Origin of the sequence: Subtercola sp. RTI3 (assembly GCF_035018625.1) — a bacterium.
In the GTDB taxonomy this organism is placed as follows: domain Bacteria; phylum Actinomycetota; class Actinomycetes; order Actinomycetales; family Microbacteriaceae; genus Subtercola; species Subtercola vilae.
In genome coordinates, this window is sequence record NZ_JASJXO010000024.1 from 1 (window position 1) to 51,232 (window position 51,232).

Annotated in this window: 52 protein-coding genes; 26 read left to right on the forward strand and 26 right to left on the reverse strand. The window is 66.4% G+C overall.

Annotated features, from left to right (window positions below):
* Positions 1-84: 84 nt before the first annotated feature.
* From QN358_RS10505 to QN358_RS10520, 4 genes are read right to left on the reverse strand one after another with little or no spacing between them, the layout of a single operon-like run.
* On the reverse strand, positions 85-981 hold the full coding sequence (locus QN358_RS10505) for an ABC transporter permease (RefSeq protein ID WP_323512321.1): 897 nt from the start codon (positions 979-981) through the stop codon (positions 85-87).
* A complete protein-coding gene (locus tag QN358_RS10510; RefSeq protein ID WP_323512322.1) occupies positions 978-1,934 on the reverse strand; it encodes an ABC transporter permease in 957 nt (318 codons plus the stop codon). The genes QN358_RS10505 and QN358_RS10510 overlap by 4 nt, the downstream gene beginning before the upstream one ends.
* A 26-nt stretch (positions 1,935-1,960) precedes the next feature.
* Complete coding sequence (locus QN358_RS10515) at positions 1,961-3,580, reverse strand: ABC transporter substrate-binding protein (protein WP_323512337.1); 1,620 nt, start codon at positions 3,578-3,580, stop codon at positions 1,961-1,963.
* Positions 3,581-3,640: 60 nt separating this feature from the next.
* Positions 3,641-4,159, reverse strand: coding sequence for an NUDIX domain-containing protein (locus tag QN358_RS10520; protein ID WP_323512323.1), 519 nt, complete (start codon positions 4,157-4,159; stop codon positions 3,641-3,643).
* Between the two features lie 204 nt (positions 4,160-4,363).
* On the opposite strand from QN358_RS10520, the gene QN358_RS10525 reads away from it, so the two are divergent.
* Entirely contained in the window at positions 4,364-4,531 is a 168-nt protein-coding gene (locus QN358_RS10525; RefSeq protein WP_161580400.1) for a hypothetical protein, read from the forward strand.
* A 140-nt stretch (positions 4,532-4,671) separates the two neighbouring features.
* On the opposite strand, the gene QN358_RS10530 is transcribed toward QN358_RS10525, so the two are convergent.
* Complete coding sequence (locus tag QN358_RS10530; protein WP_136641927.1) at positions 4,672-5,277, reverse strand: nucleoside deaminase; 606 nt, start codon at positions 5,275-5,277, stop codon at positions 4,672-4,674.
* 17 nt (positions 5,278-5,294) lie between these two features.
* Positions 5,295-6,314 carry an FKBP-type peptidyl-prolyl cis-trans isomerase gene (locus QN358_RS10535; RefSeq protein ID WP_136641928.1) on the reverse strand — a complete coding sequence of 340 codons (1,020 nt, stop codon included), beginning with the start codon at positions 6,312-6,314 and terminating at the stop codon, positions 5,295-5,297.
* Between the two features lie 187 nt (positions 6,315-6,501).
* Between QN358_RS10535 and QN358_RS10540 the strand changes: the two genes are divergently transcribed.
* Positions 6,502-6,795, forward strand: coding sequence for an ATP-dependent DNA ligase (locus QN358_RS10540; protein ID WP_136641929.1), 294 nt, complete (start codon positions 6,502-6,504; stop codon positions 6,793-6,795).
* 45 nt (positions 6,796-6,840) lie between these two features.
* The gene (locus tag QN358_RS10545; RefSeq protein WP_136641930.1) at positions 6,841-7,200 is read left to right on the forward strand and encodes a hypothetical protein; all 360 of its coding nucleotides are present in this window, start codon (positions 6,841-6,843) and stop codon (positions 7,198-7,200) included.
* Between the two features lie 3 nt (positions 7,201-7,203).
* Here the strand turns inward: QN358_RS10545 and QN358_RS10550 are convergent, their stop codons facing one another.
* From QN358_RS10550 to QN358_RS10575, 6 genes are all read right to left on the reverse strand, one after another.
* A complete protein-coding gene (locus tag QN358_RS10550; protein WP_136641931.1) occupies positions 7,204-7,419 on the reverse strand; it encodes a hypothetical protein in 216 nt (71 codons plus the stop codon).
* Between the two features lie 84 nt (positions 7,420-7,503).
* On the reverse strand, positions 7,504-8,757 hold the full coding sequence (locus tag QN358_RS10555; protein WP_136641932.1) for a sugar ABC transporter permease: 1,254 nt from the start codon (positions 8,755-8,757) through the stop codon (positions 7,504-7,506).
* Complete coding sequence (locus QN358_RS10560; protein ID WP_136641982.1) at positions 8,754-9,677, reverse strand: ATP-binding cassette domain-containing protein; 924 nt, start codon at positions 9,675-9,677, stop codon at positions 8,754-8,756. The genes QN358_RS10555 and QN358_RS10560 overlap by 4 nt, the downstream gene beginning before the upstream one ends.
* Positions 9,678-9,790: 113 nt before the next feature.
* Positions 9,791-10,897 (reverse strand): sugar ABC transporter substrate-binding protein, encoded by a 1,107-nt coding sequence (locus QN358_RS10565; RefSeq protein ID WP_136641933.1) that lies wholly within the window; start codon positions 10,895-10,897, stop codon positions 9,791-9,793.
* 101 nt (positions 10,898-10,998) lie between these two features.
* Positions 10,999-12,180, reverse strand: coding sequence for an ROK family transcriptional regulator (locus tag QN358_RS10570; protein ID WP_323512324.1), 1,182 nt, complete (start codon positions 12,178-12,180; stop codon positions 10,999-11,001).
* Between the two features lie 54 nt (positions 12,181-12,234).
* Entirely contained in the window at positions 12,235-12,909 is a 675-nt protein-coding gene (locus tag QN358_RS10575) for a DUF2510 domain-containing protein (protein ID WP_323512325.1), read from the reverse strand.
* 96 nt (positions 12,910-13,005) lie between these two features.
* Between QN358_RS10575 and QN358_RS10580 the strand changes: the two genes are divergently transcribed.
* Entirely contained in the window at positions 13,006-13,488 is a 483-nt protein-coding gene (locus QN358_RS10580) for a pilus assembly protein CpaE (RefSeq protein ID WP_323512326.1), read from the forward strand.
* 42 nt (positions 13,489-13,530) lie between these two features.
* Here QN358_RS10580 and QN358_RS10585 read toward each other — a convergent pair whose 3' ends face one another.
* Positions 13,531-14,730 (reverse strand): glycoside hydrolase family 76 protein, encoded by a 1,200-nt coding sequence (locus tag QN358_RS10585; protein WP_323512327.1) that lies wholly within the window; start codon positions 14,728-14,730, stop codon positions 13,531-13,533.
* Positions 14,731-14,734: 4 nt separating this feature from the next.
* Positions 14,735-17,182 (reverse strand): hypothetical protein, encoded by a 2,448-nt coding sequence (locus QN358_RS10590; RefSeq protein WP_323512328.1) that lies wholly within the window; start codon positions 17,180-17,182, stop codon positions 14,735-14,737.
* 232 nt (positions 17,183-17,414) lie between these two features.
* On the opposite strand from QN358_RS10590, the gene QN358_RS10595 reads away from it, so the two are divergent.
* From QN358_RS10595 to QN358_RS10620, 6 genes are all read left to right on the forward strand, one after another.
* The gene (locus QN358_RS10595) at positions 17,415-18,665 is read left to right on the forward strand and encodes an MFS transporter (RefSeq protein WP_323512329.1); all 1,251 of its coding nucleotides are present in this window, start codon (positions 17,415-17,417) and stop codon (positions 18,663-18,665) included.
* The gene (locus tag QN358_RS10600) at positions 18,666-19,898 is read left to right on the forward strand and encodes an amino acid deaminase/aldolase (protein ID WP_323512330.1); all 1,233 of its coding nucleotides are present in this window, start codon (positions 18,666-18,668) and stop codon (positions 19,896-19,898) included. It begins immediately after the preceding gene.
* Positions 19,895-21,223 (forward strand): D-arabinono-1,4-lactone oxidase, encoded by a 1,329-nt coding sequence (locus QN358_RS10605; protein WP_237280329.1) that lies wholly within the window; start codon positions 19,895-19,897, stop codon positions 21,221-21,223. The genes QN358_RS10600 and QN358_RS10605 overlap by 4 nt, the downstream gene beginning before the upstream one ends.
* Positions 21,220-22,734, forward strand: coding sequence for a glycoside hydrolase family 1 protein (locus tag QN358_RS10610; protein WP_323512331.1), 1,515 nt, complete (start codon positions 21,220-21,222; stop codon positions 22,732-22,734). Before QN358_RS10605 ends, QN358_RS10610 begins: the two co-directional genes overlap by 4 nt.
* Positions 22,735-22,841: 107 nt before the next feature.
* Complete coding sequence (locus QN358_RS10615) at positions 22,842-23,408, forward strand: LemA family protein (protein WP_136641941.1); 567 nt, start codon at positions 22,842-22,844, stop codon at positions 23,406-23,408.
* Positions 23,409-23,451: 43 nt separating this feature from the next.
* Positions 23,452-24,327 (forward strand): M48 family metallopeptidase, encoded by an 876-nt coding sequence (locus QN358_RS10620; protein ID WP_136641942.1) that lies wholly within the window; start codon positions 23,452-23,454, stop codon positions 24,325-24,327.
* A 45-nt stretch (positions 24,328-24,372) separates the two neighbouring features.
* On the opposite strand, the gene QN358_RS10625 is transcribed toward QN358_RS10620, so the two are convergent.
* Entirely contained in the window at positions 24,373-25,563 is a 1,191-nt protein-coding gene (locus QN358_RS10625) for a winged helix-turn-helix domain-containing protein (protein WP_136641943.1), read from the reverse strand.
* A gap of 40 nt (positions 25,564-25,603) precedes the next feature.
* On the opposite strand from QN358_RS10625, the gene QN358_RS10630 reads away from it, so the two are divergent.
* Both QN358_RS10630 and ilvA read left to right on the forward strand, forming a co-directional pair.
* A complete protein-coding gene (locus tag QN358_RS10630) occupies positions 25,604-26,812 on the forward strand; it encodes an AI-2E family transporter (RefSeq protein WP_136641944.1) in 1,209 nt (402 codons plus the stop codon).
* Entirely contained in the window at positions 26,805-28,058 is a 1,254-nt protein-coding gene (gene ilvA, locus QN358_RS10635; protein ID WP_136641945.1) for a threonine ammonia-lyase, read from the forward strand. Before QN358_RS10630 ends, ilvA begins: the two co-directional genes overlap by 8 nt.
* Before the next feature lie 56 nt (positions 28,059-28,114).
* Here the strand turns inward: ilvA and greA are convergent, their stop codons facing one another.
* Positions 28,115-28,603 (reverse strand): transcription elongation factor GreA, encoded by a 489-nt coding sequence (greA, locus tag QN358_RS10640; RefSeq protein WP_136641946.1) that lies wholly within the window; start codon positions 28,601-28,603, stop codon positions 28,115-28,117.
* A 125-nt stretch (positions 28,604-28,728) separates the two neighbouring features.
* Positions 28,729-29,205 carry a DUF4307 domain-containing protein gene (locus QN358_RS10645; protein WP_136641947.1) on the reverse strand — a complete coding sequence of 159 codons (477 nt, stop codon included), beginning with the start codon at positions 29,203-29,205 and terminating at the stop codon, positions 28,729-28,731.
* Between the two features lie 120 nt (positions 29,206-29,325).
* Between QN358_RS10645 and mca the strand changes: the two genes are divergently transcribed.
* Both mca and QN358_RS10655 read left to right on the forward strand, forming a co-directional pair.
* Positions 29,326-30,237, forward strand: coding sequence for a mycothiol conjugate amidase Mca (gene mca / locus QN358_RS10650; protein ID WP_136641948.1), 912 nt, complete (start codon positions 29,326-29,328; stop codon positions 30,235-30,237).
* Positions 30,234-30,524 carry a hypothetical protein gene (locus QN358_RS10655; RefSeq protein ID WP_237280330.1) on the forward strand — a complete coding sequence of 97 codons (291 nt, stop codon included), beginning with the start codon at positions 30,234-30,236 and terminating at the stop codon, positions 30,522-30,524. Before mca ends, QN358_RS10655 begins: the two co-directional genes overlap by 4 nt.
* Before the next feature lie 17 nt (positions 30,525-30,541).
* Here QN358_RS10655 and trhA read toward each other — a convergent pair whose 3' ends face one another.
* On the reverse strand, positions 30,542-31,264 hold the full coding sequence (gene trhA, locus QN358_RS10660; RefSeq protein ID WP_136641949.1) for a PAQR family membrane homeostasis protein TrhA: 723 nt from the start codon (positions 31,262-31,264) through the stop codon (positions 30,542-30,544).
* 69 nt (positions 31,265-31,333) lie between these two features.
* On the opposite strand from trhA, the gene QN358_RS10665 reads away from it, so the two are divergent.
* From QN358_RS10665 to QN358_RS10675, 3 genes are all read left to right on the forward strand, one after another.
* Positions 31,334-32,119, forward strand: coding sequence for an isoprenyl transferase (locus QN358_RS10665; RefSeq protein WP_136641951.1), 786 nt, complete (start codon positions 31,334-31,336; stop codon positions 32,117-32,119).
* Between the two features lie 250 nt (positions 32,120-32,369).
* Positions 32,370-33,710, forward strand: a complete 1,341-nt coding sequence (locus QN358_RS10670) for a PhoH family protein (protein ID WP_237280331.1) — start codon at positions 32,370-32,372, stop codon at positions 33,708-33,710.
* Positions 33,711-33,850: 140 nt separating this feature from the next.
* Positions 33,851-34,414, forward strand: coding sequence for an A24 family peptidase (locus QN358_RS10675; RefSeq protein ID WP_136641954.1), 564 nt, complete (start codon positions 33,851-33,853; stop codon positions 34,412-34,414).
* Positions 34,415-34,468: 54 nt separating this feature from the next.
* On the opposite strand, the gene QN358_RS10680 is transcribed toward QN358_RS10675, so the two are convergent.
* From QN358_RS10680 to xseA, 5 genes are all read right to left on the reverse strand, one after another.
* Positions 34,469-35,872, reverse strand: coding sequence for a class II fumarate hydratase (locus QN358_RS10680; protein WP_323512338.1), 1,404 nt, complete (start codon positions 35,870-35,872; stop codon positions 34,469-34,471).
* Between the two features lie 66 nt (positions 35,873-35,938).
* The gene (locus QN358_RS10685) at positions 35,939-36,577 is read right to left on the reverse strand and encodes a carbonic anhydrase (RefSeq protein ID WP_201799268.1); all 639 of its coding nucleotides are present in this window, start codon (positions 36,575-36,577) and stop codon (positions 35,939-35,941) included.
* Positions 36,574-37,236 (reverse strand): DUF4245 domain-containing protein, encoded by a 663-nt coding sequence (locus QN358_RS10690; protein ID WP_136641955.1) that lies wholly within the window; start codon positions 37,234-37,236, stop codon positions 36,574-36,576. Before QN358_RS10690 ends, QN358_RS10685 begins: the two co-directional genes overlap by 4 nt.
* Before the next feature lie 11 nt (positions 37,237-37,247).
* The gene (locus tag QN358_RS10695) at positions 37,248-37,484 is read right to left on the reverse strand and encodes an exodeoxyribonuclease VII small subunit (RefSeq protein WP_136641956.1); all 237 of its coding nucleotides are present in this window, start codon (positions 37,482-37,484) and stop codon (positions 37,248-37,250) included.
* Between the two features lie 9 nt (positions 37,485-37,493).
* Entirely contained in the window at positions 37,494-38,738 is a 1,245-nt protein-coding gene (gene xseA, locus QN358_RS10700) for an exodeoxyribonuclease VII large subunit (RefSeq protein WP_136641957.1), read from the reverse strand.
* Positions 38,739-38,795: 57 nt separating this feature from the next.
* Here xseA and QN358_RS10705 point away from each other — a divergent pair, with 57 nt between their 5' ends.
* From QN358_RS10705 to QN358_RS10715, 3 genes are read left to right on the forward strand one after another with little or no spacing between them, the layout of a single operon-like run.
* Positions 38,796-39,830, forward strand: coding sequence for a 4-hydroxy-3-methylbut-2-enyl diphosphate reductase (locus QN358_RS10705; protein ID WP_136641988.1), 1,035 nt, complete (start codon positions 38,796-38,798; stop codon positions 39,828-39,830).
* 44 nt (positions 39,831-39,874) lie between these two features.
* A complete protein-coding gene (locus tag QN358_RS10710) occupies positions 39,875-40,645 on the forward strand; it encodes an ABC transporter ATP-binding protein (protein WP_136641959.1) in 771 nt (256 codons plus the stop codon).
* Positions 40,627-42,204 (forward strand): transporter, encoded by a 1,578-nt coding sequence (locus QN358_RS10715; protein ID WP_323512332.1) that lies wholly within the window; start codon positions 40,627-40,629, stop codon positions 42,202-42,204. The genes QN358_RS10710 and QN358_RS10715 overlap by 19 nt, the downstream gene beginning before the upstream one ends.
* Positions 42,205-42,242: 38 nt before the next feature.
* On the opposite strand, the gene QN358_RS10720 is transcribed toward QN358_RS10715, so the two are convergent.
* A complete protein-coding gene (locus QN358_RS10720; RefSeq protein WP_323512333.1) occupies positions 42,243-42,914 on the reverse strand; it encodes a DUF6264 family protein in 672 nt (223 codons plus the stop codon).
* Between the two features lie 158 nt (positions 42,915-43,072).
* Positions 43,073-44,125 carry a class II fructose-bisphosphate aldolase gene (gene fbaA, locus QN358_RS10725; RefSeq protein ID WP_136641963.1) on the reverse strand — a complete coding sequence of 351 codons (1,053 nt, stop codon included), beginning with the start codon at positions 44,123-44,125 and terminating at the stop codon, positions 43,073-43,075.
* 143 nt (positions 44,126-44,268) lie between these two features.
* Between fbaA and glpX the strand changes: the two genes are divergently transcribed.
* Complete coding sequence (gene glpX / locus QN358_RS10730; protein ID WP_237280332.1) at positions 44,269-45,258, forward strand: class II fructose-bisphosphatase; 990 nt, start codon at positions 44,269-44,271, stop codon at positions 45,256-45,258.
* A gap of 28 nt (positions 45,259-45,286) precedes the next feature.
* Here the strand turns inward: glpX and rmuC are convergent, their stop codons facing one another.
* Positions 45,287-46,666: a DNA recombination protein RmuC gene (gene rmuC / locus QN358_RS10735; protein WP_323512334.1), complete on the reverse strand. Its 1,380-nt coding sequence runs from the start codon at positions 46,664-46,666 to the stop codon at positions 45,287-45,289.
* Between the two features lie 89 nt (positions 46,667-46,755).
* Here rmuC and ychF point away from each other — a divergent pair, with 89 nt between their 5' ends.
* From ychF to QN358_RS10760, 5 genes are all read left to right on the forward strand, one after another.
* Positions 46,756-47,832, forward strand: a complete 1,077-nt coding sequence (gene ychF / locus QN358_RS10740) for a redox-regulated ATPase YchF (RefSeq protein WP_136641966.1) — start codon at positions 46,756-46,758, stop codon at positions 47,830-47,832.
* Positions 47,833-47,914: 82 nt separating this feature from the next.
* On the forward strand, positions 47,915-48,142 hold the full coding sequence (locus tag QN358_RS10745) for a CopG family transcriptional regulator (protein ID WP_136641967.1): 228 nt from the start codon (positions 47,915-47,917) through the stop codon (positions 48,140-48,142).
* A 13-nt stretch (positions 48,143-48,155) separates the two neighbouring features.
* Positions 48,156-48,479 (forward strand): type II toxin-antitoxin system PemK/MazF family toxin, encoded by a 324-nt coding sequence (locus tag QN358_RS10750; protein ID WP_323512335.1) that lies wholly within the window; start codon positions 48,156-48,158, stop codon positions 48,477-48,479.
* Positions 48,480-48,647: 168 nt separating this feature from the next.
* On the forward strand, positions 48,648-49,109 hold the full coding sequence (locus tag QN358_RS10755) for a hypothetical protein (protein WP_136641970.1): 462 nt from the start codon (positions 48,648-48,650) through the stop codon (positions 49,107-49,109).
* A 514-nt stretch (positions 49,110-49,623) separates the two neighbouring features.
* A complete protein-coding gene (locus QN358_RS10760; protein WP_323512336.1) occupies positions 49,624-50,871 on the forward strand; it encodes an ATP-binding protein in 1,248 nt (415 codons plus the stop codon).
* The last annotated feature ends 361 nt before the right edge of the window (positions 50,872-51,232 follow it).

Genomic DNA, 51,232 nt, shown 5'->3' on the forward strand with positions numbered 1-51,232 from the left:
CCCCCCCGCGCGCGGGGCCCCCCCCCCCCCCCCGGCCCCCCCCCGGGGGGGGCCCCCCCCCGGGCCCCCCCGCCACCCGCGGGCTCACGATGAGCGCTTTCGCTGCTGCAGGGCGCGCCCGAGCAGCGTCGTCGTGGCGGCGCTCAGCACGATGAAGAGACCGGGAAAGAATGTCATCCACCAGAACGACGAGATGTAGGTGCGGCCCGCCGACAGCATGGCGCCCCACTCGGGTGCGGGAGGCACCGCGCCAAGCCCCAGATAGCTGAGCGAGGCAGCCCACACGATCGATTGCCCGATGCCCAGGGTTGCGATGACGAACAGTGCGCCGGCGACGTTCGGTAACAGGTGGCGCACCAGACGTGACGCGGGGCCGTGCCCGAGCACGGTAGCGGCCTCGATGTAGGGCGCTACCCTCACCTGCCGCACCTGGCTGCGGATGAGCCGGGCATATCCCGGTGCTGTCGAGAGCCCCACCGCGATGGTCGACGTGACCACCCCCGGCCCGTAGATCACAATGAAGAGCAACGCCAGCAGCAGCCCAGGAAAAGCGAACAGCACTTCGAGCAGCCGGGTCGTCGAGAAGTCGAGCCAGCGCGGCCCGAGGCCCGCCAGCAGCCCGAACACCAACCCCAGTCCGATACCGATGGCCGTGGCGGTGAGCCCGATGGTCACGGATGCCCGGGCACCGTGTATCACCCGTGTGAAGATGTCGCGCCCCGATTCGTCGGTGCCGAAGAGGTGGTTGGCCGATGGCGGCTGAAAGCTCTGCAGCGGGTTGATGCCGAGCGGATCACCCGGAGCGATCAGCCCCGGCGCCACCGCAGCCACGACCAGCAGCAGAATGACGGCGCCGGCGAGCACTTCGGCCACGCTCACACCGCGGGCGAGACGGTGGCCGCGACGATGCCTCCGTTGGCTGCTGCGCTGCCGGCCGCGCTGGGCGGCAGGCGGCTCTGTCAGGCTCGGCGAGATGATCATCGCGACACCGCCCGAGCGGCCAGCCGGGGGTCGATGAGTCGCTCGGCAAGGTCGGTCGCGGTCGTGACGAGCATGTAGCCGAGCGCCACGACGATGACGACACCCACCACGAGGGGAACATCGCGCCCCTGTACCGCCTGCAGCAGGCTGCGACCAAGGCCCGGCCGGGCGAAGATGGTCTCGACCACCACCGCGCCGCTGAGAAGCGAACCGAACGCCCAGCCGGCCAGGCCGATCGCAGGAATCGCGGAGTGCCGCAGCGCGTGCCTCCAGAAGACGCCGTTCTCGTTCTCGCCACGGGCGCGGGCCGAGAGCGCGAACGGCGACGACATCGCATCGAGCAGCGCCTCGCGCATCACCTGGCCGAGAAACCCGGCGAGGGGAACGGCGAGAGTCAACGCCGGCAGAATGAGCCCGCTGGGGCCCGGCACGCTCACCGGGGGCAGCCAGCCGAGCACCGTGCTGAACAGCACGATGCCGAGAATGGCCAGCCAGAAGTGCGGCACGGCCGCGGCCACCACCTCGAGAAACGAGGCAACGGCCGAGGCGGCACGGCCGCCCCGCACAGACCAGGCGGCCACTGCAAGAGCGATGACGACAGCCACGCTCAGTGCAACCACGGCCAGGCCGAGCGTGGGTGGCAGTGTGTCGGCGATCACGCTGGCCACGCTCTGGTGCAGGGCGTACGAGCGACCGAGGTCGAGGCTGGCGAGTCGCCCGAGAAAACGGAGGTACTGCAGAAGAAGCGGCTGGTCGAGGCCGTACTCGGCCCGGGCATCCGCCAGTGCGTCGGCACTCGCCTCTGAACCGGGACCCCCGACGATGGCTTCGGCGGGGTCGCCCGGGATGAGCCGGATAGCGAAGAACGTGACCGTCGACACCGCCCAGAGCACAAAGACCACGCCGCCCAGGCGCAGCAGCAGCCAGCGCAGCAGGGGAGCGGCGGGTGTCATGCTCCGACCGTAGCGCGGCAGAGCGCCTACTTCTGTAACCACGTGTCGTAGAGAGTGGGGGTCGAGACCGTGGGCATCGCCCGCAGACCCTTCACGACCGAGCGCTGCAGGTAGCCGTTCTGCTGGTCGTACAGCGGCAGAATGTAGAACCCTTCGAGCACGATCTTCTGCGCCTGTGTGTAGAGCGAGGCGCGTTCGGTGGCATCAGAACTTTGGCTGGCACGGGTGAGAAGGTCGTCGAGCGTGGGGTTCGTGACCTGCGCGTGGTTGGCGAAGTAGCCGCTGGGTGCGGGCTTCGTGCTGGCCGAGTCGAAGAGGGTTCGCAGCACGTCTGGGCCGACCTTCGTGTAGGGCGCGCTCACAAGGTTGTAGCTGTTGGAACCGAGCGCTCCGTACCAGCTCGAGAGGTCGAGCGGCTCGAGGTCGACCTTGAAGCCGGCTTGCTTAGAGGTAGCCTGCAGCTGTTCGAACAGTGACTGCTCGGCGGGAATCGACTGGTTGGTGCTGACCGGAAACTTCAGTTCGAGCACCTGGCCGTTCTTCACGCGGTAGCCGTCGGTGTTGCGGTCGGTCCAGCCGGCCTTGTCGAGCAGTGTGGCGGCGGCAGCCTGGTCGTACCCGAAGATACCGGGCTCGGAGTAGCCCAGGGGCTCGATGCTCGACAGCGCCGAGTATGAGCGGGTTGCGGTGCCGAAGAACAGGCTCGTCACGGCGTCGTTCACATCGGCCGACCGAATGAACGCTTCGCGCACGTTCGCGTCGTCGAACGGCGCGATCGACGAGTTCAGTTCGATGCGGTCAGAGGCGCCCGGCCGCGGTGCGGAGAGATAGCTGAGGTCGCTCGACTTCTGCGCCTGAACGATGGTGTCGGGCTGCACATTGTCGATCACGTCGACTGTGCCGGCCTGCAGAGCTGCGTAGCGCGAGGCGGAGTCGGGCAGAAAGCGCCACTCGATGCTCTGCAGGTACGCCGGGCCCTGGTGGGCTGCGTCAGCGGGCGGGGAGTTGTAGGCGTCATTGCGGGTCAGCGTGATCGACTGCTGGCGGTTCCACGCGGTCACGGTGAACGGGCCGGTGCCGACCGGCGAGGCGCAGTTGTCGGCCTGCGAACGCTTCAGCGCGGTGGGCGACTCCATGGCGACCCATGGCATCGAGAGCGATTCGAGCAGGGCGCTGTCAGGCTGGCTGAGCGTGAAGTGGGCGGTGTGGGCATCCGGAGCGGTGACAGATGTGACCTTCGCCAGAGCGAGGTAGCCGGTCGACGAGGCCGTACTCGGGTTCTGCACATGGGCGACGTTCGCGGCCACGGCTGCGGCGTCGAAGGGGGTGCCATCGGTGAAGGTCACACCGTTCTTGAGCGTGAAGTCCCAGCTCAGGCCATCGGCTGAGGTCGTCCACGATGTGGCGAGCCACGGGATGATCTTGCCGGTCGAATCGCGGGAGACCAGCGATTCGAGGTACTGGGTGGCCACCAGCGCCTGCGGGTAGTTGCCGCCCACGTGCGGGTCGAGGCAGGTGGGCTCGGCGTCTCCGGTCGCGTAGACGAGCGTGCCGCCCGCGACCGGGGTGCTGGTCGCGGGCGAAGCGGGGCTGGCGGTGCAGCCGGCGAGCACGGCGGTGACGGCTGCGGCGGCCAGGAGGGGCATGAAAAGGCGGTTCACTCGAAAACTTTCGTCGATGCTGCGATTGATGGACTCAGTCCACAATTACATCACGGCTGAGACGCGCCCCGGCCCCTGCTCGCCCTGTTCGCTCTGTTCGCTCTGTTCGAGCAGGGCAGTGAGCGCGTCGAGGGCCGGCGCCTGGCCCGTAACCAGCTTGCGAAGGGCATCAGCTCGGGCGACCCAGCGCGCGTCGTCGATTTCGGGAAACTGCTGCAGTCGGCCCGAGCCGCGCGGCCACTCCAGCTCGAAGGTGTTGCTTCGGGCGAACGCGATCGGCTGCTCGCAGCGGGCGGTGAACAGGCGAACGACCTTGCCCGAGCGCTGCCGAAAATCGCCGAGCAGAACGTAGGGCAGGGCGGGGGCATCCACCCCGATCTCCTCACGAAACTCGCGCCGCGCGGCCGCCAGAGGGTCTTCGATGGTGTACTCACCCTTCGGCGCCGACCACGCCGCAGCGTCTTTCTTCGCCCAGAACGGGCCGCCCATGTGCGCGATGAACACCTCGGTCGAATTCGCGTCGCCGCGATAGAGCAGGATGCCCGCGCTCGTCGTGCCCGCCATAGTGTGTTCCTCTCTCCCGTGTTTCGCAGGGTCGTTCGAATCAGCCCCGCTGCTCGAGAAACGTGCTCGCGCGCGCCGCCCGCGCAAGCAGCTTAGGCTGGGAACACGTCTTCTGAAGAGGGGTCTGCATGATCGTCGTCATCGCTTTCATCGCCAACATTCTGGTGGCCCTCGCCACACCGGTGGCCGCTGGCGGCCATCGGCGTGTTCACAGTGGGCGCCGTCATCTCGGTCATGCACGGGGTGCAGCAGCTGTTCGCCCCCGAACCGGCCAGTGACTTCGCGATCGCCTATGTCGTGCTGGGTGTCTCTGCGGTACTCGAGGGCGTCTCGCTGGTGCAGTCGCTCGTGGAGGTTCGCCGCACCAGCTGACGGGTGATGCGGCGTACGACTCGATCGGCTCGATTGAGACCGACGAGCGGGTCGAACAGACGGTACTCACCTTGTCGGTCGACGACGAGCCCTCGCTGGTGTTCGACCAGCTCACCGCTTGACGCCTGCTTCACCGGGTATCACGCGCCGGGAAGCACCACTCCGTCGCCCGAGCGGGCGTTGTACACGAGCGTCTCGGCTTCGCCGTAGCCCCGGAACACGGCCAGCGCCTCGTCTCGACCCACACCCTGCGTCACGGTGATGCCCCGAGCCTCGAACTGCTCGGCCCAGTCATCGCGCATCGGGCCCTCGTCGAAGCCGGTGAGGCGTTCGAGCTCGGGGCCAGAACCTGCAACGACGAGATGCCGGATGCCCGACCACATGGCCGAGCCGTAACACATGACGCACGGCCGCCAGTTCACCACCAGTTCGAGCTCACGGTCACGGTCGGCGCCGAGATCCCAACTGCCGGTCTCGACCTGCGCCAGGCTCAGCGCCATGACTTCGGCGTGGGCAGACGCGATGCCGCTCTGCAGCACGACGTTCACCCCGACTGAGATGATCTCGCCGGTGGCCCGGTCGGCCACCAGAGCCGCGAATGGCCCGCCATTGCCTTCTCGATAGTTTCGGTCGGCGAGCGCATTGACCAGGGCCATGCGTTCGCCGGCCGTACCGAGCTGGGTCGGCATGGCCGGCAGCTCGGTGACGAGCCAGGCGGGCAGTTCGAGGCTGAGGCGGGTTCTCATCGGTCTCCTCCGGATGATCAGCTTGCGGCTGTGGCCAGAATATCAACCACGAACACCAGGTCGTCGGTTCCGCTGATGCCAGCCGAGCTGTTGCCCGCCGAGCCGTAGCCCTGGTCGGGCGGAATCACGACGATGACCTGCGAGCCGACGGTGCTGCCCACGAGAGCGGCTGAGAATCCCTTGATGACCTGGCCGGTTCCGAAAGTGGCCGGCGACTTGCCCCAGCTCTCGTCGAACACCTTGCCGGTCGACCAGATGACGCCCTGGTACTGCACGGTGACGCTGTCGCCGTCGGCAACCGTTTTGCCGTCACCCTTCTTCAACAGACCGATCTGCAGTGCGGTGGGCTGCGGGGTGCTGGGAATGGTCACCGTCGGGGTTCCGTCGGCCGCGAGGGCAACCGTGGGGAACCCGGCCGGAGCCGGCTGGTCGACGCCGGTGGCCTTGGTGGGCATGTTCGGGTCGAGCGTGGCCGACGGCGACGAGGTGGCAGTCGAGACCGGCGCGGGCTGGTCGTCTTTCACATCGATGACGAAGACCACGGTGTCGCTGGCGGCCACGCCGAGCGTGGTGTTGCCGTTGGTGCCCCACGCATCTGACGGGGGAACGACCGCGACGATGCGCGACCCGACGGTGGCGCACGAGACGGCCTTCACGATGCCCGGCAGAAACTGTGTGGCGTCGACCGTGACGGCCTGGGCGCCGATCTCGGCATCGGTCGTGGTGAAGAGCTGCGCACCCGACGTGCCGTTGTAGAGGGTGAAGTCAACCGTGGCGATGGAGCCGACGGCAACCTCTGTGCCGGTGCCGACGAAGTTGACTGTGCGCTCGGTGGCGGTTGTCGTCATGGGTGCCGTGAACGTGGTGGTGGGCAGGGCATCCAGTGCCCCCGTCACCTGCACGGCGGCGGAGTTCGCACCCGCTGCGGTCGGAGTGCACGGAACGGCGCTGGCGGTGGGGCTCGCGGAAGAGCCACTGCACCCTGCGAGGGCGAGAGCTACGGCGGCTGCAGCCGCGAAAAGGGCGATTTTGCGCATGAATCCTCAGATCTGAGTTATAACCAAACCAGTTCAGTTTGGTGCAGGCGGCTATGAACAAGCTGAACGAGGGGCTCGCTGACAGTCGTGAGATGGATTGTGTGACGATCTGCCCCCGACGTACGTCTTACCTGAGTACTGGGCGCAGCCTGCGACCGACGACAGACAGAGGAATCACACACACGTCATGGGCATGCTCACTTACGGATCACCCGGCACAGATCTTCACTTCGACGACCGGCTTCTCGCTCACCTGCAAGCGGTGATCACGGCGAAGCTGCGTCGCGACGAGAAGTTCGGGTTCACCTGCTCGGCGGGCGACGGCGGCGGATACGTGTCGGTCTGGGTGCACCCGGCCATTCCGCTGGTATTCCGGTTCGATGGAGCCGAGCGCCCGACGCTCAACCGAGCATGGATCGAGGCGCTCATGCAGAGCGCCAACAGCGGGGGAGGGCTGTCGGCCGTCGCTGAGCCGGCGTGAGGGCCTCCGCCGGGCATCCGGAACCGCTGCCGTAGGCTTGAGGCGATGATCACGCGACGAGAAGCAGCACTGAGGCTCGATATTCCGCTCGAGATGGCCTCGCGGCACGGCCTGCCCTCGCGTATGAGCGAGGCTGAGCTTGCCGCTATCGACGCCGACCCACCCGCGTGGCTCGTTCAGTCACGAGCGAACAGAACCGGGGCCAAACCGGTGTGGATTCAGCTGACATGCTCGATCTGCGGCTTCTCAGAGGCAGCGAGGCCCAAAAAATGGTGGCCCGCCTTCACCTACCTCAGCTGCGACTTTCACAACCCTGACGAACTGCCGCCCGTCGCACCCTCTGCAGTTCGCAGAGAATACGACGGGGTCGGCAGCCGCTTCGTCGGCGTCGTCGACGAGGTGTAGTTCTTACTTCTTCTCTTCGAGCTTGAGGGCGATGCCCAGGGCGAAGAACGTGGGTGCCCAGTGCCCGATGAAGATTCCCCAGCGGTCAGACTGAGCCTTGTCGTCGCCTTTGCGTGCCCGGCTGATGAAGTACGTGATGAACGACAGCAGGATGGAGCTGAATCCACCGGCATACGCCCACTCGCTCTTGAAGCCGAGTTCGTTCAGTTTCTCGATCATGGTGACTCCTTGTGTGTTGGCATTCGTGTCAAGTGAAGTCTCCTTTGCTACTGACAGCGAAGGAAGGCCTTGACTTACGTGTGCCTACGCCTGACCGTGGCTGGCGCGTGAGCGCCGAGACAGCGAGTCGATGATCACGGCGAGAAGAAGCACGGCGCCGGTGATCATGTAGCGAATCGACGAGTCGAGGTTGAGCAGCGTGAGTCCGCTCGAGATCGACTGGATGACCAGAATGCCGAGCAGCGCAGACCAGGCGCTGCCCCGACCGCCGAAGAGGCTCGTACCGCCGATGACAGCTGCTGCGATGGCGTTGAGGTTGGTGTCGCCACCACCGCTCGACAGGCTGGCTGAGGTGAGCCGTGCCGACGCGAGCAGACCACCGAGAGCGGCGAACGTCGAGGTGAGGATGAACACCGAGATGTAGACGCGGTTGACCCGGATACCGGCGCGGCGTGCTGCTTCGACAGACCCACCGACGGCGAAGACCGAGCGGCCCCACTTGGTGCGGGTGAGGAAGTAGTTCATCACGACGACGAGCACAACGAAGAGCAGGAACATCGCGCCGAGCCCGCGGTCGGTGGCCAGATACGACACCGCGAGGAGCAACAGAATGAGCAGCAACACGGCCTTCAGCAGCATGACCGACAGCGCGCCGGTTGACAGGCCCGCCTTGCGGCGGCGACGTGACCGGCTGTAGTCAGACAGGAACAGCGCTGCTGCGGCGATCACCGCTAGGGCGTATGCCGCCCACGGTGGCAGAAAGGTCGCCTGGGCGAACTGAACGATCCATGAGTCGTAGGGCAGGTTGATCGAGCCGTTCGGCCCGAGCACCTTGAGCTGCAGGCCGAGGAAGGCGAGAAGCCCGGCCAGGGTGATCACGAAGCTCGGAACACCGAACCGGGTGAAGAGCAGACCGTACAGGTAACCGATGGCGGCACCCACCACGAGAGCGACGATCACCGCGAGGGCGACGGGCCACTTCAGCTGGGTGAGACCGACGCCGAGAATGGCGGCGGCGAGGCCGCTCACTGATCCGACGGAAAGGTCGATCTGGCCGAGCAGTAGTACGAGCACGATGCCGATGGAGATGGTTCCTACGGCGGCACACTGCAGGGTGAGGTTGACCAGGTTGTTCGCCGAGAGGAAGTTCGGGTTGAGAATCTGGAAGATGACGCAGATGACAACGAGCCCGATGATGACCGGTAGCGACCCGAGGTCTCCGCCGCGCACCCGCTGGCGGAACGCCAGTACGGCGCCGCGCAGGCCTTCGGTTCTGACCAGTCGTTCGTCTTGCAGGTCTGCGGCGCGTTCGGCCGGGGTTTCTGAGGGGGAGGTCATGACTGCGGGTTCTCCTCGGTGCCGGGTGCAGGCGTCTCGTGGGTGCGGAAATCTTCGGTGATGCCGGATTCGACAGTGCCGGTGCCCGAGGCATCGGCTGCGGCTGCAGCGGCGGAGGCTGACCCTGCGTGTGCGCTTGCGCGGCGGGTGACGACGTTGTCGGTGGCTCCGGTGATTGCGGAGATGATCTCTTCGTAGCTCACATCGGCCACGTGGAAGTCACCGTTGTTGCGGCCGAGGCGCAGCACCACCACGCGGTCGGCGACAGCCTGCACATCGGCCATGTTGTGGCTGATCAGCAGTACGCCGAGCCCGCGTTCGCGGAGTCGCTCGACGAGGTTCAGAACCTCAGCGGTCTGGGCCACGCCGAGGGCGGCGGTGGGCTCGTCGAGAATGACGACGCTGGGTTCGCCGATCAGTGATCGTGCGATGGCGACAGTCTGGCGTTGGCCACCCGAGAGCGAGGCGACCGCGATGCGCACCGAGGGAATCTTGGCTGAGAGCTGGCGCAGGAGGCTCCACGCGCGCTGCTCCATCTCTTCTTCGTCGAGCGAGAGCCCGTTTCTGATCTCGCGACCGAGAAAGAGGTTCGACACGACGTCGAGGTTGTCGCAGAGGGCGAGGTCTTGAAAGACGGTGGCGATTCCGAGCGCACGCGAGGCCGTAGGGGTGGGGATGCTCACCACCTGGCCGTCGAACATGATGGTGCCCGAGTCTTGCGGGTGCACACCCGCGAGGATCTTCACCAGGGTCGACTTGCCGGCCCCGTTGTCGCCGACGATGGCGACGACTTCGCCCGGATAGATGTCGAGATTGATGTCTGTGAGGGCGCGAACAGCGCCGAAACCTTTTGATACGCCTTTGAGCGAGAGAACGGGCTCGCGGGTAGCACCTTCGGTATCGGCGACGGCGGATTCCATCGTCACGATTTCTCCTTTGAATTGCGGTGGTGGGGTGTGAACAAACGTGTTACGCCAAAGTAAACCCGGCCGGGGGTGTCAAGACACCCCCGGCCGGGTTTTTACTTACGGGGTTACTTGACTCCCGCGGCGGCGCACTTGGCTGCGTAGTCTGCGGTGCAGATGTCAGAAGCCTTGTACAAGCCATCGGCCACGACGGTCGACTCGATGTTGTCGACCGTGACAGCCACGGGCACCAGCAGAACGGAGGGAATGGAAGCCCCGCCCTTGGTCGTGGTGGTCGCGCTGGCAGCAGGCTTGGTGCCCTGGGCGAGACCGACGGCCAGCGTGGCAGCCTGCTCTGCTTCGGGCTTGAACGCCTTGTAGATGGTCATGTACTGGTCGCCGGCAAGAATGCGTTGGATGCCTGCAAGCTCAGCATCTTGACCGGTGACGGGGGGCAGGGGGCTGACATTCGCACCCTTGAGGGCGGCGATGGCGCCACCGGCGGTACCGTCGTTGGCTGCGTACAGACCGGTGATCTGGCTGCCGAACTGGGTGATCTGGCCGGCAACCCAGGTCTGGGCCTGAGCCGGGTCCCATCCGGGTGTGTCGTACTCGGCGAGGATCTTGTAGCCCGAGGTGTCGATGACCGAGTGGGCGCCCTTCTTGAACAGCGTGGCGTTGTTGTCGGTCGGTGAGCCGTTGACCATCAGAATGCCAGCGCCAGCTGCGACGCCGTCTTTCTTCAGTTTGTCGACGAGTGCCTGGCCCTGCAGCTGGCCGACCTTCTCGTTGTCGAACGAGATGTAGTACGACGAGTCGGGGCTGTTGATGAGCCGGTCGTACGAGATGACCGGCACGTTCTTGGCCTTCGCCTCAGCAACGATGGATGCCGCGGCCTCACCGTCGAACGGGTCGAGTACCAGCACGCTGACGCCCGAGGTCAACATCGACTCAGCCTGCTGCTGCTGCTTCGATGCGTCGCCGTCGGCGTTGGAGTAGAGAACCGTGCAGCCGGCGCAGAGCGCTTTGACCTTGGCCTCGAAGTAGGGCTTGTCTGCGCTTTCGTACCGTGCTGTCACGGAGTCGGGCAGAAGCAGACCGATCTTGGCACTCGATGCGCTGGCGGTCGAAGCAGAGTTACTGTTCGACGACCCGTTCGAACACGCGGTGAGTGAGCCGGCTGCGAGCAGGATTGCGGCTGTGGCAATGACCGCTCTCGTGGTGGCGATCTTCATTGAGAAACCTCCCGTAAATGTCGCCCTCATTGGCGACTGGAGCGAGCTTTGCATCTTTCAAGTTTGTCGTCAAGTCTTGAAGACAAGCATTAGATAACAAGTTAGACACTTCTGTCGTCGGGTACGATGTTCACTCGGTCGATGGCGAATATCGCCGCCCCGAGAGCGGCAGCGCGTGCGCCGAGCTGGCCCTGCACGATATCGGGCATCAGGTCGCGTCCCACGATGATCGATCGTTCGACCGCATGGCGCAGCGGGCCGAGCAGAAGCTCGCCCGCGCGCGAGAGCTCGCCGCCCACCACGATGCGTTCGGGGTCGAGCAGGTTGCAGAGATTCGCCGCTGCAACACCGATGTGCCGCCCCGCGTCGGCGATGGTGCGCATCGACACGGGGTCACCGGCCATCGCGCGCAGCACGATGTCGTTGAGTTTGAGCGAGCCGAGCTGGTCGCGCAGGCCGTCGAGTAGCGCGGGACCGCCGGCGATGGCCTCGAGGCATCCCCGGTTTCCGCAGCGGCAGAGCGGGCCGTCCTCGAGGATGGTCGTGTGCCCGAACTCGCCGGCGACACCGTTGTGCCCGCGAAAGATCTCCCCGTTCAAGATGAGGCCGGCCCCGATACCGTCGCCGATGTCGAGCGTCACGGAGTTTCTCTTGCCGCGCGCCGCGCCCAGCCGAAACTCCGCCAGAGCCGCCAGATTCGCCGCATTGTCGACGTAGACAGGCCTCTTGAGGCGGCGCTCCATGACGTCGGCGACGGCCACGCCGTCCCATCCGCGCATGATCCCGCTGCGGGCGGTGGTACCGGTCTCGGCATCCATCGGCGCCGGTACGGCGATGCCGACCGCCAGCAGGTCTTGCATCGACGCGTCGACCGAGTCGAGCATGTCGGCCAGCAACAGGGTCGTCTTGTCGAGCTCGTTGTCGGCGCGATGGTCTTTCGCCAGTGGCATGTGGTGCTCCGCGACCACGGTGTGGGCGGCATCGGCGAGGGCGATGCGCATGTGTCGGGTGGAGAAATGCACACCGACGAACAGCCCCAGGGCGTGAGCGAGAGTCACGTGCTGGGCCCGGCGACCACTGCGAGTGCTCGGGGCGGTGTGCAGCAGACCAGAACTCGACAGCTCTTTCACGATGTTCGAGACCGTGGCGGGTGAGAGCCCGGTTGCGCCGGCGAGCTCGACCTGGGTCAGGCCGCCGTGCTTCTTGATGGCGTCAACAATGCGCGCCCGGTTGGCTTCACGAAGTGAAGTCTGTGATCCGGGAGTGCGCCTTTGGTCTTCCACTTGAACAACATACAGCGCGTGTCAAGCCGCCCCGCCCGGATGCGCGGTTCAGTGTCAGGCTCCCAGCGTGGGAACACCGGTGCTCTGCGGGCTGAGGGCGAGCGCGATTCTGACGGCCGCGACCACCCAGCCGAGCACGACGAGCGCCGACCACAGCCAGATCGGGGCCATTCCGCGCCCGGCGCGGCGCTTCATGACGATCGAGCGGCCGAAGACATAGACGCCGGCGGTGAGGAGAAACGCCCAAGCCCAGTGGAACGGCCTCTCGAACCCGCGCCGCCGGAGCGTCTTCCAGTCGAAGTAGGCCAGCACCACCGCAGCGCCGTAGACCAGCAGACCGAGCAGCGACAGCCCGACGTTCGCCGTCGACGATGCGCTGGCAGGAACCCGACCCGGGTGGGAGAGCGCAGTGACCGCGCGGGCGACCCCGGAGTAGTCGTTCGTGAGCGCCGACAGAATCGACACCACGGGGAGAAGCGTGATGATCCAGATGAAGGCGTTGTAGACGGCCCGGCCGGGAGCGCCGGCTACAGCCCCGGCCGCAGCTCCGCCCAGAGCCGCGGTGCCGGGGCCAGCGGCGAAACCCGCCTGCGGGGCCGCATACGCGCCGGAAGCATCGGGGAACACATGCTCGGTCCACACCGACCCGTTCCACCAGCGCTGCTGGGGGTGGCCCGCGGGGTCGGGGTACCAGCCCGCCGGCGCGATCGATGCGTCTGGTGCCGTCATGTCTCCTCCGAGCGCCAGCGCAGATCGGGCGCTCGCGGTGGTTATCCTATGCGAGATCGCCGCCGCTCATTCAGGCTTGCGGTCGATAATGAATGCATGATCTCTCCCCAGCTCGCCCGCGCCCTCGGTGTTGCCGGCCTGCGATGGCGGCCGACCTCCGGCGACATGTTTGTCATCGATCAGTCGGGTTTCGAAGGCGACGTCTTCACACTCAGCGACATGACCATCGAAGCGCACGAATTCACAACGGGCACGGTGCTCGGCTTCAACGGCACCACTGAGTGGGCGCTCGACTCGGTCGCCCTCGACGACGCCCTGTGGCTGCCGGCCGAACACCAGCTGCGAGCGTTGCTGGGGTCGACCTTTCGGGTGCTCCGTCGTATCGCGGCCGGCGCGGCCGGTGACGGCTCTGACGACTCGTTCGGGCTCGGAGACGATGGTGGCGACGAGTACGAGGTCGAGATCGTTCTCGCCGGTCAGACCCGAGTGTTCGCCGCCATCGACCCGGCCGACGCGTATGCGGGAGCGCTGCTGGTGCTCATCGGCGCATCGAGCGACTCGGTCGAGCCCTCGCTCTGACGAGTCTGACGCGGGTGACGCCGGTGACGCGGGTGACGCGGGTCAGCGCGTATCGGCGACTCGCGCCTCGAACCGGGCTCGCGCCTCGACGGCGAGCACAGCGCTCAGCTGCGTGGCGAGAAACGTGGTGGGGGCGGCGGGCGTTGTCCAGGTGTCGTTCGCCAGAAAGCGCGGCGGCGTGAGGTTCTGCCAGAGCAGGTCGGTGCTGACGGTGAGAAACCCGGCGGGCATCCGGAGCCCCTCGCCAGAGACAGCGGCGAGGGCCTCGATGAGGCGCTCGAGGGAGCGCACGAAGATGCCCTTGAAGAGGCCGATGTCACCGCCGCCGTGCGAATCGAATGACACGTTCTCGCCGGTGAAGACACCCGAGGGTGCCAGGGTGCCGATGGTGGTTCGGGCGGTCTGCAGCGCGCGTTCGATCAGTGCCGGCTCTGCGGTACGGTCGAAGGCTTCGATCAGTGCACCGATGTAGAGGCCCTGGTTGTAGCTGAAGCGCCAATCCAGGTCGAGTGTGTGGTCTCCGGTGCGGTTGAGGCCGTCGGCGACCAGCCCGGTGTCGGCATCGACGAGCGTGGTCTCGAGAAAGTGCAGGGCCCGCTCGGCGTAGTCGAGGTAGCGCTGCTGTCGGGTGCGACGAAACAGCCGTGCCGAAAGTAGGGCGAACGCTCCATTGCTCGGGGCGTTCTTGTAGTCGAGCTGCTGGGTGCGCCACGCCAGGCTCGGGCCGCCCGCGTCGTTCCAGCCGCGGTCGACGAGGTGCAGCCAGAGGGCCTGGGCGTCGATGAGGTACCGGTCACCCGGCTCGCCGGCGACCGTCGGCAGGGCGTCGAACAGCCGCAGGGCTGCGAGCCCGAGCCAGCCCATATCGTCGAAATAATGGTTGAACAGGCTGCCGTGATTGCGCGACCGGATGCCCGCGTAGGTCTTCTGGGCGGCCCGCAGCGGCCCCGTGCTGCCGCTGCGCTCGGCCGCGTCGACCCGCACCTCCACGGCGTGGGCCAGCCACCAGTAGTTGAACGCCGCGACCTGTGAGAGCCGCAGCGGAGCCGTGTTGCGGAGCCGCCCGCCGTGATGGCTGCCAGAGCGGCTGCCGAACAGGATTCCGAAACGGCCACCGAACTCGGTTCTGAGGGCGTTCTGCAGCAGATCGGCGCGGTCGGCCCACAGCTCGGCCGCGGTTGGCGGAGAAGTCTCGGCAGAGGGCGTGTGCGAGGGCGTGTGCGAGGACATCGGCGTGCTCATCGGGTCAGCGCAGCGCGGGCGCCACGTATCTGACCCAGACCCAGACCGACACGCTCACGGCCGCGAAGGCGATGGCCGCCAGCAGCACGGGCACCGCGGTCGGCGTGACGCCGGCGCGCTCGATCGACGAGCAGAGCACGGCCGCGAGCAGTGTGAATGAGACCACGGTGCTGGCGAGCCAGACGCCCCGTGACCAGGCGAACAGCGCCCGGCCGGCGAGGGGACCCAGGGGAATGAGCGCGATCGCGGCGGCGCCGAACGACCCGAGGGTCAGGGTGCTGAGAACTTCGGCGACGAAGGAGCTGAAGGCACCCGACGAGGCATCGACCAGACCACTCGAGGCCCATGCGGCGCCGCCCAGAACGAGCAGCGCGATCGTCTGCACGAGCGCCAGCTGGCCCTGGATGCGCCGCGAGGCTTCAACCGCACCGCCCACCGCGAGCACAAGCCCGAAAAGCAGGGCAGGGTCGAGGTCGAACAGACGTGACACCCCGGTTGCGGCGGCGGCAAGCAGAAGGTACTTCGGCGCGAAGACTGCCGTGATGGTCACACCCAGGGCGCGCCGTGCGAACACTCTCGGCACCACCACCGAGACGAGGTTCAGTACGGTGAACGACACGATGATCGCGCCGAACAGGCGAAGGTATGCGGGCTGATTGTCGATGGGGCCCGACAGCATTCCGATGGCTGCCGACGCCACGAGCGCCAGAACCGCTATCACCCTCGGGCTGACCGCGATGTCGGGAACCCGGTCGTACTCGTCGCGAGACCGGTTGCGGCCGGTGAGTGCGCCGCGACGTTCGGCCCGCTGGCGGAGGGCCGTGGCCGCCCCTGACGAGGCAAGGGCAGAGCGCGCCTGGCTTGCTGCCGTCGTGGAGGCCAGCGCCGATCGAGCCGAACCGAAGGCGTTGGCCAGCAGCCGTGCCGGTGCCGCCACGAGCACGAGAGCCGTCAGCGCCACGATCAACGCGATCCACCAGTTCGACGCAGTCGCCTGGCCGAAGACCGGCTGCAGCGCAGAGGTGTACCGCGTGGCGCCAGCCCATGTACCGGGGGTGTGGCCCGCCGCTGGGGGAGCAGCGCTGCCGGAATCGCCCGGGCTGCTCGGCGCGGTGGGGGTCGCCGGGGCCGAAGGGTCACTCGTGCCGGCGCCGGGTGCTGCGCCGTCGCCGTAGCCGCTCGAGCCGGTCGGCGGCGTGCCGGCCACCCCGGGTGATCCGGTCGCCGAGGGGGTCTGGCCGGGCGTCGGAGGCGTACTGCCCGCCCCGGGTGCGGGCGTGCCGCTGGGCGTTCCCGTTCCGGCTCCCGTCGGTGCTGTCGGGGTGGTGGATGCCGTACTGAACGTGAGCGCGAACGGAGTGCTTTCGCTGCTGATGTTGCCCGCCGCGTCTTGCTGCAGCGCCGACATCTGGGCTGTACCCGCTGCCACCGTTCCCGCAGTGCAGCTCCAGAGGGAGTCGACGACGGTTGCCGTGCAGGCCGCGTAGGCGCCTGCGAAGACGGTAACCAGAGCGCCGGTCTCGCCGCCACCCGCGATGAGTGCTCCGGTGAGTGCGACGGTTCCGCCAGCGGTGGGCGAGGTGATCGTGGGCGGCTGAGGCGACTCTGAGTCAATCGTGATGGTCACGCCCGCGCTCGACGGCGATGAGCCCCCGCTCCACGAGGTGACCTGGCTGGCACGCAGCACCAGCGTTCCGCTGGGAATGCCGGCCCCCAGGTTGCACGCCCAGCCGCCGCGTGCGTCGGCGATCGCCGAGCAGCTGTAGGCACCGGCCGTGGCCGTGACGGTGGCCTGCGGATACCCGTTGCCGCGCACGGTGCCGTACCCGGTGGTGACGCCGCCACTCGAGCCGGAACCGGCTGTCGGGGCGTTCAGAAGGTTCACGCTCACCGATGCGCTCTGGTTGTCGTGGCCTGCGACGAGCTGCGTGATGCGTAGAACGACACCCGGGCCGCTCGGCAGGCCGCCGCTCGAGCAGCTGAAAGAGCCATCGGCGGCCGCCGTGGTGAGGCAGAGCGGATCGGTCTGCGTGTTCGATGACAGCTGGATGTCGCTTCGCGGCTCGGCGGTGCCCGTCACGATCACTGAGCCGCTGAGCAGTGATCCCGTGCTGGGCGCAGAGATCGAAGGGCTGGCCACCGGGGCGTCGGTGGGGGTCGTCGATGTCGGCGAGGGAGCCGGAGCTGGCGCGGGTGCCGTCGAAGGGTCGGCAGTCTGGCTCGGAGTGGCTTGCGTGCTCTGGGTGTTCTGCGTGGCCGCCGTGCTGCTCGGCGGTGCCGAGGGGGCCTCTTCTGCCGAGGCGGCCGGGGCTCCGAAACCGGCTGTGGCAGCAAGAGGCAGCGCAATGGCGATGATGGCGAGAGCAAGCACAAATCGGGCGCGAGAACGAGAACGGGCGGGCGCCGATCGTGTCGGCGCGCCCGGGTCGGTGCTCTTTCTCAAATCAGTCACGTTGTTCCATTTAGCAAGGAAAACCGCGCAAAGTCAAAGCACCATGCGGTTGTATGCAAACAAAACCGTCACCCTAAAGGGTTACGCGGGCATCCGGTGATCACCCCGGTGGTGGGGCCGAGCTACGCCAGGGTAGACAATAGCTCTCAAATACCGACATAATCGCTCGATCGCGTAGCGCGCGGCGACGCTTCGGCTGTTTCAGAGGAACCCGACCAAAGAGAGGGTCACAGTGCAGCTTGAGACCGTCTTCGCCGAACCCACCCGGCGCGTCGGTGGCGGGTGGATCGCCTTTTTCGCCGCGGCCTGGCTCGGTATCTGGATGGCCCAGCTCACACCGATCCAGCTGCTGCTGCCTCTGCAGATCGAGAACCGGGTGCACACCGAGAACTGGGTCGACAGCGTCGTGGCGTTCGGCGTCATCTCGGGTATCGCCGGGGTGGCGGCGCTCGTCACCTTTCCGCTGACGGGCGCACTCTCCGACCGCTCGACGTCGCGATGGGGCCGTCGACGCCCGTTCATCGCCGGCGGCGCACTGCTGTTCGCTGTCGCGTTGATGCTGCTCGGCATCCAGAGCTCTCTCGTCGGCATCGGCGTGTTCTGGACTCTCTCGATCATCGGTTTCTGCATTCTGACCGCCTCACTCACCGCGGTGATCTCCGACCAGGTGGTGGTGGGCCAGCGCGGGTACGTGTCGGGCTGGCTCTCAGCGCCCCAGGCCATCGGCACGATTCTGGGGCTCGTGCTGGTGACCACCGTCTTCACCGCACAGTTCGCCGGCTACCTCGTGGTGGCCGTGCTCCTTGTGCTGCTCGTCGCTCCCTTCTGTATCTGGATGCCCGACGCCCGCCTGCCGCCCGAAGCACGTGCCCGGGTCACCGCCCGCGCTTTCGTCGACGGGTTCTGGATCAACCCGAAGCGCCACCCCGACTTCGGGTTCACTCTGCTGAGCCGCGTACTCGTGAACACCGGCAACGCACTCGGAACCGCGCTGCTGCTGTACTTTCTCACCTTCGGGCTGAACGACAGCACTCCCGAAGACGACCTCATCGTGCTCACGCTCATCTACATGGTGTTCGTCATCATCGCCTCGCTCGGCGCGGGCGCCCTCTCTGACCGGCTCGAGCGTCGGCGCGCGTTCGTGTTCGCTGCTTCGGCGCTGCAGGCGGTGGCCGCGCTGCTGCTGGCCTTCGTTCCGAACCTCACCGTCGCGATGGTCGCCGCGGGGCTTCTCGGTCTCGGCTACGGCTGCTTTCTCTCGGTCGACCAGGCGCTCGCCACCCAGGTGCTGCCCGACCCGGTCACCCGGGGCAAAGACCTCGGCATCATGAACATCGCCACGGCGGTGCCGCAGGCGATGGCGCCCCTGCTCGGTGCAGGAGTGGTCGCCCTGTTCGGCGGGTTCACCGGGCTCTTCGTTCTCTCTGCCCTGTTCGCCTTCGCCGGTGCTCTCGCCGTCGCCCGAGTGAAATCGGTTCGCTGAATGACCTTCACCCTCACCCGCCCCCGCGAGTTCGTCTGGCAGAATCCGGCCCGCTACTGGGGGGAGCTCACCGCGGCCACGGCCCACCTCGACACGCCGTTGGCCGCCCTCAGCCTGCCGGCGCTGGCGCACAACGCGTTCTCGATGCTCGATCGCGCGGCCGGCAAGCCGCTGCGGGTGGCGAGCAAATCGGTGCGGGTGCGCGCGGTGCTCGACGCCGTGCTCGCACTGCCCGGCTACGCGGGGGTGCTCGCCTACACCCTGCCCGAGGCGCTGTGGCTCGCCGAGACCATCGATGACGTGGTGGTGGGGTATCCGACGGCAGACCGCGGGGCGATCCGGGCACTCGGGGCCGACGAGCGGCTGGCGGCGCGGGTCACGCTGATGATCGACTCGGCCGCGCAGCTCGACCTGATCGACTCGGTTGTCGCGCCGGGGCAGCGGGCGGGCATCCGGGTCTGCATCGAACTCGACACGGCCTATGTCACTCGCGCGCTCGGGCATGTGGGAGTGTGGCGCTCGCCGGTGTTCACCGCGGGTGAGGCACGTGTGCTCGCGCAGCACATCGCGTCGCGGCGGGGCTTCGAGCTGGTCGGCCTGATGGGCTACGAGGCGCAGATCGCTGGGGTCGGCAATCGGCCGAGGGGCAACCCGGCGCGTGGCCGGGTGCTCGACTGGATGCAGCGCCGGTCGATCGCCGAACTGGCCGATCGCCGGGGCGCCGTGGTGGCCGCGGTGCGCGACGTGGCCGACCTCGAATTTGTGAACGGGGGCGGAACGGGCTCCATCGAGAGCACCTCTGCCGATGGCTCGGTGACCGAGATCGCGGCCGGCAGCGGTCTCTTCGGCGGGCACCTGTTCGACACATACTCGCGGTTCAGACCGGCTCCCGCCGCCGCTTTCGCGCTCTCTGTTGTGCGCAAGCCCACCCCCGACATGGCTACGCTGCTGGGCGGCGGCTGGATCGCCTCTGGCCCGTCGCAGCCCGACCGCCTGCCCGAGATCGCTTGGCCCACTGGGCTCTCGATGCAGCCGCGCGAGATGGCCGGCGAGGTGCAGACCCCGCTCTCGGGAGCCGCAGCACGGGCGCTCCAGGTGGGCGACAGGGTGTGGTTACGGCACACGAAGTCGGGCGAGCTGTCAGAACACGTGAACGAGTTCCAGCTGGTCGACGGGTCGACGGTTCTGGATGCCCTGCCCACCTATCGCGGCGAAGGCAAGGCCTTTCTGTGAGCGCCGGTGGCGCCGGTGCCACGGGTGCCGTGTGGAAGAACTGGGCCCGCACCGAGAAGGTGACGCCCTTGCGAGTGGAGCGGCCCGCCAGCGTCGAAGCGGTTCAGCGCGCGGTCGTGGCTGCCGGGCGCTCGAGGCTCCGCATCAAGGCCGTCGGTGCCGGGCACAGCTTCACCGGCATCGCTGTGGCGCGCGGGGTGCAGCTCGACGTCTCGGCCCTCAGCGGAGTTCTCGCCGTCGACATCGCGCGCCAGCGGGTGACGCTCGGGGGCGGCACGTTTCTCCACCAGGTGCCGGCGCTGCTGAAGCCGTTCGGGCTCGCGATGGCGAACCTCGGCGACATCGACCGCCAGAGCATCAGCGGGGCGATCTCCACCGGAACGCACGGCACCGGTCGCCTGTTCGGCGGCATCTCGACGCAGGTCGTCGGCGCGGTGCTCGTCATCGGCGACGGGTCGCTCCTCACCGTGAACGAGACGCACAATGCCGAGCTGCTGCCGGCGGTGGCGCTCGGGCTCGGTGCGCTCGGCATCATCGTGGCGGTGACGCTGCAGTGCGTGCCTGCTTTCGTGCTGCACGCCCGCGAGGCCGCCGAGCCGCTCGGCGTGGTGCTCGAGGGGCTCGATGAGCGCGTCGAAGCGGCCGACCACTTCGAGTTCTACTGGTTTCCGCACACCCAGACGGCGCTGACGAAGACCAATACGCGGCTGCCCGGCGAAGCTCCGCGTGCGCCACTCGGGGCGGGCAAACGGTTTATCGACGATTGGCTGGTGGCGAACCAGGTGTTTCGGGTGACGTGTTCGGTGGCGAGGGTGGTGCCCTCGATCATCCCGAGCCTGAACCGCACAGCCGAGAAGCTGACCGGTACGCGCCAATTCAGCGACCACTCGGCCCGGGTCTTCGCCTCGCGGCGAACGGTTCGGTTTCGCGAGATGGAGTACGCGCTGCCGGCAGAGGCCGTGCCGGCCGTTCTGCGCGAGATCGACGCGTTGATCGAGCGGCGGGGCTGGCGCATCTCGTTTCCGGTCGAGGTGCGCTTCGCGGCCGCCGACGGCCTCTGGCTGTCGACCGCAGAGGGGCGGCAAACGGGATACATTGCAGTTCACCGCTACTTTCGTGAAAGCCACGCCGAGTACTTCGAGGCGGTCGAGGAGATCATGATGGCGTACGCCGGCCGGCCGCACTGGGGCAAACTGCACACGCGAGACGCAGCGTCGTTGCGTGAGGTGTACCCGCACTTCGACGCGTTCGGGGCGGTTCGCGATCGACTCGACCCGGCGCGGCTGTTCACGAACGACTATGTCGACCGGGTGCTGGGAGCGTGAGCGGGGGCGATACCGGCCGGCGGGCCGTTCCCGGCGCGCGGGTGCGGGGTGCGAACCTGAGCGCGGCGCCCACCGCCACGAGTGCCACGCGCGACAGCGCGAGGCCGGAGGCTGAGGCGTTCGCGGGCATCCTGCCGACCGGCTTCGTGATGGGCGTGGCAACGAGCGCCTTCCAGGTCGAGGGGGCCGTGCATGACGGCGGGCGCGAGCTCTCGGTGTGGGATGACTTCAGCCACCAGCCCGGCCGTATCCGGGGCGGCGCGAACGCCGACACGACGGCCGACCACTACGGCCGGTTCGCCGAAGACGTCGACCTGATGACCGAGCTCGGCATCGACTCCTACCGGTTCTCGTTCGGCTGGCCGCGACTGCAGCCGGGTGGCTCGGGCTCGCTGAACCCCGAGGGCATCGCGTTCTACGACCGGCTGCTCGACCGGTTGCTGGCCGCGGGAATCAGCCCGATGGCCACGCTCTTCCACTGGGACACCCCGGTGGAACTCCGCGGTGGATGGCTGAACCGCGACACCGCACACCGGTTCGGAGACTACGCGTACGAGGTCGGTGAGGTGTTCGGCGACCGCATCGACCGGTGGGTGACCCTGAACGAACCGGCGACGGTCATGCTGAACGGCTATGCGCTGGGCATCCATGCGCCCGGCTCGACACTGCTGTTCGACGCTCTGCCGGCCGGCCACAACCAGCTGCTCGGCCACGGGCTCGCGGTACAGGCGCTGCGGGCAGCCTCGGTGAAGGGGGCAATCGGCATCGCCAATGTGTACTCGCCGACCTCGCCGGTCACGAGTTCTGACGACGACGTGGCGTTCGCCGGGCTGTTCGACACCGTGCACAACACGATGTTCGGTGACGCTGTGCTCCTCGGCCGGTACCCCGAGGTGCCCGATGCGTTCGCCCGGCTGCTGCGGCCGATCGTCGAGGCCGACCCCGCTGACCTAGCCACGATTCACCAGCCGCTCGACTTCTACGGGGTGAACTACTACTTTCCCACCCGCATCGCGTCGGGCAGCGGGGGAGTGGCGTCGCCCGACGGCGAGGCCTCTGCCATGACGTCGCTGCCGTTCCACCTGGGGGCGTGGCCCGAATTCCAGCGCACCAACTTCGGCTGGCCGGTCGCCCCCGAGTTCATGACGGTCGCGCTCGAACAGCTCGCGGCCCGCTACGGCGACGCGCTGCCGCCCGTGTTCGTCACTGAGGGCGGTGTGAGTCTGCCCGATGAGGCGGCACCGGATGCCGAGACCGGCGTCACCCGCATCGTCGACTCCGCCCGCATCGACTACCTCACCACGCACCTCGAAGCCGCGCTCGAAGCGGCAGCCGCGCCCGGCGGAGCCACCCTTCTCGGTTACTACGTATGGTCGCTTCTCGACAACTTCGAGTGGGCCGCGGGGTACAGTCAGCGCTTCGGCCTCGTACACGTCGATTTCAGCACCGGCGACCGCACTCCCAAAGAGTCATTCGCGTGGTTGCAACGGGTTCTCGAGGCTCGTTCGTAAGGGCCGCTTGCCCGGTAATTCGGCGGAATCGATCGAGACTGATGTGTCGCTGAGAGCTTGCCTGACGCGGTCTGTGTGAGAAGCCCTCAGTCGTTATAGTGGTGGCTATGGGATGGCTAATCGCACTTATCGTCGTTGTTGTACTCGTCGTGATCATCGGTATCTACCTGTGGGCTACCTACAACTCGCTGGTCACGCTGAACGTGCGCGTCGACGAGGCGTGGAGTGACATCACCGTCCAGCTGAAACGACGAGCCGATCTGCTGCCGAACCTCATCGAAACGGTGAAGGGGTACGCCGCCCACGAGAAGGGTGTCTTCGAGGCAGTGACGAAGGCCCGTGCCGAGACTCTCAGCGCGCAGGGCCCCGCCGATGCATCCGTCGCCGAGAACCACATGCAGACGGCCCTTAAGAGCATCTTCGCGGTGGCCGAGGCCTACCCGCAGCTCCAGGCCTCGCAGAACTTCCTTCAGCTGCAGGCCGAGCTGGTCGACACCGAAGACAAGGTGCAGGCGTCACGCCGCTTCTACAACGGCGGTGTGCGCGAGTTGAACACCAAGATCAAGGTCTTCCCGAACAACGTCTTCGCGAAGCGCCTCGGCTTCACCTCGCGTGACTTCTTCGAGGTGGCCGACCTGGCCGCCATCGCAGAGCCGCCGCGCGTACAGTTCTAGCCCGCGTTCCGCACCATCACAGAGCGGCTGAACCCGAAACTCAATGTACAAAGCCATAGCGCAGAACAAGCGCAACACCGTCATCATCCTCGTGGTGTTCATCATCGTGATCGGCGGTCTCGGCTACCTCGCGGGGTTGCTCTACAAGAGCTTCAGCCTCACCGCGGTCATCCTCGTGTTCGCGCTCGGGTTCGCCGTCGTACAGTACTTCTTCGCCGCCTCTCAGGCCGTCATCTCGAGCGGCGCTGTCGAGATACAGAAGTCCGACAACCCGCGTCTCTGGCGCATCGTCGAAAACCTTGCCATCACCACCGGCATGGAGATGCCGAAGGTGTACATCGTCAACGACCAGGCGCCGAACGCCTTCGCCACCGGGCGTGACCCGAAACACGCCGTCGTCGCCGTCACCACCGGGCTTCTCGACCTCATGACCGACTCCGAGCTCGAAGGTGTCATGGCGCACGAGATGGGCCATGTCAAGAACTACGACATCAGGGTGTCGCTCATCGTCTATGGGCTCGTCGTGGCGGTGGGCATCATCGCCGACTTCTTCTTTCGCATGGCCTTCTTCGGCCGCGGCAACAATAACAACAACAATCCGGTCGTTCTGGTGCTCGGCCTCGTCGCCGCCATCATCGCGCCCCTGGTGGCAACCGTGGTACAGCTGGCCGTCTCCCGCCAGCGTGAATACCTGGCCGACGCCACGAGTGCCATGACCACGCGCCACCCCGACGCGCTCGCCAGCGCCCTCGTCAAACTCGAAACCTACGGTCGGCCCATGCAGAAGCAGTCGACCAGCATGGCTCACATGTGGATAGCCGACCCCCTGAAGCCCGGCCTCATGAACCGCCTCTTCGCCACCCACCCGCCCATCCCCGAGCGGGTCGCCCGCCTCGAGAAAATGGGCGGCAGCTTCTAGCACTCCGGCCCCACCTCACCGGCGAGCGGGGTGAGTGCGGGCGGGTCAGGGGGCGGCGAGGGCCGCGGCGAGGGGCGCGGCGAAGGAGCCGCGGGGAGCGACCGTGACGTCGGAGAGGTTCTGCCAGGCGGCGGTGCGGCGCAGGAGTGCGGCGAGACGCTCGGCGGTGCCGTCGGGCGGGTTCGGCTCGATCCAGGCCGCCTGTACGCGCAGGAGCCCCGCTTGGCGGTCGTTCTTCAGGTCGACGCGGCCCACGATGCGCTCGTCGAGCAGCACCGGCAGAACGTAGTATCCGAACACGCGTTTCGGCTCGGGCGTGTAGATCTCGATGCGGTAGTGAAAGTCGAACATGCGTTCCGCCCGCGATCGCAGCCACACCACGGGGTCGAATGGCGTGAGCAGGGCATCCGCTTCGATGCGCCGTGGCAGCCGGGCATCGCGGTGCAGCCAGGCCGGCTTCTGCCACCCAGCGACCGTGACGGGCAGCAGCTCGCCCGACTCTTCGAGCTCGTGAATGGCGGGCAGGGCATCCACCCCCTTCAGCCGAAAGTAGTCTACGAGGTCGGCGGCGGTACCGATACCGTGTGCACGAGCCGCGATCGAGACCAGCTGGCGCACGGCCTCAGCGCGCGGCACTTCGGCATCGAGAATGGCGGGCGGCAGCACCTGCGACGGCAACGCGTACACCCGCTCGAAGCGGGTGCGGCCCGCGGTGACCACATCGCCCCAGCGAAAGAGGGTCTCGAGCCCCCGCTTCACATCTGACCAGCCCCACCACGGACCATTGCGAACGTTCGATTCGTGCTCGATGGCACTCGCCGCAAGGGGCCCCTTCTCGGCGAGCTCGGCCAGCAGCCACGAGATCATCTGTGGGTTCGCCGCCGCCCACGAATCGCTTTCGGCGAGGGCCCGAACCCGGTAGTCGTTCATGCGCCAGCGCATCAGAGGCAACGTCTCGAGCGGAATGAACGACGCCTCGTGCGCCCAGTACTCGATCATGCGCTTGCCGTAGGTGACGCGGTCGAGTTCGGCCTTGTCGTACGCCCCGAGGCGCGAGAACGCGGGCATGTAGTGGCTGCGCTCGAACACGTTCACCGAATCGATCTGCAGCAGCCCGAGCCGCCCCACCAGTGCGTTGAGCTGGCGCACGCCCGGCTGGCTTCCGGATGCCCGCCCGAACCCCTGCGCCCCCAGCGCCACCCTGCGAGCCAAACCCGGCGAAATCGTTGCAACCACGTCTTCGAGCGTAGCGTGAGGCGCTGTCTAGAATGAGGTCATGTCAGACTCAGACCAGGCCCGCCGCCGCCCGGGGCTCTTCTCTCGGCGGCCCGCAGTGGCACCCCGCAAACGGGTCGCAGCCGAAACCGAGACCGTGGCGCACGCCGCGGCGAATGCAGCCGAAGCAGTGGGGTCGGTGCCGCCCGGAATGCAGATCGCTGGGGCCTGGGCGTGGCGGCTGCTGGTCATTGCCGGTGCGCTGGCTGTGCTGCTGTACCTCATCGCCCAGTTCTCGCTGGTGGTCATTCCGCTGTTCATCGCCGTGGTGCTGGCGGCGCTGCTCGTACCGTTCAAGAACCTTCTGGTGCGTCACGGCTGGCCGAAGTGGCTCGCCGTTGTCGTGCCGATTCTCAGCGTGTTCATCGTCATCGGAGGTCTGGGGTTCTTGGTGGCCACGCAGGTGTCTTCGGGCTACGCCGACCTGAAGACGCAGAGCACCGCGTCGTACAACATGCTGCGCGACTACCTGCACACGGGCCCGCTGCAGCTCTCCGACGACCAGATCAACGGCTACATCGGCCAGATCTTCACCGCTTTGCAGAACGACAGCTCGGCTCTCGTCAGCGGCGCGCTGAGCGTCGGTTCGACGCTGACGCACGTGCTCACCGGGGTGCTGCTGGTGCTGTTCTCGACGCTGTTCATTCTGATCGACGGCCAGGGCATCTGGCAGTGGGTCGTTCGGGTCTTCCCGAAGCGAGCTCGCCAGGCGGTCGACGGCGCGGGTAAGGCCGGCTGGAGCACCCTGCAGAGCTTCATCAGGGTGCAGATACTGGTGGCTTTCGTCGATGCCGTGGGAATCGGTGCCGGCGCGCTCATCCTGCAGGTTCCGCTGGCGATTCCCATCGCGGTACTGGTCTTTCTCGGCTCGTTCATTCCCGTGGTGGGCGCCGTGCTCACAGGGGCCGTAGCCGTGTTCATTGCGTTGATCTACAACGGCTGGGTGGTGGCACTCATCATGTTGGGAGTCGTTCTGCTCGTACAGCAGGTCGAAGGGCATGTGCTGCAACCACTCGTGATGGGAACGGCGGTGAAAGTGCATCCACTCGCCGTCGTTCTGGCTGTAGCCGGGGGAAGTATTATCGCTGGTATACCGGGCGCGTTTTTCGCGGTGCCCTTCATCGCCGTGTTGAACGTGATCGTGAAGTACATCGCGAGTGGCGTCTGGCATTCACGAGCCGAACCGAAAGAACCCCAACTCAATGCCTGAGACCCCCGCACAGACCCTGTCGGCCGTACCGTTGCTGGCCGAAATCGAAGCGGCTCGTGCGGTGGTGGCGCGTGTGGCGCAGGTCACGCCACTCGAGAGTTCGCGTTACCTCACCGAGGTGCTCGGGGCCGAGGTTCTGATGAAGCTCGAGAACCTGCAGCGCACGGGTGCGTACAAGATTCGCGGGGCGTACTACCGGCTGTCGAGGCTCACCGATGAAGAGAAGGCCCGCGGTGTGGTGGCGGCTTCGGCCGGAAACCACGCACAGGGTGTGGCCTTCGCCGCGCGTGAACTCGGCATCAAGGCGACGATCTTCATGCCTCTGGGCGTGGCCCTGCCGAAGCTGCAGGCGACCCGAGACTACGGCGCAGACGTGCTGCTCCGCGGCCACACTGTCGAAGAACCGCTGAAGGCGGCGGCGGAGTACGCGGCTGCGACCGGTGCGGTGTTGATTCCGCCGTTCGATCACCCCGATGTGATCGTGGGGCAGGGCACCCTGGGGCTCGAGATTCTCGACCAGGCGCCCGGGCTCGAGACGATCATCGTTCCGATCGGTGGGGGCGGCCTGATCTCCGGCGTGGCGAGCGCGGTCAAGCAGCGCGCGGCGGCCGAGGGTCGAACCGTGCGGGTCATCGGTGTGCAGGCGGCCAACGCGGCCGCGTACCCGGTGTCGTTGGCCGCGGGTGAGCCGACACTCATCCACACCTCCGCCACGATCGCCGACGGTATCGCGGTTGCCAAGCCGGGGCTGCTGAACTTCGAGATCATCAAAGAGCTTGTCGACGAGGTTGTCACCGTGAGCGAGGCCGATATCGCCCGCGCGATCCTGGTGCTGCTCGAGAGGGCGAAGCTCGTCGTCGAGCCGGCCGGCGCGGTGGGAGTGGCGGCCATTCTGGCCGGTCTCATCCCGGCCTCGGGGCAGACGGTCGTCATTCTCTCGGGTGGCAACATCGACCCGCTTCTCATGCAGCGGGTCATCAGCCACGGCCTGGCCGCGTCAGACCGCTATCTCAAGCTCCGCATCATGCTTCCCGACCGGCCGGGCCAGCTCGCCCGCACGGCCGAGATCGTGGCAGAAGCGAACGCCAACGTGATCGAGGTTCTGCACACGCGCCACGGGCGTGGGCTTCAACTCAGTGAGGTCGAACTCGAGCTCAGCGTCGAGACGCGGGGCCCCGAGCATCGCGCCGAGGTGGTGGCGAAGCTGGTCGAGGCCGGTTACGACGTGCAGCTCGACGAAGACTGAGGCAGAGCGCCGGCGACGCGCACTGCGCCGGCTGAGCATCCATCTGCCTCGATGGCTCAGCCGGTGTAGTTCTCGACCTTGAGGATCTTCACCGAGATGGCACGCCCATTGGGTGCCTCGTAGGTCGTTGATTCGCCCACTTTGAGGTCGATGATGGCCGCACCGAGCGGGCTCTTCTCCGAGTAGACGTCGAGGTCGCTCTGGCCTGCGATCTCGCGGCTGCCGAGGAGAAAAACGGTCTCGTCACCGGCGACGGTTGCCGTGATGACGGTGCCGGGAACAACCACGCCGTGGCTCTCTGGCGCCTCGCTGACCTGTGCGGTCTTCAACAGGTTGATGAGAAACCGGATGCGCGCCTCTTGTTTACCCTGCTCGTCTTTCGCGGCGTGGTACCCGCTGTTCTCTTTCAGGTCGCCCTCTTCGCGCGCCGACTGGATCTTGTCGGTGATCTCCTGCCGGCCCGTCGTCGATGCGTATTCGAGCTCGTTCGCAAGGCGGTCGTATGCCGCCTGCGTCAGCCAGCTGACGTCTGGTTGCTCTGCCATGAAAACTCCCTTGTCGTTGCGTGTGTGCTGGTGGGGCGTGATGGGCCGTGGTGGGCCGTCATGCACCGTGTTAAAAGTGATGAGCCCGGGCAGCCTAGTGGCGTCTCCCGAGCGATCACGAAAGTCTACGTGAGCCAGCAGCTGTCGATCAAACCCGTGACGGCAGGCTCTACGGTGAGTACGGTCGTCGTGATCTCTTGCGTGCGCTGCTGTGAGCCCGGAATGTCGACGATCTTGTAGCCCACCACCGCGTGAGACTCGTTCTGCGCCTCCACCGCGCAGGCCATCGATTTTCCGCGGTCGGCCGACACGTCGAACGTGACGTCGACACGGGTGTTGCTCACGATGGTGTGCGCCTTATCCTGTGCATCAACCGTGGATTGTGTTCCGTCGAGCCCGGCCCAGATGACCCACGAGCCGATCACCAGTACCACTGCTCCGCCGAAGGCGAGTGCGATGACCCGCCCGCGATGCCGGGTCTTCTGCGTGCTGCCGTAGCGTTCGGCCCGCACGGTGGAGGCCGGGGCGGCCGTCGACGATGGTGCCAGCGGCGCCATCGTGGCGGCGAAAGGCCCGTCTTCGCTCAGCTCGTCTTCGCTCACAGCGTTCGATTCTCTCTTCTTGAAAACGTTAGTCTGGTCGGGTGCAGAAATCGCTGGCACGACCTAGTTATTAGGGTAGTTCGCTTTCCTGAGGAGTTGAGACACCTGTCACTGCGTCTCATGGCCGTCCATGCCCACCCCGACGACGAGTCGAGTAAGGGCGCCGCAACATACGCCTACTACGTGAATCGTGGCGATGAGGTGATGGTTGTCAGTTGCACAAGCGGCGAACGCGGCAGTGTGCTGAACGACAACCTCGCCGAGCGCCCGCGCGCCGAGCGCGACATGACCGGGCTCCGCCGGGTCGAAATGGCGGCAGCCCAGGCGGCCGTGGGGTTCGAGCATCGTTGGTTGGGCTACGCCGATTCAGGCCTGCCCGAAGAGGGAGACCCTCTCCCGGCCAACGCCTTCGCGAGCATCCCGCCCGAGATCAGCGTGCGCCCGCTCGTGAAGCTCATTCGCGAGTTCAAGCCGCAGGTGCTCGTCACCTACGACGAGAAGGGCGGCTACCCGCACCCCGACCACATCCGTTGCCACGAGATCTCGGTTCTGGCGTACGCCGCAGCGGCCGACCCTGAGCAGTTTCCCGAACTCGGCGAGGCCTGGCAGGTTTCGAAGCTCTACTACGACCGCATCTTCAGCTACCAGCGCATGCAGTCGATTCACACACTTCTCGTGGCGACCGACCCCGAGAGCCCGCTGCTCGAAGCCTTCACCGGCATGCGGCGCTGGATGACCGAGAGCCCGTTTCTCGCCACCACACAGATTCCCGCGGGGGCCTTCTTCGAGGCTCGCGACTCAGCGCTTCTGGCACACGCGTCGCAGGTCTCGCCCGAAAGCTCGTTCTTCTTCTGGCCGAACGAGTTGCAGCGGGAGGCCTGGCCGTACGAAGACTTTCAGCTGGTCGACTCGAAGGTGCCGTTGCCCGAGCGCGGTGACGGGTTCGAGGCCGACTTCTTCGAGGGCATCATCGACGACGCTCTGCCGGTACCTGAGGCCGCTGACGCTGCACCGAGCGGAGCCGCAGAATGATGCTCTACGCGGTTTCCACCGTGCAGTCGTGGGCCTTCACCCTGCTCGCTGACGACACCCCGACTCCCACTCCCACCACCGACCCGAACTACAACCCCGACACCGTGACTCCGGGCACGATCGGTTTTGTCATCACGCTGTTCGTGGCTGTTGCGGCGGTTCTGCTCATCATCGACATGGTTCGTCGCATCAGGCGCGTGAACCTGCGCCAGCAGGTCACCGAGAAGCTCGACGCCGAAGCGGCTGCTGCTGCTGAGGCTGCAGCGAAGGGCAAGCGCAGGGGCTGAGGCGCGCCCCGCCCGGCTCAGCCGTTGAACGGCGGGTGCGTTGCGATGAGCAGAATACCCACCCAGTGGCACGCGAACGCGATCAGCGTGAGCGCGTGGAAGATCTCGTGAAACCCGAACACGCCGGGCCACGGGTTCGGCCGTTTCAGGCCGTAGATGACCGCGCCGATCGTGTAGCTCAGGCCGCCCACCAGCACCAGCGTCATCGTGGCCGCGTTCGCGTTGAAGATGTCGACGATGAACAGCAGCGCGGCGAGGCCCATCAGCACGTACAGCGGCACATAGAGCCAGCGTGGCGCGTCGATCCAGAACACTCTGAAACCAATTCCCAGCACGGCGGCCACCCACACCAGGATGAGCAGCAGTGTGCCCTTGCCGGGTGGCAGGGCCAGCACGGCAATGGGCGTGTAGGTGCCGGCGATCAGCAGAAAGATGTTGGCGTGGTCGATGCGCTTCAACAGCCGCTTGGTCGTCGGCTTCCAGTTGAAGCGGTGATAGAGCGCCGAATTGCCGAACAGCAACAGCGAGGTGAGAGCGAAGACCGCACTCGCCGCCTTCGCGGCCGGGCCCTCGGCGACGATGACGAGCACGATGCCCGCGGCGATGGCCACCGGAAACGTGCCGGCGTGAATCCACCCGCGCCAAGTGGGTTTGACCTCCAGCGGCGGGGCGCCCGTTGCCCCATTCGCATCGGCATCGGCCGCCTCGAACAACGGCAGGTGCGGGATGGGTTCAGGCATACTCCCAGAGTACTGGGGCTCGCCTGCAGCCCGCTGGGAGTTTGCGCCAGCGACCGGTAGCGTAGGTGCGTGCGAAACAGGCAGGATTCCCCGGGGCGAGGGCTGCTCTACGGGCTGTACCAGAAACGCCTGCGCCGCGAACTCGACGAGGGCCAGTTGCCGCACCACGTCGCCATGATCATCGACGGAAATCGCCGGTGGGCCAAGCAGAACTTTCTCGAAACCGCCGCGCACGGCCATCGTGCCGGGGCGGCCAAGGTGGTCGAGTTTCTGCAGTGGTGCGAAGACCTGGGCATCTCCGTCGCGACGCTCTACCTGCTGTCGACAGACAACCTGAAGAGCCGCAGCGAAGAAGAACTCGTCGCTCTCATCGAGATCATCGCGCGGCTCGCCGAAGAACTCGCCAACGGGCGCAATTGGCGCATCAAACACGTCGGCAGCAACGAGGGCCTGCCCACGCGGCTGGTGGATGCCCTGGCCGCAGCCGAAGGGGCAACGGCAGGCAATACCGGCCTGCACGTCAATCTCGCGGTGGGGTACGGCGGCAGAACAGAGATCGCCGATGCCGTGCTGAGCATCATCCGAAGTCACCAGGCGGCCGGGCACACGCTCGACGACCTCGCCGAGAACCTCGACGCTGCCCTCATCGGCGCCCACCTGTACACCGGCGGCCAGCCCGACCCCGACCTCGTCATCCGCACCTCGGGCGAGCAGCGGCTGAGCGACTTCATGCTCTGGCAGAGCGCCCACAGTGAGTTCTATTTCATGGAGGCGCTGGGGCCTGACATTCGCCAGGTCGACTTTCTGCGAGCCCTCCGCGACTACAGCCGACGGCACCGCCGCTTCGGCAGCTGACGGCCTCTCTAACCCTCCACCTGAGGGTGAATCGCGTAACGCAATGTTAACCTTCCTGAAGATGCAAGGGTGGCGTGTCGATTCGCCAGAGCGGCGCTGACGGTCGTAGCTTGAAGCCATCAGGTATGGCACCTGATCGAAGCGGCCACATACGTACGTTTCGATACCGACTCGGTCTTGAAAGAGACTGAAGGGCCGCTTCGCCGGAGAAATCCGGGCGCGAGCTTCGCCGCCCGGGGTTGGAGTACTTGTGCCCGATCAGAAAACTCAAAAGTCCGTCACGACCAGCACCGCCCAAACCGAGCGTACCTACGTGTTAGATACCTCGGTTTTGCTGTCTGACCCCAAGGCCATCTTTCGGTTCGCCGAGCATCCGGTGGTTTTGCCTGTCGTGGTCATCTCTGAACTCGAAGCGAAACGCAACGACCCGGAGATCGGATATTTTGCCCGGCAGGCCCTCCGTAACCTAGATGAATTGCGGGTACTGCACGAGCGCCTCGACTTTCCCATCTCGGTGGGTGACGCTGGCGGCAGCCTGCGGGTCGAGCTGAACCACTCGAACATGTCGGTGCTGCCATCGGGTCTGCAGCTGCACGACAATGACTCGCGCATCCTCGCTGTGGCCATGAACCTCTCGAACGACGGGCTCAACGTCACCGTAGTCTCGAAAGACCTGCCGCTGCGGGTCAAGGCCGCCTCGATCGGGCTGGCAGCCGAAGAGTACCGGGCAGAACTCGCCGTCGACTCCGGATGGACGGGGCTCGATGACATCACGCTGAGTGCCTCTGACATGTCGAAGCTGTGGGATCAGGAAGAGCTCGAAACCCCGCTGGTGGAGAAGATGCCGATCAACACCGGCCTGGTGATCCACTCGGATCGCGGTTCGGCACTCGGGCGGGTCAATGGCAAGAACACGTTTCAGCTGGTGCGCGGAGACCGCGACGTCTTCGGGCTGCACGGCCGCTCTGCCGAGCAGCGCATCGCGATCGACATGCTGCTCGACCAAGAGGTCGGCATCATCTCGCTGGGGGGTCGAGCCGGTACAGGGAAGTCTGCTCTGGCCCTGTGTGCGGGGCTCGAAGCCGTGCTCGAGAAGCAACAGCACAAGAAGATTATGGTGTTCAGGCCGCTGTACGCAGTAGGTGGCCAGGAGCTCGGTTTTCTGCCGGGCGACGCGTCGGAAAAGATGAACCCGTGGGCGCAGGCGGTGTTCGACACGCTCGGCTCTCTGGTGTCGCAGAACGTGCTCGACGAAGTAGTGGAGCGCGGCATTCTCGAGGTGTTGCCGCTCACCCACATTCGTGGCCGGTCGCTGCATGATGCATTTGTGATCGTCGATGAGGCGCAGTCGCTCGAACGCAACGTTCTGCTCACCGTACTGTCGCGCATCGGGCAGAACTCGCGCGTCATTCTGACGCACGACGTGGCGCAGCGCGACAATCTGCGCGTCGGCCGGCACGACGGCGTCGCGTCGGTCATCGAGACGCTGAAGGGTCACCCGTTGTTCGGGCACATCACCCTGACCCGTTCGGAGCGCTCGGCCATCGCGGCGCTCGTCACCGAGATGCTTGAGTCGAACGAGCTCGCCTAGCGGCTGCGCCTGGCGAATGGGCTTGGCGCCGCGCTGAGACGGCCACCGGGGGGCACGATCGCCGCCCCCTCGTGGCCGTCTTGTGCGCGGGCTGTGGATAACTTCTGCGCGGCGTGGGGCAGGGTGGCTACAGTCGCCGCATGGAGAAGGCAGCGTGTTGGATGGCGGGCGCTGTGGTGGCCCTGGTAGTGGTGCTGCGCCCAGGTGAGGCGTGGGCGGCAGCCGGGTCGGGCGCGGTGGCGCTGGCGGCACCGCTGCTGGCGGCGGCTGTAATGGCGGTTGTGACGCCGCCGCTTGTCGCGGCTGACCTGGCGTGGCGACGGTTGCCGAATGGCATGATCGCGGTCGGGTTCGCAGCGCTCACGGTTTCGGCAGCGCTCGGCCCCCGGATGCCCGCTGTGCTGCTGGCCGCGACGGGCAGCTTTGCGCTGTTCGCGTTGCTCAGGGCCACCGGGGTGGTCGGTATGGGTGACGTGAAGCTTGCCGCTCTGCTTTCTGGAACGCTGGCCACGGCCGATCGCGGCCCGACGGCTCTCGTGGCCGCGATGGCGGGCGCTCTGGTGATGGCGGTAGCGGCCGGGGGAGTGCTGGCGCTCGGCCAGGCTGCCCGGGCACGGGTGACGAACAGAGCGGGGCCGAAGACGATTGCCTTCGGCCCCGCTCTGTTGTTCGGGTTCTGGGTGGCCTACGCCGCACTCACCTGATGAATACCCTCTCGACGGTTGCCGGTCGCGCGGCGGGTGTGCCGGCGGCGCAGGTCAGGCCTGGGGCGGCCTCGTCATCGAGAGCACGTCGAGCGCGGTGTCGAGCTGCTCGAGGGTGAGCTCGCCGCGTTCGACGAACCCGAGCTCGATGACAGCGTCGCGCACGGTGAGGCTCTTCGCCACCGAGTGCTTCACGATCTTCGCCGCAGCCTCGTAGCCGATGATGCGGTTCAGCGGGGTGACGATCGACGGTGACGACTCGGCCAGCGCTCGGGCGCGTTCGAGGTTGGCCTCGAGCCCGTCGATGGTCTTGTCTGCCAGTAGTACAGACGAGGTTGACAGCAGGCGGATCGACTCGAGCAGCGCTGTGCCCATGACGGGAATGGCCACGTTCAGCTCGAACGAACCCGACGCACCAGACCACGCGATCGAGGCGTCGTTGCCGATGACACGCGAGCACACCTGCAGCACCGCTTCGGGAATCACGGGGTTGACCTTGCCGGGCATGATCGACGAACCGGGCTGTAAGTCGGGGATGTGCAGTTCGCCGAGACCGGTGTTCGGGCCAGAGCCCATCCAGCGCAGGTCGTTGCAGATCTTGGTGAGGCTCACCGCGAGCACCCGCAGGGCTCCGGATGCCTCGACGAGCGAATCGCGCGCACCCTGCGCCTCGAAGTGATTGCGAGCCTCGGTGATGGGCAGCTTGGTCTCTTCGGCGAGTAGCTGAATGACGAGCTGCGAGAAGCCGGCGGGGGTGTTGATTCCCGTGCCCACCGCTGTTCCGCCGAGGGGAACCTCCGCGACGTGCTTGAGCGTGCCTTCGACGCGCTCGATGCCGAGACGGATCTGGGCGGCGTAGCCGCCGAACTCCTGGCCGAGGGTGACGGGCGTCGCATCCATGAGGTGGGTGCGCCCCGACTTGACGGCGGTCTTCCACAGTTCGGCCTTGACCTCGAGCGACTCGGCGAGGTGCCCGAGCGAGGGAATGAGGTCGTGGATGAGGGCCTGGGTCACGGCGACGTGAACCGAGGTGGGAAACACGTCGTTGGACGACTGCGACGCGTTGACGTGGTCGTTCGGGTGCACCTTCGAACCGAGACGGGCGGTGGCGAGCGAGGCCAGCACCTCGTTCATGTTCATGTTCGTCGAGGTGCCGCTGCCGGTCTGGTAGATGTCGATGGGGAACTGGTCGCCGTAGCCACCAGCGATGACGTCGTCGGCGGCCGAGGCGATGGCCGCGGAGATGGCTTCGTCGAGCACGCCGAGCCGGGCGTTGGCAAGGGCCGCCGCCTTCTTGATGCGCGCGAGCGCTGCGATCTGGGCCGATTCAAGAACGTCGCCCGAGACCGGGAAGTTTTCGACGGCACGCTGTGTCTGTGCGCCGTACAAGGCGTTCACCGGTACACGCACCTCGCCCATGGTGTCGTGCTCGATGCGGTACTCGGCATTGCTCTCGATGCTGGGCGGCGTGCTGCTGGGCGTGCCGTTGGGGGAGTTCTCCACCACTTCGTGGTTTTCCTTTCGTTAGATGTTGCCGACAACAAGGTCGGGCGTGGCCCGACCCTCTGACAACCGGTAGTTGGCGCCGACGATGGCGAGGCGCCCTTCAGCGATGGCCTCTGAGATCAACTCGGAGGTCTCGAGCAGTTCGGCGACGGTGTCTTCGAGGTGGTACCTGCCCACCACGCTCGGGTCGATGGGGCCGTCGCTCTCCTGGGAGACACGGCGCACCGACGGAACGATCTTGTCGATGAGGTTCGCGATGTGCGGCGGCAGGGAGGCCACCGACGGATCGACCGAGTCGACGGCGGCCTGAACGGCGCCGCACGCATCGTGCCCGAGTACAACGATGAGCTTCACACCGAGAACGCTCACCGCGTACTCGAGGCTGCCGACGACCGATTCGGAGATGACCTGACCCGCGTTTCGCACAACGAATAGGTCGCCGAGCCCCTTGTCGAAGATGATCTCGGCGGCGAGTCGCGAGTCGCTGCAGCCGAAGAGGGCGGCGCGCGGCGTCTGGCGTTCGGCCAGCTGGTGACGCCGGTCGACGTCTTGCCGAGGATGCTGTGGCGTGCCGGCGATGAAGCGCTCGTTGCCTCGCATCATTTCGGCCCACACCTTGGCCGGTGTTGCTGGCTCTGTGGCGTCGAAGGCGCTCATTTGGCGACCATCGCCGTCGCGGGTTGTGCCTCGACGTTCGCAGCGAGGGCTGTCGCAACGGTTCTGAAGTCGCCGTCGCTGGCGTTGCCGAACAGCACGTAGGTGCTCGCGCCCGACTGCGTGGTGAGTGCGTAATTCACGTTGCCTACATCTCTGGTAGCGGTGCGGTTGTCATAGATGGTCCACTGCACGCCGGCAATGGTGGTCGTGCCCGACGCGATGGTGTTGTGCACCTGATCGGCGAGCCAGTTGTCAGTGCCGTTGACACCCTGGCTCAGCCCGAGAAAGGTGTTCACCGGGGTGATGAGGCCGATGTACCAGGCCGGGGTCTTGTCGATGCCGGTGCGAATCTCGGCGGCGTTCGCGCTCCAGTTCGAGGGCAAGTCGGGCACGGCGAGTGGAACGGGCAGCGCAGCCTGGGCACTCGTGGCCACCGAGCGGTAGTCGACGGAGGCCAGCTGCGAGGAGTCGTTGCGCGGCACCAGCAGCACGATGACGATCACCACGCCCACGCAGACGATGAGCGAGAGCCAGAGATTGTTGATGGTCTTGTTCGCCCGGTACTTGCGAGACTGTTCGGCCTTGCGGGCGGCCGTCTCTTCATAGGTCTCGGGGCGGCCGAGCTCGGCGACGACCCGGGGTGCCTTCTGTGCGCTCACGACCGGCGCACCTACTCCGAGGCCTGGGCCGCGCGCGCAGCATCAAGCCGCGTCTTTGCGCCGATGAGCCATTCTTCGCACCGGCCGGCCAACGCCTCGCCCCGCTCCCACAGTTCGAGCGACTGCTCGAGGGTGGATGCGCCCCGCTCGAGTTCACTCACGACGCGTACCAACTCGTCGCGGGCCTCTTCGTAGCTGAGGGCGCTCACGTCGAGGCGGGCATCGCCTGAAACAGGGGTCTGTGGCATGACTCAATCCTAATCGCGGGTGGTGGAGGTGACCTCACCCAGCGAGCGAGCCTGTACAGAACCGCTGGCAAGAGTGATTGTGAGCGAGGAGTCTCGCGGTGCATCCGGAGCCCGGCGCACGATGTGCCGGCCGTCGACCTGCACGATGGCGTACCCGCGGTCGAGCGTGCTCTGGGGTGAGAGCGCGCGAAGCCGAGCAGACAGTTCGCTGGTCGACGTTGACGCACGTTCGAGCGTACGGTGCATGAGCTCGACCCCGCGCGACACGTAACGGGTGAGTTCTTCGGCCCGCGAGTCGACGATGTAGGCGGGGTTCAGCATCACTGGGCGCGAGCGCACCTGTTCGATGCGGTCGATCTCACCGCGCACGAACGCGGTCACCCTCAAGCTGAGGCGGGCACGGGCCTGTTCGACTTTGTTCAACTCTTCTGAAACGTCGGGCACGACCCGTTTCGCGGCGTCGGTGGGAGTGGATGCCCGAAGGTCGGCCACCTCGTCGAGAAGTGGCCGGTCGGCCTCGTGCCCGATGGCGCTCACCAGCGGGGTGGCGCACGCCGCCGCCGCTCGCAGCACCCCCTCGTCACTGAAGCCGAGCAGGTTCTGAAAGTCGCCGCCGCCACGGGCCACGATGATGACGTCGACCTCGGCATCGGCGTCGAGCTGCTGCAGCGCCGAGATGACCTCGCGCGGCACCCGGTCGCCCTGCACGGCCGCGTGCACGACACGAAACTTCACCGACGGCCAGCGCAGCTGGGCATTTCGCAGCACGTCTTTCTCGGCGTCGCTGTCTTTGCCCGTGATGAGCCCGATGCAGCCCGGTAGAAACGGCAGCCGCTTCTTGCGAGACGCGTCGAACAGCCCCTCGCTCGCCAGTTGTTGTTTCAGGCGTTCGAGACGTTCGAGCAGGTCGCCGAGGCCGATGTGGCGCATCTCGAACACCTGCATGGTGAGCGTGCCGCCCTTCAGCCAGTAGTTCGGCTTCACCAGCGCGATGACCCGGTCGCCCTGTTTCAGGTCAGCCGGGATCTTGCCGCGCACCGACGACCAGATGTTGAAGCCCACCGTGACATCGTCGGTGGTGTCTTTCAGCTTGCCGTAGACATTGCCGCCGCTGACGCCCCACTGGGTGATCTCGCCCTCGACCCATGCCGTACCGAGCCGGTCGATGTAGGCCTTGATCTTGCTCGAGAACAGCGAGACCGGCCAGGGGCTCTCGAATGTGGGTGCGCCGGGAACGTCATTCGTGTCGGCCATGCGCGTACCTCCTGCACGTAGAATTGGCACGTGAGTAACGCAACCATCAGCCTGCCAATGCCGAGAATTCCCGGCGTACGCAACAGGCTAAAGGATACCCCTGTCAGTGGCCCCAAACGGGTTCTGCTGGCCGCCCCCCGCGGGTACTGTGCAGGAGTAGACCGGGCGGTGGTCGCCGTTGAGAAGGCGCTCGAGCGGTACGGCGCGCCGGTTTACGTTCGTAAGCAGATCGTGCACAACATCCACGTGGTGAGCACTCTCGAGAAGCTGGGAGCCATCTTCGTCGACGAGGTCGATGAGGTTCCGCCGGGCTCGCACGTCGTCTTCAGCGCCCACGGAGTGTCGCCTGCCGTCGTGCAGGGGGCCGTAGACCGGGGCCTGCAGGCCATCGACGCCACCTGCCCGCTGGTCACCAAGGTTCACCGTGAGGCCGTGCGCTTCGCCCGCGACGACTTCGAGATTCTGCTCATCGGCCACGCCGGCCACGAAGAGGTCGAGGGCACCGCCGGAGAGGCGCCCGAGCACACCACGCTCGTCGGCAGCCCCGACGAAGCCGACACCATTGTCGTTCGCGACCCCGACCGTGTCGTCTGGCTGTCGCAGACCACGCTGAGCGTCGACGAGACCATGGAGACGGTTCGGCGCCTGCGCGCCCGTTTTCCCAACCTGCAAGACCCGCCGAGTGACGACATCTGCTACGCCACGCAGAACCGCCAGGTGGCCATCAAGAAGGTCGCCGCCGGCAGTGATCTCGTCATCGTTGTCGGTTCGGCCAACTCGTCGAACTCTGTGCGGCTCGTCGAAGTCGCGCTCGAGTACGGGGCGAAGGCCGCCTACCGCGTCGACTATGCGCACGAGGTCAAGCAGGAGTGGCTCGACGGTGTGAACACGGTCGGGGTCACGTCAGGGGCATCCGTACCCGAGGTTCTCGTGCAAGAACTGCTCGACGACCTGGCAGGTGCCGGCTACGGCGACATCGAGACCGTTCAGACGGCAGAAGAAGACCTGATCTTCTCGCTACCGAAAGAGCTGCGGCACGATGCGAGCGGCAATACCGATTCACGTGCCATCGGCGGGCGCACCCGCCCCTGACGGTTCGCTCTCGCTAGGGTGGGCTGCAAAGAGGAGGGATCCCAATGCCGTCAGACCCCAGCACCGCCGCTCTCGAACTGCGGGGGCTCACCAAACACTTCGGTGACAAAGTAGCCGTTCATGACCTGAGCCTCACGGTTCCCACCGGTTCGTTCTACGGGCTCGTGGGCCCGAACGGTGCCGGCAAGACCACGACGCTGTCGATGGCGACGGGCCTGTTGCGACCGGATGCCGGGCACTCGCTCATCCACGGCGTCGACCTCTGGCAGCACCCGCTTGAAGCGAAGCGGCTCGTCGGCAACCTCAGCGACGGCGTGAAGCTCTTCGACCGCCTCACGGGCGAGCAACTGGTCACCTACAACGGGCTGCTCTTCGGAATGGCCCGCGACACCGTCGCCGAGCGCGTGGCCGACCTGCTGCGCCTGCTCGACCTCGAGAGCGCGGCCGGAACACTGGTCGTCGACTACTCGGCGGGCATGACGAAGAAGATCGCCCTCGCCTGCGCGCTGATTCACGCCCCGCGGCTGCTCGTGCTCGACGAGCCGTTCGAATCGGTCGACCCGGTGTCGGCGGCGAACATCCGCGACATGCTCACCGACTACGTGCGGGGCGGTGGCACCGTGATCGTCTCGAGCCACGTCATGGATCTCGTTCAGCGCATGTGCGACCACGTCGCCGTGGTCTCGGCCGGCCGTGTGCTCGCCGCCGGAACCGTCGACGAGGTTCGGGGCGAATCATCGCTCGAAGACCGCTTCGTCGAACTCGTCGGAGGCCGCCACCACGCAGAGGGGCCCGAATGGTTGCGTCACTCCTGAAGCTGCGGTTCCTGGTTCTGCGCAATTCCCTGAAGCGCAGCCCCTGGCAGCTGGTGGCCGTCATCATCGGGGCGCTCTACGGCCTCGGCGTTCTGTTCGTTGCCGTGTCGGGGCTCGTCGCGCTGCGGTTCGCGCCCGTCGAGCTCGCGAGCACGGTTGTGGTGCTGGCCGGATCGGCCGTGGTGCTCGGCTGGATCGTCATTCCCCTGGTGGCCACCGGTATCGAACAGACTCTCGACCCGGCGCGGCTCGTGCAGTTTCCGCTGTCGATGAAGACCATGCTCGCCGGTCTTACTCTGACCGGAGTGCTCGGCGTGCCCGGCATCATCACGTCGATCGCGGCGCTGGCGACGATCGCCACCTGGTCGCGGTCGCCGCTGGCTGCGGTTGCGGCGCTCGTAGCCGCCGTCGTGGGTGTACTCACCTGCGTGGTCGGTTCGCGCATGGTCGCCGCCCTGAGCGTGAGCCTGTCGTCGCAGCGCCGCTTTCGTGAGCTGAGCGGCATTCTCATCTTCATCCCGCTCATTCTGCTGGGGCCCATCATCTTCGGGGTCGCCCGCGGCGTCAGCCAGTCGGCCGACGCTCTGCCGGGGCTCGCCGAGGGGTTCAGCTGGAGTCCGCTCGGTGCGGCCTGGGCTGTGCCGGCCGATATCGCGGCGGGCGACCGTGCGGCGGCGGCGCTGAAGCTGCTCATTGCGCTCGCCACTCTCGCACTGCTCTTCGCGGTGTGGCGGCGCAGCCTGGCGATTGCGCTGGTGACCCCCCGGGCATCCGCTCGCAGCAGTGTGAGCCGGGGAAAGATCGGCCTGTTCGCTGTGCTGCCGGCCACCCCGGCGGGAGCGATCGCCGCCCGTTCGCTGACCTACTGGCGCCGCGACCCGCGGTACGCACGCCAGCTCATCGTCGTGCCGGCGATTCCCGTGCTGCTGTACTTCTACTCGCACACCTCGGGTTCGCTCGCGTTGCTGAACCTCACCGGGCCGATCATCTCGTTTCTGCTGACCCTGGCGATCTACACCGACATCTCGTACGACGGCACCGCGTTCGCCACCCACCTCGCCGATGGCGTGCGGGGTCGGGATGACCGGCTCGGCCGTGCCGCAGCGCTGGGGTCATTCGGGCTGCCGCTCGTGGTTGTTCTCACCATCGCCTCGGTCGCGGTGACCCAGTCGTGGGCGAACCTGCCCGCGCTGCTCGGCCTCGCCATCGGATCGATGCTCTCCGGGCTCGGCCTCACGAGCGTGTCGTCGGCGCGCGTTATCGTTGCTGTGCCGGCGTCGGGCGACAACCCGTTCAAGGCTGCGCCCGGCGCGGGGCTCACAACCGCGCTCAGCTCGTTCGCGACCTGGGGGATCCTGCTCGTGCTGGTTCTGCCCGAGATCGTGCTCGCGGTGCTGAGCATTGTGTTCGTGTTGCCGCTGCTCGGCTGGCTCGCGCTCGTGGTGGGGGTGCTGCTCGGGTCGGTGCTCGCGGTCGTGGGCATTCGCGTCGGTGGAGCGCTGCTCGACCGCACGGGCCCCGACCTGCTCACCCGCCTCAAGGCGCTTCGCGGGGCGTGACCCGCCCGCCCGCGCTTTCGAGAAAACCCTGGAATCGGCTACGGCGTCGGGCGCGTCATGAGCTGCTGCGCGAACGACGGGTCGTTGAAGAACGCGAACGAGATGGCGACGACCCAGGCGAGAAACGTGGCCACGCCGAAAATAAGGGCGAACGGGAACGCGAGCCGTCGCACGGCGATGCGCCGCACACAGACCACGATCGACCCGAGCTGCAGGATGATCGTCACCACGCCGGCGATCACGCCCGCGGTGCTCGCTGCGGCACTCGCTGTGTAGGTGCCGTAGCCCTGCAATGCCGCGGCCTGGGCCAGTACCGTGTTGAAGTCGAACAGCGCCGGAAGCATGCTCGCCGAGAACAGCACTCCGATAAAGAGGATCAGAGCGGTGAAGGCGACATCGCCGACCCGCACGGGCCGCTGGCCCGCCGCGGTACCGGTGAGCCCGTCGCGGCCGTGCGGCGCGGGGGAGTAGGGGCGGGGCGCGCCGGAGTAGGGCGCTGCGGGGCCGCCGTAGCGGCCATCGGTCGAGGTCCCGGTCGCACGGGGGTCTGCCGAGCGTGGTTCTGCGTCAGCGGGTCTAGCAGCGGGTCTACCAGTGGATTCGCCGGAGGGCACCGGTACGTCGCTGCCCGCGGGAGGGGCCGGTGGTGTCCACTGCCAACCTTCGGGCGCGAGCTCGCCGTACTTCGGGCGGGGGCGTTCGTCAGGCATGAGTACAGTCTCTCCCACTCGGCTGTGCGAATGTCTGTGCTGTGCGAAAGTCGGTGCTGTGCGAAAGTCGGTGCTGTGCAGGGGCAGGGCGCAGGGTCTGGCTGAACGGGTGGTGGATGCGCGGAGACGGGCCCCGGGCATCCACCACCCGGCAGAGGCTAGTGGCCCGAGTGCCCGGCTGACCCCAGCTGCTGGGTTGCCTCGATGACGCGCGCGGCCATGTCGGTCTCGGCGATCTTGCCCCAGGCCCGCGGGTCGTAGATCTTCTTGTTGCCCACCTCGCCGTCGACCTTCAGCACGCTGTCGTAGTTGCTGAACATGGTGCCGGCGATCGAGCGCGTGAACGCGTACTGCGTGTCGGTGTCGATGTTCATCTTGATGACACCGTTCGACACGGCTTCGGAGATCTCGGCGTCGCTCGAACCTGAGCCGCCGTGAAAGACGAGGTCGAAGGGCTTCGTGTTGCTGCCGAGGCTCGAGGCGTACTTCGCGTAGACGCCGTCTTGAATCTCTTTCAGAAGCTCGGGGCGCAGCTTCACGTTGCCCGGCTTGTACACGCCGTGCACATTGCCGAAGGTGAGGGCGGCCATGTAGCGACCGTTCTCGCCGAGCCCGAGCGCTTCGACGGTGGCCAGGGCATCCGACACCGACGTATAGAGATGCTCGTTGATGTCGTGGCTGACGCCGTCTTCTTCGCCGCCGACAACGCCGATCTCGACCTCGAGGATGGCGTTGATGGCCTTCGTGCGCTTCAGCATCTCTTCGGCGATCTTCAGGTTCTCGTCGAGCGCGATGGCCGAACCATCCCACATGTGCGACTGGAAGATGGGGTTGCGGCCTGCCTTCACTTCGGTCTCGCTGGCCGCGATGAGCGGCAGTACGAAGGTGTCGAGCGCGCCCTGCGGGCAGTGATCGGTGTGCAGTGCCACCGTGATCGGGTAGTTCTTGGCGACCTCGTGCGCGAACGCAGCGAAGGCGAGAGCACCGGTGGCGCGCGCGCTGCCCGATGCGGCCTTGGCCTTCTGGCCGGCGAAGTAGTCGGCGCCGCCGGTGGTGACCTGGATGATGCCGTCGGACTGCGCCTCGCTGAGCCCCTGCAGAACGGCGTTGAGCGTCTGCGACGACGACACGTTCACGGCGGGGTATGCGAACCCCGACGTCTTCGCCTTGTCGAGCATTTCAGCGTACTGATCGGGCGTTGCGATGGGCATGAGTCTCCTTTGTGCTGATGTCGCCTCCAGCATACCGAGCCTCGAGAAACCCGGGGGTCTGCGCGGCACGACCGCTAATCTGTAAGCGAGGCGCGCCGCACCCTGCCCGCCCATCTCGCCGACATGCGAACGAAGGATCAGTCGTGACCAGCATCGATCTCCCCTCCCTCTATCTCGAACACCCCGACCGCAACCTCGCGCTCGAACTGGTGCGTGCAACAGAGGCGGCCGCCATCCGTGCGTGGCCTTACATCGGCAAGGGTGACAAGCTCGCCGCCGACGGCGCGGCTGTGGATGCTATGCGGTTGCTGCTCGGCACGGTGAACTTCGACGGGGTCGTCGTCATCGGTGAAGGCGAAAAAGACAAGGCGCCGATGCTGTTCAATGGCGAGCATGTCGGAAACGGCCGGGGCCCGGCCTGCGACATCGCGGTCGACCCCATCGACGGCACCTCGCTGACGGCCGCGGGCCGCCCGAACGCCATCTCGGTCATGGCGGTCTCCGACCGCGGCTCGATGCTCGACGCTTCGTCGGTGTTCTACATGGACAAGATCGTCACCGGGGCCGAGGGCATCGGGGTCGTCGACATTCGAAAGCCCATCGGTGAGAACATCCGGGCCCTGGCGAAGGCCAAGGGCAAAGACGTCTCCGAGATGAAGATCGCGGTGCTCGACCGGCCGCGGCACGCGCAGCTGATCGACGAGATCCGCGCCTCGGGTGCGGGCACCCGACTGCTGCTCGACGGCGACGTGGCCGGCGGCATCAACGCGGCCCGGTACGAGACGCGCACCGACATGTGCGTGGGCATCGGGGGTAGCCCGGAGGGCATCGTCACCGCGTGCGCCATCAAGGCTCTGGGCGGCTTCATTCAGGGCATCCTGCGCCCCGGCAACGACGACGAGCGCCAGCGCGGCATCGACGCGGGGCTGAAGATGGATCACGTGTACGAAGCGAACGACCTCGTGTCGAGCGACAACACGTTCTTCGTGGCCACCGGCGTGACCGACGGTGGGCTGGTGAACGGCGTTCGCCGCAAGGGGCCGATCATTCGCACCGAGAGCATCGTGCTGCGTTCGCACTCGGGCACGATTCGCCGCATCGTGGCCGACCACCAGGCAGACAAATGGCTCTAGCGAGCCGTTCGTCTGCTGCGTTTCGCCTCTAGATCAATCGGTTGGGGTCGCCGATGCTCGAGAGGTCGCTGGCCAGGTCGAGTTCGGCGACCAGCTCGGTGGCGGTGAGCGAGCGTGTGGTCTCCTCGATGGGTTCGACGGTCTTCAGAACCGTCGACTCGTCGAGGGAGTTCAGCTTGCGCGCGGTGGAGAACACGTTGCGCTCGAACGAGCCGACGAAGGCGTTGTAGTCTTTCACGCTCGTCGTGATGGTACGGCCGAGCTTGTCGATGTGGCCGGCCGTCACGGCGAGGCGACCGTACAGCTCCTTGCTGAGGTCGAACAGGGTCTTGGCCTCGTGGGTGAGCACGTCTTGCTGCCAGCTGAACGCCACCGTCTTCAGCAGCGACCAGAGCGTCACGGGCGAGACGAGGGCGACGCGTTTGCTGAATGCGAAATCCATGATGCTCGGGTCGGCCTCCATCGCGCTCGAGATGAGCGACTCGCTCGGAATGAACGCCACCACGAGCTCAGGGCTCGCGTCGAGGCCGGCCCAGTACCCCTTCGACCCGAGCGCGGTGATGTGGTCGCGAACCGCTTTGACGTGCCCCTTCATCAGTTCGGTGCGCCGAGCGCCCTCGGGCCCCGTTGCCGTGGCCGCGATCTGGCTGGCCTCGAGGTACGCGGTGAACGGCACCTTCGCATCGACGGCGATGTTCTTGCCTCCCGGCAGGTGCACCACCATGTCGGGGCGCCCCGCGCCGTTGTCGCTCGTGATGCTCGACTGAACCGAGAAGTCGACCCGGTCGAGGAGCCCCGCCGCCTCGACCACGTTTCGCAGCTGCGTCTCGCCCCACACCCCGCGGGTGCTGTTCGAGCGCAGGGCCGAGGCGAGCGACTCTGCCGTCGTGCGGAGCCGCTCCTCTGATTCGGTTGCCGAGCGCAGTTGCTCGCTCAGTTCGCCGTGCTGCTGCCGGCGCTGCTCCTCGAGCTCGGTGACCTTCGCCTGAACGAGCCGCAGGCTCTCCTGCACCGGGCTTAGCGCCACCAGCACGCGGCCGTCAGACCTCTCGCGTTCGGCGTCGGTCTTCTGAATCTCGGCGAGCCGTTGCTGGAACTCGGCGAGCCTCTCCTCCTGCTGACCGATCTGCTCGCGGTACTGGGCATCGTGGCGGCCGAGCTGGGCGTGGTGCTGCAGCTCCTGCTGGGCCTGGCGCTCGGCGAACTGCTCCCGGGCGTCGCTGAGCTGTTCGCGGAGCGCTGCTGCGGTGGCCGCAGTTGCTGCGCCGGCGGCGGCGGTGGTGGCTGCGAGGGCGGCGGTCTCGGCCGCGGCGGCTGCGGCGCCGCGAACGAAGAGCAGGCGCGCTGCGACAACGCCCAGCACGAGACCCACGGCCAGACCGATGAGCAGAGTAACGATTGTCTCCATGCGCAGAGTCTTGCAGGGGCATCCGACACTGGCCCCTCACGACCCCGGCCCGCCGCCAACTGCAGCCGGTGCCGGTACGATGGATGCTCGTGGCTCTTACTATTGCGATCGTCGGGCTGCCCAATGTGGGCAAGTCCACCCTGTTCAACGCGCTCACCAAAAACCAGGTTCTGGCGGCGAACTACCCGTTCGCCACCATCGAGCCGAACGTGGGCGTGGTGAACCTGCCCGACCCCCGCCTGGCGGCGCTCGCCGGCATCCACGGCAGCGAGCGGTTGCTGCCGGCGCCGGTGTCGTTCGTCGACATCGCCGGCATCGTCAAAGGTGCGAGCGTGGGCGAGGGGCTCGGCAACAAGTTCCTCGCGAACATCCGGGAAGCCGACGCCATCGCGCAGGTCGTGCGCGGCTTCAGTGACCCCGACGTGGTGCACGTCGACGGCAAGGTCGACGCCGCGAGCGACCTCGAGACCATCAACACCGAGCTGATACTCGCCGACCTGCAGACCCTCGAAAAGGCTGTCGCCCGGTACGAGAAAGAGGTCAAGACCAAGCGCATCGAGCCCATCGTGCTCGATACCGCTCGGGCCGCGCAAGCGATTCTGGATGCGGGCAAGCCTCTCTCCAGCGCACCGAAGTTCGACATCGAACCCATCCGCGAACTCGGGCTTCTCACCGCCAAGCCCTTCATCTACGTCTTCAACGTCGACGAAGGCATTCTCGGCGACCCCGCTGCGCTCGCCTCCCTCGCCGCGCTCGTCGCGCCCGCCCAGGCCATCTTTCTCGACGCAAAGCTCGAGTCTGAACTCATCGACCTCGACCCCGAAGACGCAGCCGAGTTGCTGGCCTCGACCGGCCAAGACGAGTCGGGCCTCGACCAGCTCGCCCGCATCGGCTTCGACACCCTCGGCCTTCAGACCTACCTCACCGCCGGCCCCAAAGAGTCGCGCGCCTGGACCATCGGTAAGGGCTGGACGGCCCCGCAGGCCGCCGGCGTCATCCACACCGACTTTCAGAAAGGCTTCATCAAGGCCGAGATCGTCTCGTTCGACGACCTCATCGAGGCCGGGTCGATGGCAGAGGCCAAGGCGCGGGGCAAGGTGCGCATCGAGGGCAAAGAGTACGTGATGCACGACGGTGATGTGGTGGAGTTCCGCTTCAACGTTTAGGAGGGTGGTATCGCTTCGCCGAAGCGACAATCAACCACCTGAAGAGTAGCCCCTTTGGTATACCTCCGCGTATACTTAACTGATGGTGACGACAATCAAAGTTCCAGAGGAACTGCGCGATCGAATCAACCGCGACGCGCGCGAGCGGGGTGTGTCGGCTGCTGGGTTCATCGAGGGGCTGCTCGACGGCTACGAGCGGCGTTCGCGCATGGAGTCGTTCGGTCGAGCCTTTCGAGGCGCCGACCAGAGTTATTGGGATGAGTTCCGCGATTGGGATGTCGCCCTGAGTGACACGAACAATGGTGGCTGAACTTCGTCGGGGAATGGTCGTGTGGGCTGAACTCGATCCCGTGCGCGGGCGAGAGCAGGCCGGTCGAAGACCAGCGCTCGTTGTAGCAAGTGACCTCTACCTGCAACAGGCCGACACGCTTGCCATCGTTGTGCCCGCGACCACAACAAACCGCGGCTGGCCGAACCACGTGCCATTGAGGGGTGCGAATCTCGCGCTTGTTCAACAGACATACGCGATGACCGAACAGCCGCGAGCAATCACGCGCGAGCGCCTATTTGACGTGGCTGGTGTAGTTGACGCTGCCACAATGCGTGAGGTCGACGGATGGCTTCGTGATTTCCTCGCTCTGCCGTGATTACGCAGACTCAAGGGAGGGGTCACGACGGTGACGCTGCGGAGTTCGTAGCGAACCAGTAGCGAGCTCGTCAGGGCGCTTCGGGTTGGGCATGCTCCTGGATCCATCTAAGGTCGAAGTGCGGCCCCGGATGATCTTCCAGCCGTTCGCGCCACGAGAGGATGACCGTTGACGTCGTTACCCACTGCCTTCGCCCTTCGCCGCGTCGGAGCCCTCGCCATCGCTGCCGGTTCGTTGTTCGTTGCCGCCGGGGCAGGCGCGTGGATCACGGTCACCAAGCAGTTGCACGACGAGGGGATCACGGTGCCTCCCAATGCGCCCATCCTCGCGGGGAAGCGCGTACAGGGGCCAGTGACGGCCTACGTTGAGGCGCTCGTCATCAAGAGCAACGCCGAGCGCGGTGCCGGCGGGCGTACGTTTGCCGACATCAGTGCGGCCCTGCGCGGTGTCGAGGCTGGCAGCGACGAGGCGGCTGAACTCCGCAAACAGAGTCTGTCGCTGTCGACGGGCGCGTCCCTCCGCACATCGCTCATGACATCGGTACTCGCGTACGGGGTGAGCCTGTTCGCTGGTGGGCTCGGCGCCATCTTCCTGGTCTCGGGTTCACAGCTGCGTCGCGTCCGCAAATAGTCTCTCATCGACGGCTTGATCATGCGTCGACCTGTGTGGAGGGCACGTGCCGCGGCGCAGGGTCTCAGTGAGTGAGCATCCGCTATGACGTCTGAAGATCTGCCGCGCCAGATATAGGCCGCCGCTTAGCGCTGAGCGCTACTGTTCGGGTATGGAAGCCACGACATACGAGCTCGAGTACAACGGCAGGAGCTTCGTGCTGGCCGAGGTCGACTAAGTCAGGCTGCACAAAGTGTATGACAGAGGTTTGGCCATCAGCAGCAGCCTGTTCCGGTTCACTCCGGTGGGCAGCGACCTCGAGGTAGAGATTGCAATCGGCAGCGGGGCTCAACTGATTTTGACGAAACAGCGGCTGGAGCACTGACGCGGACACGCAGATGTCCTACTCGGCAGGCCACAGGGAAAGCGAAACGACGAGCAAGAGGCAGCGAAACAACGAGCGCGAGGCAGCGAACCTACGAGCAGGGGCCAGCGAAACTGCGGGATAAATGCTCAACTCGGCTAGGCTGTGGTTGTGCCCGAACTGATAGAGCGAAATCTGTTGCCGTTTGCGCGGGAAGCGCAGGAGGCGTTTCCTGTGCTCGTCATTCAGGGCGGACGGCAGGTGGGCAAGAGCACGTTCGCTCAGAGACTTGCTCAGGGCCGCGAATCCCGACTCTTCACCCTCGACGATGAAGCATCGCTCGACGCGGCGCGAGCCGACCCTCGAGGGTTCGTCGATCAGAACCCGGCAGCGACAATCGTCATCGACGAAGTTCAACGAGCGCCTGGGCTTATCCTGGCGGTCAAAGCGAGCGTCGACCGAGACAGGCGCCCCGGGCGATTCATCCTCACGGGTTCGTTGAACCTTCTTCGACTCGAACGAACGCCCGACAGCCTGGCGGGGCGGGCCGTCACGGTCGCGCTCCACGGGTTCAGCCAAGACGAGCTGGCCCGTCGGCGCGGCGACTTCGCCAGTGCTGTCAGGCAGGGTGCGAGGTTTGTCGACTTCGCCACTACCTGGCAACGCAACGACTACGTTGAAGCTCTTTCTCGTGGTTCATATCCCGAGGCCCAGGGCCTGTCAGGTCGGCTCCGCAATGTCTGGCTCGACAGCTATCTTTCCCGCATACTTCAACGCGACGCCGTCGAGATTCGACGAGACACGCAGCCGGCTCGTCTCGATTCTGTGATGCGCCTTCTGGCCGCCAATCAGTCGGGCGAGCTCGTGAAGGCGCGTATTGCAGCGCAAGCGAACATTCCCGCGTCGTCGATCGGCGGCTATCTAGATCTTCTTGAAACTCTGTTTCTGATCGCTACGCTCCCTCCATGGACGCCCAACCTCACAAAGAGAGAGGTTGGCCGAGCGAAAGCGATCGTCAACGATTCTGCTCTGGCCGTGCGGTTGAGTCGGCTTACCGAAAATCAGCTGAAGTCTTTCGACGGCAGTGACCATCTCGGCGCACTCATCGAAGGCCTGGTGGTTCAGGAGCTGATGAAACAGTCGGGCTGGAGCGACGAAGAGTTCGAGCTGTTTCACTACCGCGACAGAAACGGTGTCGAGGTCGATGTGGTGATCGAATTTGCTGACGGCTCAGTTTTCGGGGTCGAGGTGAAGGCGGGGAAGACGTTCAAAGCCGAACACTTCTCTGGGCTCAGCGCTCTGGCGGCCCGAGCCGGTGAAAGATTTTTGGGCGGAGTCGTACTCAACACGTCAGACCAGGGCTACCAGTTCTCGCGGGGCCTCTACGGGTTGCCCATCTCAGCGCTCTGGGAGTTGTGAGCATCCGGTGTCGGCGCAAATGAGGACTGCAGACGCCCACAGCCCAAGGCAGTATGAAGTGTGCCTTTCTTCTCCCGCGCAGCGCGCTCCGTGCTGGTGTGCGCACTCATCGTCGGCGGTGCGACCGGATGCGCGGCGATCGGCCTCGACCTGAACGCCGTTCACTCGACCGCGGCCACGCCGACGCCCACCGCGACGCCGACTCCCACGCCCACCCCCGCACCGAGGTTCACTCCGACTCCGGTTCCGGCCCCCGCTTCGCCCGCCTGTCTCTTATACACATCTGGTATGGCGTCTTGTGCTTGAAAAAAAAAAGGGGGGGGGGGGGGGGGGGGGGGGGGGGGGGGGGGGGGGGGGGGGG

Bases quoted from the DNA above. Each gene is read 5' to 3' on its own strand.
- QN358_RS10505 (WP_323512321.1), bottom strand. From the start codon at position 981: ATGATCATCTCGCCGAGCCTGACAGAGCCGCCTGCCGCCCAGCGCGGC.
- QN358_RS10510 (WP_323512322.1), bottom strand. From the start codon at position 1,934: ATGACACCCGCCGCTCCCCTGCTGCGCTGGCTGCTGCTGCGCCTGGGC.
- QN358_RS10515 (WP_323512337.1), bottom strand. From the start codon at position 3,580: ATGCCCCTCCTGGCCGCCGCAGCCGTCACCGCCGTGCTCGCCGGCTGC.
- QN358_RS10520 (WP_323512323.1), bottom strand. From the start codon at position 4,159: ATGGCGGGCACGACGAGCGCGGGCATCCTGCTCTATCGCGGCGACGCG.
- QN358_RS10530 (WP_136641927.1), bottom strand. From the start codon at position 5,277: ATGAGAACCCGCCTCAGCCTCGAACTGCCCGCCTGGCTCGTCACCGAG.
- QN358_RS10535 (WP_136641928.1), bottom strand. From the start codon at position 6,314: ATGCGCAAAATCGCCCTTTTCGCGGCTGCAGCCGCCGTAGCTCTCGCC.
- QN358_RS10540 (WP_136641929.1), top strand. From the start codon at position 6,502: ATGGGCATGCTCACTTACGGATCACCCGGCACAGATCTTCACTTCGAC.
- QN358_RS10545 (WP_136641930.1), top strand. From the start codon at position 6,841: ATGATCACGCGACGAGAAGCAGCACTGAGGCTCGATATTCCGCTCGAG.
- QN358_RS10550 (WP_136641931.1), bottom strand. From the start codon at position 7,419: ATGATCGAGAAACTGAACGAACTCGGCTTCAAGAGCGAGTGGGCGTAT.
- QN358_RS10555 (WP_136641932.1), bottom strand. From the start codon at position 8,757: ATGACCTCCCCCTCAGAAACCCCGGCCGAACGCGCCGCAGACCTGCAA.
- QN358_RS10560 (WP_136641982.1), bottom strand. From the start codon at position 9,677: ATGGAATCCGCCGTCGCCGATACCGAAGGTGCTACCCGCGAGCCCGTT.
- QN358_RS10565 (WP_136641933.1), bottom strand. From the start codon at position 10,897: ATGAAGATCGCCACCACGAGAGCGGTCATTGCCACAGCCGCAATCCTG.
- QN358_RS10575 (WP_323512325.1), bottom strand. From the start codon at position 12,909: ATGACGGCACCAGACGCATCGATCGCGCCGGCGGGCTGGTACCCCGAC.
- QN358_RS10580 (WP_323512326.1), top strand. From the start codon at position 13,006: ATGATCTCTCCCCAGCTCGCCCGCGCCCTCGGTGTTGCCGGCCTGCGA.
- QN358_RS10585 (WP_323512327.1), bottom strand. From the start codon at position 14,730: ATGAGCACGCCGATGTCCTCGCACACGCCCTCGCACACGCCCTCTGCC.
- QN358_RS10600 (WP_323512330.1), top strand. From the start codon at position 18,666: ATGACCTTCACCCTCACCCGCCCCCGCGAGTTCGTCTGGCAGAATCCG.
- QN358_RS10615 (WP_136641941.1), top strand. From the start codon at position 22,842: ATGGGATGGCTAATCGCACTTATCGTCGTTGTTGTACTCGTCGTGATC.
- QN358_RS10620 (WP_136641942.1), top strand. From the start codon at position 23,452: ATGTACAAAGCCATAGCGCAGAACAAGCGCAACACCGTCATCATCCTC.
- QN358_RS10630 (WP_136641944.1), top strand. From the start codon at position 25,604: ATGTCAGACTCAGACCAGGCCCGCCGCCGCCCGGGGCTCTTCTCTCGG.
- ilvA (WP_136641945.1), top strand. From the start codon at position 26,805: ATGCCTGAGACCCCCGCACAGACCCTGTCGGCCGTACCGTTGCTGGCC.
- greA (WP_136641946.1), bottom strand. From the start codon at position 28,603: ATGGCAGAGCAACCAGACGTCAGCTGGCTGACGCAGGCGGCATACGAC.
- mca (WP_136641948.1), top strand. From the start codon at position 29,326: ATGGCCGTCCATGCCCACCCCGACGACGAGTCGAGTAAGGGCGCCGCA.
- QN358_RS10655 (WP_237280330.1), top strand. From the start codon at position 30,234: ATGATGCTCTACGCGGTTTCCACCGTGCAGTCGTGGGCCTTCACCCTG.
- trhA (WP_136641949.1), bottom strand. From the start codon at position 31,264: ATGCCTGAACCCATCCCGCACCTGCCGTTGTTCGAGGCGGCCGATGCC.
- QN358_RS10675 (WP_136641954.1), top strand. From the start codon at position 33,851: ATGGAGAAGGCAGCGTGTTGGATGGCGGGCGCTGTGGTGGCCCTGGTA.
- QN358_RS10685 (WP_201799268.1), bottom strand. From the start codon at position 36,577: ATGAGCGCCTTCGACGCCACAGAGCCAGCAACACCGGCCAAGGTGTGG.
- QN358_RS10695 (WP_136641956.1), bottom strand. From the start codon at position 37,484: ATGCCACAGACCCCTGTTTCAGGCGATGCCCGCCTCGACGTGAGCGCC.
- xseA (WP_136641957.1), bottom strand. From the start codon at position 38,738: ATGGCCGACACGAATGACGTTCCCGGCGCACCCACATTCGAGAGCCCC.
- QN358_RS10705 (WP_136641988.1), top strand. From the start codon at position 38,796: ATGCCGAGAATTCCCGGCGTACGCAACAGGCTAAAGGATACCCCTGTC.
- QN358_RS10710 (WP_136641959.1), top strand. From the start codon at position 39,875: ATGCCGTCAGACCCCAGCACCGCCGCTCTCGAACTGCGGGGGCTCACC.
- QN358_RS10715 (WP_323512332.1), top strand. From the start codon at position 40,627: ATGGTTGCGTCACTCCTGAAGCTGCGGTTCCTGGTTCTGCGCAATTCC.
- QN358_RS10720 (WP_323512333.1), bottom strand. From the start codon at position 42,914: ATGCCTGACGAACGCCCCCGCCCGAAGTACGGCGAGCTCGCGCCCGAA.
- fbaA (WP_136641963.1), bottom strand. From the start codon at position 44,125: ATGCCCATCGCAACGCCCGATCAGTACGCTGAAATGCTCGACAAGGCG.
- rmuC (WP_323512334.1), bottom strand. From the start codon at position 46,666: ATGGAGACAATCGTTACTCTGCTCATCGGTCTGGCCGTGGGTCTCGTG.
- QN358_RS10745 (WP_136641967.1), top strand. From the start codon at position 47,915: ATGGTGACGACAATCAAAGTTCCAGAGGAACTGCGCGATCGAATCAAC.
- QN358_RS10750 (WP_323512335.1), top strand. From the start codon at position 48,156: ATGGTCGTGTGGGCTGAACTCGATCCCGTGCGCGGGCGAGAGCAGGCC.